At 49.2% G+C, this 57,671-nt stretch carries 52 protein-coding genes, 1 tRNA gene and 2 pseudogenes (1 of these 55 running past the window's edge); 35 read left to right on the top strand and 20 right to left on the bottom strand.

The features are described 5' to 3' along the window. Positions 1-275 carry the 5' portion of a phosphoribosyltransferase gene (locus tag ACUVQO_RS03225; RefSeq protein WP_445924456.1) on the bottom strand. It extends 253 nt beyond the left edge of the window, so 275 of the gene's 528 nt are visible here — the first part of the coding sequence; the start codon lies at positions 273-275; its stop codon lies beyond the left edge, outside the window. Between the two features lie 288 nt (positions 276-563). Between ACUVQO_RS03225 and ACUVQO_RS03220 the strand changes: the two genes are divergently transcribed. Beyond that, a complete protein-coding gene (locus tag ACUVQO_RS03220; protein WP_445924455.1) occupies positions 564-2,066 on the top strand; it encodes an MFS transporter in 1,503 nt (500 codons plus the stop codon). Positions 2,067-2,080: 14 nt separating this feature from the next. On the opposite strand, the gene ACUVQO_RS03215 is transcribed toward ACUVQO_RS03220, so the two are convergent. Beyond that, positions 2,081-2,869: a class I SAM-dependent methyltransferase gene (locus ACUVQO_RS03215; RefSeq protein WP_445924454.1), complete on the bottom strand. Its 789-nt coding sequence runs from the start codon at positions 2,867-2,869 to the stop codon at positions 2,081-2,083. Between the two features lie 204 nt (positions 2,870-3,073). Further along, positions 3,074-4,504 (bottom strand): glycosyltransferase, encoded by a 1,431-nt coding sequence (locus ACUVQO_RS03210; protein ID WP_445924453.1) that lies wholly within the window; start codon positions 4,502-4,504, stop codon positions 3,074-3,076. 285 nt (positions 4,505-4,789) lie between these two features. On the opposite strand from ACUVQO_RS03210, the gene ACUVQO_RS03205 reads away from it, so the two are divergent. Next, positions 4,790-5,458: a HEAT repeat domain-containing protein gene (locus ACUVQO_RS03205; RefSeq protein ID WP_445924452.1), complete on the top strand. Its 669-nt coding sequence runs from the start codon at positions 4,790-4,792 to the stop codon at positions 5,456-5,458. A 306-nt stretch (positions 5,459-5,764) separates the two neighbouring features. On the opposite strand, the gene ACUVQO_RS03200 is transcribed toward ACUVQO_RS03205, so the two are convergent. From ACUVQO_RS03200 to ACUVQO_RS03185, 4 genes are all read right to left on the bottom strand, one after another. Then, positions 5,765-7,621, bottom strand: coding sequence for a DUF3352 domain-containing protein (locus tag ACUVQO_RS03200; RefSeq protein WP_445924451.1), 1,857 nt, complete (start codon positions 7,619-7,621; stop codon positions 5,765-5,767). 125 nt (positions 7,622-7,746) lie between these two features. Beyond that, the gene (ygfZ, locus tag ACUVQO_RS03195) at positions 7,747-8,802 is read right to left on the bottom strand and encodes a CAF17-like 4Fe-4S cluster assembly/insertion protein YgfZ (protein WP_445924450.1); all 1,056 of its coding nucleotides are present in this window, start codon (positions 8,800-8,802) and stop codon (positions 7,747-7,749) included. Positions 8,803-9,559: 757 nt separating this feature from the next. Continuing rightward, on the bottom strand, positions 9,560-10,588 hold the full coding sequence (thiL, locus tag ACUVQO_RS03190; protein WP_445924449.1) for a thiamine-phosphate kinase: 1,029 nt from the start codon (positions 10,586-10,588) through the stop codon (positions 9,560-9,562). Then, positions 10,585-11,673, bottom strand: coding sequence for an aspartate carbamoyltransferase catalytic subunit (locus ACUVQO_RS03185; protein WP_445924448.1), 1,089 nt, complete (start codon positions 11,671-11,673; stop codon positions 10,585-10,587). The genes thiL and ACUVQO_RS03185 overlap by 4 nt, the downstream gene beginning before the upstream one ends. A gap of 727 nt (positions 11,674-12,400) precedes the next feature. On the opposite strand from ACUVQO_RS03185, the pseudogene tnpC reads away from it, so the two are divergent. Continuing rightward, positions 12,401-13,312: pseudogene (gene tnpC / locus ACUVQO_RS03180) on the top strand (IS66 family transposase); the annotation flags it as partial. Positions 13,313-13,474: 162 nt separating this feature from the next. On the opposite strand, the gene ACUVQO_RS03175 reads toward tnpC, so the two are convergent. Then, entirely contained in the window at positions 13,475-13,810 is a 336-nt protein-coding gene (locus ACUVQO_RS03175) for a hypothetical protein (protein WP_445924447.1), read from the bottom strand. 187 nt (positions 13,811-13,997) lie between these two features. On the opposite strand from ACUVQO_RS03175, the gene hemB reads away from it, so the two are divergent. After that, positions 13,998-14,981, top strand: a complete 984-nt coding sequence (gene hemB / locus ACUVQO_RS03170; protein WP_445924446.1) for a porphobilinogen synthase — start codon at positions 13,998-14,000, stop codon at positions 14,979-14,981. 81 nt (positions 14,982-15,062) lie between these two features. After that, positions 15,063-15,650 (top strand): signal peptidase I, encoded by a 588-nt coding sequence (lepB, locus tag ACUVQO_RS03165; protein ID WP_445924445.1) that lies wholly within the window; start codon positions 15,063-15,065, stop codon positions 15,648-15,650. 44 nt (positions 15,651-15,694) lie between these two features. On the opposite strand, the gene ACUVQO_RS03160 is transcribed toward lepB, so the two are convergent. Both ACUVQO_RS03160 and ACUVQO_RS03155 read right to left on the bottom strand, forming a co-directional pair. Then, the gene (locus tag ACUVQO_RS03160) at positions 15,695-16,219 is read right to left on the bottom strand and encodes a ComEA family DNA-binding protein (RefSeq protein ID WP_445924444.1); all 525 of its coding nucleotides are present in this window, start codon (positions 16,217-16,219) and stop codon (positions 15,695-15,697) included. A gap of 194 nt (positions 16,220-16,413) precedes the next feature. After that, positions 16,414-16,830 (bottom strand): SHOCT domain-containing protein, encoded by a 417-nt coding sequence (locus ACUVQO_RS03155; RefSeq protein ID WP_445924443.1) that lies wholly within the window; start codon positions 16,828-16,830, stop codon positions 16,414-16,416. Between the two features lie 374 nt (positions 16,831-17,204). On the opposite strand from ACUVQO_RS03155, the gene ACUVQO_RS03150 reads away from it, so the two are divergent. The 7 genes from ACUVQO_RS03150 (at position 17,205) to ACUVQO_RS03120 (ending at position 27,551) form a co-directional block, all read left to right on the top strand. Further along, on the top strand, positions 17,205-18,284 hold the full coding sequence (locus ACUVQO_RS03150) for a J domain-containing protein (RefSeq protein ID WP_445924442.1): 1,080 nt from the start codon (positions 17,205-17,207) through the stop codon (positions 18,282-18,284). A 113-nt stretch (positions 18,285-18,397) separates the two neighbouring features. Continuing rightward, entirely contained in the window at positions 18,398-18,715 is a 318-nt protein-coding gene (locus ACUVQO_RS03145) for a DUF1825 family protein (RefSeq protein WP_445924441.1), read from the top strand. Positions 18,716-19,109: 394 nt separating this feature from the next. Beyond that, entirely contained in the window at positions 19,110-20,528 is a 1,419-nt protein-coding gene (locus tag ACUVQO_RS03140) for an efflux RND transporter periplasmic adaptor subunit (RefSeq protein ID WP_445924440.1), read from the top strand. A 148-nt stretch (positions 20,529-20,676) separates the two neighbouring features. Next, entirely contained in the window at positions 20,677-23,808 is a 3,132-nt protein-coding gene (locus ACUVQO_RS03135) for an efflux RND transporter permease subunit (protein WP_445924439.1), read from the top strand. A 311-nt stretch (positions 23,809-24,119) separates the two neighbouring features. Then, on the top strand, positions 24,120-25,115 hold the full coding sequence (gene ilvC, locus ACUVQO_RS03130) for a ketol-acid reductoisomerase (protein WP_445924438.1): 996 nt from the start codon (positions 24,120-24,122) through the stop codon (positions 25,113-25,115). A gap of 215 nt (positions 25,116-25,330) precedes the next feature. Continuing rightward, positions 25,331-26,023 carry a hypothetical protein gene (locus ACUVQO_RS03125; RefSeq protein WP_445924437.1) on the top strand — a complete coding sequence of 231 codons (693 nt, stop codon included), beginning with the start codon at positions 25,331-25,333 and terminating at the stop codon, positions 26,021-26,023. A gap of 46 nt (positions 26,024-26,069) precedes the next feature. Beyond that, entirely contained in the window at positions 26,070-27,551 is a 1,482-nt protein-coding gene (locus ACUVQO_RS03120; protein WP_445924436.1) for an aminotransferase class I/II-fold pyridoxal phosphate-dependent enzyme, read from the top strand. A 4-nt stretch (positions 27,552-27,555) separates the two neighbouring features. Here ACUVQO_RS03120 and ACUVQO_RS03115 read toward each other — a convergent pair whose 3' ends face one another. After that, entirely contained in the window at positions 27,556-27,969 is a 414-nt protein-coding gene (locus tag ACUVQO_RS03115; RefSeq protein WP_445924435.1) for an FHA domain-containing protein, read from the bottom strand. Between the two features lie 285 nt (positions 27,970-28,254). Between ACUVQO_RS03115 and cbiT the strand changes: the two genes are divergently transcribed. Together cbiT and ACUVQO_RS03105 are read left to right on the top strand one after the other, a co-directional pair. Next, on the top strand, positions 28,255-28,857 hold the full coding sequence (cbiT, locus tag ACUVQO_RS03110) for a precorrin-6Y C5,15-methyltransferase subunit CbiT (protein ID WP_445924434.1): 603 nt from the start codon (positions 28,255-28,257) through the stop codon (positions 28,855-28,857). Positions 28,858-29,227: 370 nt separating this feature from the next. Next, a complete protein-coding gene (locus ACUVQO_RS03105; RefSeq protein ID WP_445924433.1) occupies positions 29,228-30,112 on the top strand; it encodes a phosphatidate cytidylyltransferase in 885 nt (294 codons plus the stop codon). Here ACUVQO_RS03105 and ACUVQO_RS03100 read toward each other — a convergent pair. Beyond that, positions 30,096-30,914 carry an LmeA family phospholipid-binding protein gene (locus ACUVQO_RS03100; RefSeq protein WP_445924432.1) on the bottom strand — a complete coding sequence of 273 codons (819 nt, stop codon included), beginning with the start codon at positions 30,912-30,914 and terminating at the stop codon, positions 30,096-30,098. The two genes, ACUVQO_RS03105 and ACUVQO_RS03100, sit on opposite strands and share 17 nt — an antisense overlap. A 455-nt stretch (positions 30,915-31,369) precedes the next feature. Between ACUVQO_RS03100 and ACUVQO_RS03095 the strand changes: the two genes are divergently transcribed. The 6 genes from ACUVQO_RS03095 to ACUVQO_RS03070 all read left to right on the top strand — a co-directional run bounded on the left by ACUVQO_RS03095 (position 31,370) and on the right by ACUVQO_RS03070 (position 36,796). Continuing rightward, complete coding sequence (locus ACUVQO_RS03095; RefSeq protein WP_445924431.1) at positions 31,370-33,133, top strand: DUF4912 domain-containing protein; 1,764 nt, start codon at positions 31,370-31,372, stop codon at positions 33,131-33,133. 280 nt (positions 33,134-33,413) lie between these two features. Then, positions 33,414-33,995, top strand: coding sequence for a hypothetical protein (locus tag ACUVQO_RS03090; protein WP_445924430.1), 582 nt, complete (start codon positions 33,414-33,416; stop codon positions 33,993-33,995). Positions 33,996-34,017: 22 nt separating this feature from the next. After that, positions 34,018-34,422: a DUF2358 domain-containing protein gene (locus tag ACUVQO_RS03085; protein ID WP_445924429.1), complete on the top strand. Its 405-nt coding sequence runs from the start codon at positions 34,018-34,020 to the stop codon at positions 34,420-34,422. A 596-nt stretch (positions 34,423-35,018) separates the two neighbouring features. Then, positions 35,019-36,203 carry a TRC40/GET3/ArsA family transport-energizing ATPase gene (locus tag ACUVQO_RS03080; protein WP_445924428.1) on the top strand — a complete coding sequence of 395 codons (1,185 nt, stop codon included), beginning with the start codon at positions 35,019-35,021 and terminating at the stop codon, positions 36,201-36,203. Positions 36,204-36,280: 77 nt separating this feature from the next. After that, entirely contained in the window at positions 36,281-36,535 is a 255-nt protein-coding gene (locus tag ACUVQO_RS03075) for a DUF4160 domain-containing protein (RefSeq protein WP_445924427.1), read from the top strand. A 12-nt stretch (positions 36,536-36,547) separates the two neighbouring features. Then, positions 36,548-36,796, top strand: a complete 249-nt coding sequence (locus ACUVQO_RS03070; RefSeq protein ID WP_445924426.1) for a DUF2442 domain-containing protein — start codon at positions 36,548-36,550, stop codon at positions 36,794-36,796. Between the two features lie 66 nt (positions 36,797-36,862). Here the strand turns inward: ACUVQO_RS03070 and ACUVQO_RS03065 are convergent, their stop codons facing one another. The 3 genes from ACUVQO_RS03065 to ACUVQO_RS03055 form a co-directional block, all read right to left on the bottom strand. Further along, a complete protein-coding gene (locus tag ACUVQO_RS03065) occupies positions 36,863-37,204 on the bottom strand; it encodes an STAS domain-containing protein (protein WP_445924425.1) in 342 nt (113 codons plus the stop codon). A gap of 263 nt (positions 37,205-37,467) precedes the next feature. Beyond that, positions 37,468-38,085 (bottom strand): hypothetical protein, encoded by a 618-nt coding sequence (locus ACUVQO_RS03060; protein ID WP_445924424.1) that lies wholly within the window; start codon positions 38,083-38,085, stop codon positions 37,468-37,470. Beyond that, entirely contained in the window at positions 38,085-38,333 is a 249-nt protein-coding gene (locus ACUVQO_RS03055) for a Ycf34 family protein (RefSeq protein WP_445924423.1), read from the bottom strand. Before ACUVQO_RS03055 ends, ACUVQO_RS03060 begins: the two co-directional genes overlap by 1 nt. A 187-nt stretch (positions 38,334-38,520) precedes the next feature. On the opposite strand from ACUVQO_RS03055, the gene ACUVQO_RS03050 reads away from it, so the two are divergent. Together ACUVQO_RS03050 and ACUVQO_RS03045 are read left to right on the top strand one after the other, a co-directional pair. Further along, entirely contained in the window at positions 38,521-39,915 is a 1,395-nt protein-coding gene (locus tag ACUVQO_RS03050; RefSeq protein ID WP_445924422.1) for a CCA tRNA nucleotidyltransferase, read from the top strand. A gap of 103 nt (positions 39,916-40,018) precedes the next feature. Continuing rightward, the gene (locus tag ACUVQO_RS03045) at positions 40,019-40,204 is read left to right on the top strand and encodes a hypothetical protein (protein WP_445924421.1); all 186 of its coding nucleotides are present in this window, start codon (positions 40,019-40,021) and stop codon (positions 40,202-40,204) included. Positions 40,205-40,310: 106 nt separating this feature from the next. Here ACUVQO_RS03045 and ACUVQO_RS03040 read toward each other — a convergent pair whose 3' ends face one another. Next, on the bottom strand, positions 40,311-41,387 hold the full coding sequence (locus ACUVQO_RS03040; RefSeq protein WP_445924420.1) for an NAD(P)/FAD-dependent oxidoreductase: 1,077 nt from the start codon (positions 41,385-41,387) through the stop codon (positions 40,311-40,313). Positions 41,388-42,353: 966 nt separating this feature from the next. Here ACUVQO_RS03040 and ACUVQO_RS03035 point away from each other — a divergent pair. Next, positions 42,354-42,635, top strand: coding sequence for an Npun_R1517 family heterocyst differentiation transcriptional regulator (locus ACUVQO_RS03035; RefSeq protein WP_445924419.1), 282 nt, complete (start codon positions 42,354-42,356; stop codon positions 42,633-42,635). Positions 42,636-42,785: 150 nt separating this feature from the next. After that, positions 42,786-42,858 (top strand) — tRNA-Glu (locus tag ACUVQO_RS03030). A 97-nt stretch (positions 42,859-42,955) separates the two neighbouring features. On the opposite strand, the gene ACUVQO_RS03025 is transcribed toward ACUVQO_RS03030, so the two are convergent. Together ACUVQO_RS03025 and ACUVQO_RS03020 are read right to left on the bottom strand one after the other, a co-directional pair. Then, the gene (locus ACUVQO_RS03025; RefSeq protein ID WP_445924418.1) at positions 42,956-44,635 is read right to left on the bottom strand and encodes an ABC1 kinase family protein; all 1,680 of its coding nucleotides are present in this window, start codon (positions 44,633-44,635) and stop codon (positions 42,956-42,958) included. A gap of 36 nt (positions 44,636-44,671) precedes the next feature. Then, positions 44,672-46,801, bottom strand: a complete 2,130-nt coding sequence (locus ACUVQO_RS03020; RefSeq protein WP_445924417.1) for a GAF domain-containing sensor histidine kinase — start codon at positions 46,799-46,801, stop codon at positions 44,672-44,674. A 455-nt stretch (positions 46,802-47,256) separates the two neighbouring features. Between ACUVQO_RS03020 and ACUVQO_RS03015 the strand changes: the two genes are divergently transcribed. The 3 genes from ACUVQO_RS03015 to ACUVQO_RS03005 all read left to right on the top strand — a co-directional run bounded on the left by ACUVQO_RS03015 (position 47,257) and on the right by ACUVQO_RS03005 (position 50,173). Next, positions 47,257-47,454 (top strand): NblA/ycf18 family protein, encoded by a 198-nt coding sequence (locus ACUVQO_RS03015; RefSeq protein WP_233744536.1) that lies wholly within the window; start codon positions 47,257-47,259, stop codon positions 47,452-47,454. 292 nt (positions 47,455-47,746) lie between these two features. After that, positions 47,747-48,409 (top strand): L,D-transpeptidase, encoded by a 663-nt coding sequence (locus ACUVQO_RS03010; protein WP_445924416.1) that lies wholly within the window; start codon positions 47,747-47,749, stop codon positions 48,407-48,409. Between the two features lie 372 nt (positions 48,410-48,781). After that, positions 48,782-50,173: a UDP-N-acetylmuramoyl-tripeptide--D-alanyl-D-alanine ligase gene (locus ACUVQO_RS03005; RefSeq protein ID WP_445924415.1), complete on the top strand. Its 1,392-nt coding sequence runs from the start codon at positions 48,782-48,784 to the stop codon at positions 50,171-50,173. A gap of 3 nt (positions 50,174-50,176) precedes the next feature. Here the strand turns inward: ACUVQO_RS03005 and galE are convergent, their stop codons facing one another. Then, the gene (galE, locus tag ACUVQO_RS03000) at positions 50,177-51,181 is read right to left on the bottom strand and encodes a UDP-glucose 4-epimerase GalE (protein ID WP_445924414.1); all 1,005 of its coding nucleotides are present in this window, start codon (positions 51,179-51,181) and stop codon (positions 50,177-50,179) included. A 798-nt stretch (positions 51,182-51,979) separates the two neighbouring features. Here galE and ACUVQO_RS02995 point away from each other — a divergent pair. From ACUVQO_RS02995 to ACUVQO_RS02960, 8 genes are all read left to right on the top strand, one after another. Next, positions 51,980-52,189, top strand: coding sequence for a hypothetical protein (locus ACUVQO_RS02995; protein WP_445924413.1), 210 nt, complete (start codon positions 51,980-51,982; stop codon positions 52,187-52,189). A 29-nt stretch (positions 52,190-52,218) separates the two neighbouring features. After that, on the top strand, positions 52,219-52,785 hold the full coding sequence (locus tag ACUVQO_RS02990) for a WecB/TagA/CpsF family glycosyltransferase (RefSeq protein ID WP_445924412.1): 567 nt from the start codon (positions 52,219-52,221) through the stop codon (positions 52,783-52,785). Between the two features lie 91 nt (positions 52,786-52,876). Continuing rightward, positions 52,877-53,956, top strand: a complete 1,080-nt coding sequence (gene gmd, locus ACUVQO_RS02985; RefSeq protein WP_445924411.1) for a GDP-mannose 4,6-dehydratase — start codon at positions 52,877-52,879, stop codon at positions 53,954-53,956. Between the two features lie 54 nt (positions 53,957-54,010). Next, the gene (locus ACUVQO_RS02980) at positions 54,011-54,961 is read left to right on the top strand and encodes a GDP-L-fucose synthase family protein (protein WP_445924410.1); all 951 of its coding nucleotides are present in this window, start codon (positions 54,011-54,013) and stop codon (positions 54,959-54,961) included. A 293-nt stretch (positions 54,962-55,254) separates the two neighbouring features. Beyond that, the gene (locus tag ACUVQO_RS02975; RefSeq protein WP_445924409.1) at positions 55,255-55,602 is read left to right on the top strand and encodes a nucleotidyltransferase family protein; all 348 of its coding nucleotides are present in this window, start codon (positions 55,255-55,257) and stop codon (positions 55,600-55,602) included. A gap of 1 nt (position 55,603) precedes the next feature. Next, positions 55,604-55,729 carry a hypothetical protein gene (locus ACUVQO_RS02970; RefSeq protein WP_445924408.1) on the top strand — a complete coding sequence of 42 codons (126 nt, stop codon included), beginning with the start codon at positions 55,604-55,606 and terminating at the stop codon, positions 55,727-55,729. Further along, on the top strand, positions 55,722-55,940 hold the full coding sequence (locus ACUVQO_RS02965; RefSeq protein ID WP_445924407.1) for a hypothetical protein: 219 nt from the start codon (positions 55,722-55,724) through the stop codon (positions 55,938-55,940). The genes ACUVQO_RS02970 and ACUVQO_RS02965 overlap by 8 nt, the downstream gene beginning before the upstream one ends. 131 nt (positions 55,941-56,071) lie before the next feature. Further along, a complete protein-coding gene (locus tag ACUVQO_RS02960; protein ID WP_445924406.1) occupies positions 56,072-56,371 on the top strand; it encodes a Uma2 family endonuclease in 300 nt (99 codons plus the stop codon). Positions 56,372-56,417: 46 nt separating this feature from the next. Here the strand turns inward: ACUVQO_RS02960 and ACUVQO_RS02955 are convergent. Then, a pseudogene (locus ACUVQO_RS02955) lies at positions 56,418-56,882 on the bottom strand (DUF29 domain-containing protein). Positions 56,883-57,671: the final 789 nt, after the last annotated feature.

Raw genomic sequence — 57,671 nt, 5'->3', positions numbered from 1 at the left:
AGCAAGACGTGACTACCTAAATTAGCAGTTGTTTTGGTGAGATCCTGACTAAAGGTTAAGGAACCCCGCACTTGGTTATTGGCTCCACTGTAAGACGAGGTCGCCAGGATAGCTAGCGGTATGTCATAGATTCTAGACAATAGATCGCCGACCCTTAACCCCCCTTTAGCCAAACAAATAATTTGGTTAAACGGCCAGTTGGACTGGTAGATTTTGACCGCAAGCTGTTCAATTTTGTGATGATAGTCGGCCCAGGAAACGTACAAATCTGACATAACTGGTGCAATAACAGAGGGTTTAGTGGATACTGGCCAAATCTTTGGCACAAAACAAGGTGGTGTAACCACTCAAAGATGAGGAAAATAATACAACCGTCTTCTAGAATCCCGCCATGAAACTTGAGGTAAGGGCGTAGCCTTTGGCAAACGATCCCTCAACCACACCGAAAAATTGCTATCCGAATGCTATGCCTCTGCAGGTTTATGGTCTGACCAGAGGCTTTTCAAACAACTGCTGAGAACCCCAAACCCTTAACTCTCAACCTTTAACTTTTAACTCTTACCATGCAGAATTCCACCCCTGAACCATCGCCTTTTTCGGAAAAGTTGACTTTTAGTACCAAATTAGCCTATGGCGCAGGGGATTTGGGACCAGCCATTACCGCAAACATTCTGGCCGTCTTTTTGTTGATCTTTCTAACTAACGTAGCTGGGTTAAATGCTGCGCTGGCTGGCAGTGTTCTGATGATTGGTAAAGTTTGGGATGCGATCAATGATCCTATTGTAGGGATATTGAGCGATCGCAGCCGCAGCCGTTGGGGCAGACGCTTACCCTGGATGTTTTGGGGAGCGATTCCATTTGGCGTGTTCTTCTTTCTGGAATGGATTGTGCCCAGCTTCGGATCTGATCCAACAACCAATCAGTGGGGATTGTTCTGGTATTACGTCATCATTGCCATCTTATTTAATAACTTCTATACCATCGTCAATCTTCCCTATACTGCCCTCACCGCCGAAATTACCCTGGATTACGACGAGCGCACCAGTTTGAATAGCTTCCGGTTTGCCTTTTCCATTGGCGGTAGCATTCTATCCCTGGTGGTGGCCCTGGGGGTGTTTGCCATCTTTAAGAATAGTCCCACGCAGCAGTATCTGGCTCTGGCAGGAGCGTGTGCCATTCTCTCAGTATTGCCTCTGTACTGGTGTGTTTTTGGCATTCGCAAGCGCGTACTGGCGATCGAGCGTCACCGCCAGGATACGACCGTCATTGAACAACCAATTCCCTTACCAGAACAACTTCGAATTGCCTTTAGTAATCGCCCCTACCTGTTCGTCATTGGCATCTACCTGTACTCCTGGCTGGCGGTTCAGAACACGGTGGCAATCATCCCCTATTTTGTCAAAAGCTGGATGGGCCTTACCGAACGGGATTTTACTCAGGTTGTGATCGCGGTTCAGGTGACGGCCCTGGTTATGTTGTTTGTGTGGACTCGACTGTCTCAACGAATTGGCAAAAAAGCGGTTTACTTCATGGGCATGACCTTGTGGATCATTGCCCAAATCGGGCTGTTCTTTCTGCAACCGCATCAGGTGGGCTTCATGTATTTTCTAGCTATTCTGGCTGGATTTGGTGTGTCTACGGCCTATCTCATTCCCTGGTCGATGATTCCCGATGTAATTGAACTGGACGAGTTAAACACGGGTCAGCGCCGCGAAGGAGTCTTTTACAGTTTCATGGTCGTGTTGCAAAAAGTGGGATTGGCATTCGGGCTATTTCTGGTTGGCCAAATTCTCAATGCATCTGGCTTTATTGCGACTGCCGCCGGACAACCCGAACCGACTCAGCCGGAATCTGCCCTAACGGCCATTCGCTGGATGATTGGCCCCCTTCCTGCCCTAGTTCTGATCATTGGATTATTACTAGCCTACCTGTACCCCATTACGAAGGAAGCTCATGCAGAAATTTTGCTGAAACTGCAGGAGAGGAAGAGAAGAGGGATCAGAGATCGGGGATCAGGGATTGGAGAAGAGGAGGGATGGGAAGTCCAGGGAGAGGAGGAAGGGTAGAATTACAGCGTTTTTTAGCTGATTTTCTCTAACTCGATCGTCATAAACATCCCCAGGTATCGATTGAAGGGGGTAAGGAGATGCTCCAGTCCATATAACCAGCCATAACACCAGGAAGGTAGCAGTTGTCTAAACGACAGTCCTCCGCTGAGCAGATATCTGAACGGCGTGTGACTTTGAATGTCTCGTATGGCTAACTCTGGAAATTCTCGTTGAAATTGCTGACGATCGCGATCGAAAATAATCCAGGGAATCGCCATGTTTGCCCCTGACAAGGGACCTCCTTCCTCAAATCCCCATCCTTGAGAAGGATCAAAAGGTTCATGGTGAAAATTTTGATAAATCCAGCGTGACCACAGGGTATTTGCTGGTTCAATCATGACAATTTTTCCACCTGTTACCAGGCAACGTTGCATCTCCTTGAAAAAGCACCGTGAGTCTTTGATGTGATGCAGAACATCAATCATGATAAATGCACTCACACTGTTGGCGGGCAGGGGTATTTCTAGTGCTGAAAAAACTCGATCTACCCCTGGATAGGGCAGGACATCAGAAGTTACAACGAATGGGGCATATTGTTTGATAAAACTGGCTCCGCTCCCCAATTCAATCACTTCACCGCCTGCAGGAACAGTTTCAATGCGGCGCAGAATATCTCGATAGAACGATCGATAAGTCTTCGTCAGGAAAGGTTTGGTCTGGATAATTTTCCTGATTTTGTGAATATTATCTGGACTATCTAGATCCTGCATCTGCAAGCTGTCTGGCAGCTTTAGCACATTCAGCAAGTTTGACTGCTTCATATTCAGTATGGGCTGTAAGCCTGGTCTTAGAGACTGTTTGTAAACCAATGTTTGGATTCCCCTAAATCCCCCTTAAAAAGGGAGACTTCAGGCATCCTGGTTCGCTTCTCTCCTTTTTAAGGAGAGTTAGGGAGGAGCCAATCCCAGAGCATATTTCCTGTATCTTAATATTCATTTACAAACAGTTTCTTACCTAAGAATATATTAGCTAAAGCGGACTTTCTTGGCGGCGTACATACACATTTTTAGAAGAACCATGCCTTCCTTGTAGTGGCTGATATTGGATGATCCATAGAATCTAGGAAAATAACGCACTGGGATGTCTTTAATCTTCAAGCCAAGTTTGGCTGCCCCAAATAACAAGTCAAAATCGCCAAAAGGATCAAAATCGCCAAAGTAAGAACGATTTTCAGCGATCTTTAGATAATTTTTGCGAGAAACTGCTTTGGTGCCACACAATGAATCTTTGATTTTTGTATTTAGCAAATAGGATAATAACCAGGCAAAGAAACGATTAGCCATGCGATTCAGCCACGGCATGGCGGTCGATCGCACCGGATAAACCATACGGCAACCATTTGCCATTTCGCATTGTCCCGAGGCGATCGCTTCAAAGAAATAAGGCAAATCCTCTGGACGAACCGTCAGGTCAGCATCCAGGATGATCAGAACATCGCCGATCGCCCGTTCAAATCCTGTGCGTACTGCATCCCCCTTGCCTTTTCCGGGTTGCTGACAGATTTTAATATCCCATTGATGTTTGTACTTGGCTTGAACTCGTTGTATTTCCTGCCAGGAGTCATCGGAAGAATGACCCTCTACAAAAATCACTTCTGTATGCGATCCAAGACGGGGTAGCCGAGAAATACAACTTTCAATATTGCCTGCTTCGTTACGCACAGGAACAATCACGGAACAAGTAGTTTTCTGCAGGTTCTCTGGGTGTCGATCCACTAGCCGAGGCCGAGCAATCACATATTCAGTCAGGCACAATTCGTTAATGATGGGTAAGGGGGCCACAGTTTTATTAATAACATTGGCCACCAATGGCAACCGTTTTGGGAAGAGCAGACGTTTGCCACGAGAAACAATCTCAAACCCTGCCAGATCTAAAAGATTCTCAATATCTTCTAAATTGAGCCAGTTGAGGGGAGGTGACGGAATGCGTTGCCCTATGCGGGTGGCAAAGTTGAGAATTGGTTCCCATGCCGGATTGTGAAAGGTGAGAATTACACGAGTCTGGGCATGACAAATGTTGTGAATCTGTTGCAAGGATCCTTGAATATTATTCAGGGTACTTACTGTATTGGCGAGCAACACATAGTCAAACACTTCTGTAGTGTGAAAGTGTTCGATATTAGCAACCTGAAAGTTTAACTGAGGAAATCTAGCTTTTGCTCGTTCAACAGCCTGCTCATTGATATCTATACCCAACCCATAACCTGGCTTGACAGCATTTAGCAGATAACCTGTCCCTGAACCCACTTCTAGAACTTTCGCACCTGGTTGTACCCAATATTGATAGAACTTCTCGAGATCCTGGTAGTAATAAAGGTTGCGGTTCCGCCAAAACTCTAAATTCTCGGAACGCTGTTTAGAACGAAGGGATAGTAGTCTTACAGAAGTGTCTTGCATTTTTAAGGATTAGGTGGTTCAACTAGAATTCGCGAAACAGCACTATATCGAGGACTCAGCGGTTTACTTTTTATCTCACGTAGAAATGTACGACTGGTGAATATTTCTAGCAGCTTGTCTAATGGGTCAGGCTTCATTAAACCCCTTTTCTGCCACTCTGTAAATTGGTGCATTCTTCTCAGGTGACGGAACCAATGTGGGAGGTTTACGGTTCTCAGCCCAATCACTTTCCTATTTTCCACGTTATAATCGACTAACTGTAAACTTTTGTGACGGGTTTTTAAGGTGACTCAGCCTGACTTAAAGCAAATCTCGGTGCAACTAGACAGTGACAACGTTCGCGATCGCATGGTGGCACTGGCTTCTCTGCGCAATGTCTCTGCTGCGGAGGCGATGCCGCTGATTAAAAAAGTGTTGAATGATGAGAGTTTGCAAATTCGCTCAATGGCAGTCTTTGCTTTGGGGATTAAGCAAACAGAGGAAAGCTATCCCATTTTGTTAGATCTGCTGATTAACGAACCAGACTACGGAATTCGGGCAGATGCAGCAGGTGCTTTGGGGTATTTGGAAGATCCACGGGCCTTTGAGCCATTAGTCAGAGCCTTTTACGAAGATACGGATTGGCTGGTTCGCTTTAGTGCAGCGGTGGCGCTGGGGAACCTAAAAGATCCACGGGCTTACGATGTCTTGATTCAGGCCCTGAATAGTCCGGAGGTAGTGGTACAGCAGGCTGCGATCGCGGCTCTGGGAGAAATTAAGGCGATCGCGGCAGTTGATCATATTCTTCGCTTTGCTCAATCAGAGGATTGGTTGATCCGGCAACGACTTGCTGAAGCGTTGGGTAATCTTCCTACTCCGAAAAGTATTTCTGCTCTCAAGTATTTAGCTAAAGACAGTCATTCCCAGGTGGCAGAAGCGGCTCAACTGGCCTTGAAGCAGTTGGGGGAACAGTAAATCGTGAAAAGTTAAGAGTGAGTGAAAAGTTAAGAGTAAGGAATGAATAATAGTCGTCCTAGTTGACTGACAGAGCTTTCGATGTGTGGCCCCAACCACCCTCACCCCAGTCCCCTCCCCCAGGAAAGGAAACCAAACTTAGATCGGATCCCTTCTGCCTGCGCTTAAGATACAAGGGTTGGGGCTGGGGGTGCACGAGGTTTGACAGTCAACCAACTCCTACACTCATCTCATCCTCTCATTACCTCATCATCCCTTCTTAATCTGTCAACTCCTAGTTCTCAACTCTCAACTTTTCCCCCAGCCCTAGCTTAATTGGATAAATACCCCTCCCCGCTGAATGCCGGCCTGACTGCCATAACTGCTGAGGGTGAGGGATCGCAGATGCCTGAAGATAGGACTACCAGCTAATTCAATCACTTTTAGCAGGGGAAATTGACGTTCCAGGATGGGGCGACTGGCTAGCCAATCCAGATACAGATAGCCATTGTTGGGTTGATGCATGGGGGCGATCGCCTGCCGAAACTGCTTCTCATCTGCCAGGGAATGGTTGACAGCTTGTAATGCAGCCTCCATAGCCTGAACTGAGGTGGCAAAGATTTCATAGTTGTTGATTGAGGTATGCACACCTAGAACATCTGCCTGTACGGTGTTACTGCTGTTTTGCGCAGCAGTAGAAAGGCGAGTCCAGGCGGAAACTTGTTGCCCATCAAGTTGCAACAATCCCACGCTGTATCCTTTTTGCTTTGCCAGATCATCCAGGTGAGCGATCGCCTCCTGACTGGCTGAAGCATTCGATCGTTCAGCGACAAACACCCAATCTTTTTGGGCTAAAGCATCAACGAATTGAGAGGCTCTTCCCTGGCTGCGTTTCTTACCCTGGCTATCTGCTCGCTCAGTTTTACCAACATCGGCTACCAAGCCCAGGGCATATTCTCCTTTAACCCAGCTGAAAATGTCTTGAGGCACATTCACCTGCCAGCGGGTTTCCAGCGTTTGCAAAGGTTGATGAATCAGCAGGGATAGGCGATCGTATCCCTGCAAACTATCCGACAACTGATGCCATACCCGATTCAGATCCTGGCCTGATGCAGAAAAGAAACTGGTCGCAGGCAGATATTGCAGAGCACCCACGGGTTCAGAGAGAGGTGGTGTAGTGCTTGGCCCCTTACCGTCTGCGGTCAGCAGTGCCGCTTCAGCCATGAGTCCCAGACGCTCTAACCCCACCGCGATCGCCATGGTCTCATAGGTGCCATCAGGTATCGCGGCGGTTACCTGCTTTAAGGTATCCTGGCCAGCCAAGATTGCTGTGGCTGGGGTAATGGCTTCTGCTTCTAACCAGCGAGCCATGTGAGGCAGATTCACAATCGCCAGCCCAATACGTGGCCCGGTTAATGCCGCTAATGCTCTGGTATAGACTTTAGACTGACTGAGATTCAGATCTGGGGCCTGTACATTGGTAATCGCATCCCGCAGCACCTTGGGATGATTGGCAAATAACACAAACTGATTCCCAACTACGGCACTGGCTAAGGAACTGGCTTTGAGGGAAGAGGCCAGTCCAGCAGGGAAGTCTTCCTTTTCCTTGGCCTTTGTCTTTGCGTCTTTTGGCTGTAACCAGGGGTTCTCTGCATAAATCAGCTTCACGCCCTGATACTGCTCGAAGGTGAGGTCAGCTCCTGCGATTGCCCGTTTCTGCCAGAACAATTCCACAAATTCCCGCGATCGCTCGGGATCCTTAGTAGCAATCGCCAGCAGATAACCTGGTTGTGAACCATTGGTGCGATCGCGATCGATATCTAGGGTCGTCAATGCCAGAGTAAGTTCCTCGCCCAACCAGGGTTGGATATCCTGGGCATAATTCAAGCCCGTGTCAGCCAGCAAGCCTTGTTTGAATTGAGTCAGTTCCTGATGAGCCTGTCGTCGCTCACCAGGGCGAGTCGAAATCTGTTGAAAGGCTTCCAGGCGATCGGGATTGACCAGCAGAGACACCATTGCTGGAGCTTGTTTGGGTACAAATATACTGGCTGCAGGAGCCGATGACGCTTCTCGTAGTAGCGTTAAGGGGCTATGGGCAAAAATCCAGTAAAAACCAGCGGCAGCCAGGAGCAGCAATCCCGCTACCACCACACCTAGGGCCTTAAAAAACGAACGGAGTTTCATGGCAACCACACCGCCTGCTGGCGACTCTGCAAAAACAATCCGTCATTAATTATTTCAGGACAGCGGCCCTTGCAGTCATCAAGAATCGGGATGAAGCCTGGAAAACTTAGAGATCTTGAGCAAACTTAACATCCCCCCTGCCGATTGCGCTGCAAGAAGGGAACCTCCACCAGTTCCCCTTCACTGTCTCCTACCTGCACCTTCAGCCCTGACTGGCTGGCTTTTGTGCGGACATAGCCTAATCCAAATGGCCCTGCTTCAGTGTTTGTCAGACTAGTGAGGATACCGACTTTTTCCTCTCCGAGTTTGATGGGGGTTCCGGGTTCTACGATCGCATTCAGACGAATTCCCCAGATCTGTTGCTTAACACCTTTATAAGTATCTAACCGAGTAATCGTTTCCTGCCCGATATAGCAGCCTTTGTTAATTGAAATAGCCTGCCAGAGAGAGGCTTCTACTGCGTTGTAATCCTCGGTCAGTTCCCGATCTGGTGCGGGTCGTCCTTGTTCAATTCGCAGTTGTTCCCAGGCGCGTTCTCCCAGGGGTATGGCTCCAGCTTCAACCAGCGCTTGCCAGACCGGAGCCGCGCTCTCAGCGCCCAGAATTAAAGTATACCCGTCCAGAGCCAATCCACTCCCTACCGCTACTCGCACTGACTGCCCTGCGATCGTTGTCAAACGGTGGTGGGCATAGGATTGATCAGCGAACGGTTGGATGCCCAATTTGGCTAACAGCGCAGGGCTTTCTGGCCCAATCAGACTGAACATAGCTGTCTCGCTGGTGATATCCTTCAAGGTCACTTTGTCGCCAAAGAAGATATAGCGATCGAGCCATTTCAATAAATACTCTCGACGATTAGGTGAAACCACTACGATCACTGCGTCGTCCAGGATATAAGCCGTTGCCAGATCGATCGTGCGGGCCGTCGGGGTGACAAATAAGGTGTCGCACCCTTCTCCCGGCTGCAGGCGATTAAAGTCGTTTGTACTCTGGTTATGCAAAAACGTTTTGTGATCGGCATCACTGAGTTGAATCCGGCCCCAGTGAGAACGATCGCAAATCGCTATACCATGTCGGGCGGCTTGCAGGGCGATCGCCTCATTGCCAAAACTTGCAGGAATGGAGCCTGCTGCAAACTCTGCCCCTTGCTGACGTTGCACATCCTGTAAACTTTGATTCATGGCAAAATAGCAATACCTTTAGGCAGATATCCTAGCGGCTAAAGTTAACTTGTGGTGTCAGCCTGACTTAATTACATTCCTGAATTGCAAAACCCTCTTGCAACCGTGCGATTGTCCATAGGGCTTCAACACGGTTGCAAGAGGGGCACCTAACAATTCTTACCAGCCCCCTAGAGAGGTTCCGGCGACAACTCTCTAGGGAGTATCATCCACAGGTCTAAAACATAACCCCTTATTCCTAAGGGGTGATCTCGCAAACAGTTTAAGAATCAAACCTTTTCCAAGTCTAGAATCATCGTTTCTTATATGGGAAACCCAGTTTTCTAGCTGAACCTGGTTTATCTCATTCCGCGTTTTTGAATAGAAGCCAGTAACTGAGGCCGAACCTGTCTTGCCCATAACTCAAAATTGAATTCAGGCTGAGCATGATTCAATGTCTCATCAGACTTCCCTTGTTTTTTTTCAGCATGTGATTTCATAACTTCTTCCTACCAAAGCCCTTCTATCTTTGAACCATAAACTACCCTGCTTTGGCTACCCCCCAATCTAGTTAAAATGCAGAATTTACAAGCATTCAATGCGATTCTGGAATAGCCTGGATTGACAACTGCACCTGACAACCTGTGGAACACCTCTCTACAGTAGAGCATGATCCATAACGTCTGTCTATCTCAATCATAAGTTTCCCTGCTGGCGGCTTCGTTTAATATGTTGCAAAAGTTTAATCAGACCAACGGCGATCGTACCCGGTCGCAGCTCACTTTGATCCTTCAGAAAAATGCTGAAATCCTTGCTCAAGGGTTAATCGCTCGTCTGGATAGGTGTTACTGGAATCCACCAACCAAACCTCTGATTCAGCCGTAGTTGTACCAATTATCCTGGCTCCTTCTCCTAGCTGGGTGACTAATTGTTGCGCCATTGCCAGAGGAAGACATAGCACTAACTCAAAATCTTCTCCGCCGTACAACGCCCACTGCCAAGCCTGTTCTTGCGAAACCCACTGGGTTAGGGCCGCAGGGAGCGGAATTTGACGGCGATCGATCCTGGCTCCCACATGACTGGCACGGCAGATCTGAATGACGGCATCGGCCAGTCCATCGCTGCTGTCCATTCCAGTGAGGGGAGAAGTCGGGGGTGAGGGGGGCGGTTGTGATGGGTTGAGGATGGCCCAAAGAATAGGAAGGACATCGAGGCGGGGGGTGGGACGTTGGTGGGCGTGGATCAAGGTAGTGCGATCGCTGACATGAAGGGATTGGCATTGATCGGGATGCAGCAAGAGTTCCAGGCCCGCGCGGGAGGCTCCGTGAACGCCGGTAGTCACGATCGCCTGTCCCGGTTGAGCGGTTCCCCGGCGGATAATTCGGTCTGGTTCTACCTCCCCAAAGGCGGTAATGGAAACGGTGATCACGGGCGATCGCACCACATCACCTCCCACGATCGGCGTTTCGTATTGCTGTAAGCAAGCAAACAAGCCCTGATAAAGCTGTTCCACCCAATCTACTGATAAAGTTCCCGGAACGCCTAAGCCTACGGTGATTCCCAGTGGAATAGCTCCCATTGCCGCTAAATCAGATAGGTTGGCAACGGCGGCTCGCCAGCCAACATCGGTAGGATCAGTGGTGCGATCGCTGAAATGTACGCCATCCACCAACACATCCGTTGTCACAACCAGCGATCGCCCTGGTTTCACCTGCAGTACCGCCCCATCATCACCTACAATATCTGCCGGACAGAATGCTTGCAGACATTTCAACAAACCTTGCTCACCAATATTCTGAACGTTCACCGACTACCACCCATTAAGTACAGCAAGGCCATCCGTACCGCCACACCACTGGTGACTTGCTGGGAAATCAGGCTGAATTGCGGATCATCCATCAGATCGGAACTAATTTCGACGCCCCGATTTACCGGGCCGGGGTGCAGCACTTTCACCTCTGGCTGGCACAGTTGCAAGCGATCGCGGGTAATGCCGAATCGTTGATGATACTCCCGCAGGCTGGGTAAGAGATGGCTAGTCATGCGTTCTCTTTGCAGCCTCAGGGTCATCACATAGTCGGCATTCTGGAGGGCGGGTTCAATTTGCCAGTGGAGGAAGAGTTGGCGGGGAAGAGGGTGGGTGGGGAGTGGGGAGTGGGGAGTGGGGGGAGAATTTTGAATTTTGAATCTTGAATTTTGAATCAGGTCTGACTCCTGACTCCTGACTCCTGACTCCTCTCTCACAAAATCGGCAAACAGTTTGGGGAGCAAGGTTGGGGGGCCAGCGAGATGGACTTGGGCACCGCTGGCGGTCAGGCTCCAGATGTTGGAACGGGCGACGCGGGAATGGAGAATATCGCCGACGATCGCAATTTTCTTGCCTTCCAGGAGGGACAGGCGGGGATGTTCGGAATCCAGCAGGGTGCAGATGGTAAACAAATCCAGCAATGCCTGGGAGGGATGTTCGTGCAGACCATCTCCAGCATTCAGAACGCCAACGTTTACACCCAAGCGATCCATTTCTGCGGCGATTGCCTGGGGTACGCCTGCCTCCCTGTGGCGAATCACCATCATATCGGTGCCCATCGCCAGATAGGTCTTGGCCGTATCCAGAATCGTTTCGCCCTTGGTCAGTGAAGAGGTGCCCGGAGCGAAGTTGAGAATATCGGCAGAGAGGCGTTTCGCGGCCAATTCAAAGCTGCTGCGAGTGCGGGTAGACGATTCAAAAAACAGGTTCGTCACAACCTGCCCCTGTAAAGTGGGAACTTTTTTCGTGCGCCGCGACAGCACTTCCTGAAAACTGACCGCTGTTTGCAGCACCATATCGTATTCCGACGGCATGAAGTCGGCCAGGGAAAGAATGTGGCGGCGTGTCCATGTACTACTAGCCATGCCAAAAGTAGAAAAGGGAACGCTTTCAGCGTACATGAATTGTTCCGTTTCCGGCGCTGAATTTTGATCAACAGGCATAAAGGTCTGACAGAAAGATTATTCTCTATCCTTCTTCCTTGGCGATCAACCTTCATCCGCACATCAAGCTCTGTTCTGCTCACTCAGATTGTTGAGGGTCGTTCTCTGGAGGAGGCCAGCCAGCTTGGACCCATAGCGCACGAGCTTCTTGAATTGAACGCTCTCCTTTATAGCGATTATCGTTTACATCCAGGCGATCGCAGGTTGCTCGACCAATGGAAGTTGTTCCAAGTATTCTTGTCCCGTTTAAACTCCAAATAATAATGATCAACCCACTGCTGCTGACGGGGATTGAACAGTGGCAGTACCAATGAAGCGGCTTATTTACACAAATAGTTGGCCCGTCTGCGAACGAACTGCCTGATTGAATCGCTGATAGTCACTGCTGAGCAACCAGCAGCGAGTTGAGATACGTAAAGATACGATCGAGTTCTTGAATAGCGTTCAGTTCGGCTGATTCTTCGGCTGTAAGGGAGGCTGCTTGGTGGTGCAGAAAACTCCTAAAACCCCTATAGATCAAGGATTCTCACCGAGACAGCGATCTTGAGTTTTATCGGGCGAACGAACGAGGGCAAGGGGTTTCAGGCGCTGTTTTGGTCGTTCAGGTTATCCATCATGAGACTCAAAAAAGTTTTCTGCACCACTCAGGGTGGGCTGGTTAGGCTACGGGGGACATTTGAGTTGGAACAAGCAACGCTATCTGGTGGAAACCGTCTTCGGGATTCCCTTGTCTCAGAGGAGCCTCTCGAAGATGCACCAATGGTTTTGTCAAAGTTTGTATCCGAGTTATGAACAATGGTGGCAATTGATTCAGCAACCCGGTGTCCGATGCCTGGATGAAACCAGTTACCGCTTGGATGGGGTGAATTATTGGATGTGGGTAGCAACTTCTGCGGATGGGTGTGTGCTGTTTTTAGCACCGACTCGCAGTTCAGCAGAAGTACAATCGCTTTTAGGTCAAGGCTTTGATGGCATCCTCAGTAGTGATTGCTGGTCGGCTTACAGTCCTCAGCAAGCCAGCGCCAAACAGAAGTGTTGAGCCCACATCGGACGAGAATTGAAAGTCTTAAGCACCTCCAACTTTTCTGCCAATCGACAGTTTGCCGAACAGTTATCCCGATTCTTGAGAGTGCTCGTTGTGCGCACCAGGACTATCATGCGGGTCAGTTAACCCTGGAGCAACTCCCACACCATCGCTTGATTGTAGAGACCCAACTGGCTCAAGTATTGGAACATCCACCGGAGAAGGGTTGGCTAGCCGATGCTCAAATGTTGGCCAATCGGTTCACTCGCTATTGGTCAGATTGGTTCACATTTCTGAGTCATCCAGAAGCCAAACCTGACAACAATGATGCTGAACGTGCCCTCCGCCCGGTAGTGATCCATCGCAAGGTAACCGGAGGAGCCAGAAGTCAATGGGGTGGGCAGTTGGTCGCGCTCATGTTCAGCTTTCTAGAAACCACTCGCTGAAAAGGCAAGAATGCAGTGGAAGAGTTACTTTCCTTACTGGTCAATGTTAGGACGTTCTCCACCATTGCTGCCTGCATTGGCATCGGAGTAGGGCTTGAGAGAACACGTATTCTTAATAAGCCCCCTCTCTTGCTGTGACCAAATACGGTTTGGTTAGATTAAACCCTAACCTTAATGGCTGTAACAGTTATTACTAAATCTTCCAAGATACTTAGTTCAATTTCTAAACTGACATTTACTTACAAAATCAGCTTTAGCTAGATAAACTATCAGAGCTAAGAGAAACCATAACCCCATTGGTGGTTAATCCAAGTAGCATTTGTTCATTGGGGTGAATCACTTTTCCCGTTAAGGCACAGAGTTGCTCTTGCTGGGCTGTCGCAGAGATGATGGAGCGGATGTCTGCTGGGGAAAGGGACGGAGTATAATCACCCGATCGCTGCTGCACATAATTCCATAAAATGTCCCGAATCAGTGCCTGGTATCCTTGATTACCGGATAATTCTTTCAGTTTCTCCTTCAACTCTCGTTCCAGACGAATGCTGGTTACTTCCATTTCAGTGGTTGAAGTGCGGGTCAACGCTTGCATACAATCCTCCCTATAGCAGCAGGTACATTCGTAATACAAGTGTAGTATAGCGAATGAAATATTCAAGGGCCATGGGAAATAGATCTCGAGTAAGCCACAATTGCAACAGAACGTAACGTAACTTGCGTACAGGTGAGTTACAGAACGTTTTAAGCTTTTAAGGGTTAAACCTTGTCCACCAGCATTTATGTTTCCAGTCCATCGTCCTCGTCGCCTTCGCAGCCATCCTCAACTTCGTCGCATGGTGCGTGAAACCGTTTTGACCACCAGCGACCTGATCTATCCCCTGTTTGCTGTGCCAGGGGATGCGATCGCCAACGAAGTTCGTTCGATGCCGGGAGTCTTTCAGCTATCCGTTGACAAGATTGTGGAGGAAGCTAAGGAAGTCTACGATCTGGGTATCCCAGCCATCATTCTGTTTGGTATTCCGGCAGATAAAGACACCGATGCCACGGGTGCCTGGCATGATTGCGGCATTGTCCAAAAAGCGGCCACAGCAGTTAAAGAAGCTGTGCCTGACTTGATCATCATCGCCGATACCTGCCTGTGCGAATATACTTCCCACGGACACTGCGGCTATCTGGAAGTGGGCGACTCAAGCGGACGAGTACTCAATGATCCCACGCTGGAACTGCTCAAGAAAACGGCTGTGTCTCAGGCCAAAGCAGGGGCAGATATCATTGCGCCTTCTGGGATGATGGACGGCTTTGTGCAGGCGATTCGGGAAGGATTGGATGCTGCTGGATTCCAGGATACACCCATCCTCTCCTATGCCGCGAAGTATGCCTCCGCTTACTATGGCCCCTTCCGGGATGCAGCAGAGTCGGCACCTCAATTTGGCGATCGTCGCACCTATCAGATGGATCCAGGTAATTCCCGGGAAGCCCTCAAAGAAATTGGCCTGGATATTGCCGAAGGAGCAGATATGTTAATGGTCAAGCCTGCTCTGTCCTACATGGATATCATCTGGCAGGTGAAACAAGCTTCTAATCTCCCAGTTGCCGCTTATAACGTCTCTGGTGAGTATTCAATGGTAAAAGCAGCCGCCCTGAATGGCTGGATTGATGAGCAGAAGGTCGTGATGGAAACTTTAACCAGCTTCAAACGAGCTGGGGCTGATTTGATCCTCACTTACCATGCCAAGGATGCGGCTCGCTGGCTGAATGAATAAAATAGATAGGAATTGACAGGTGAGGGCTAGTGCTTTCCAGCAAGTTGCATTCAGAGACACTGGCTTGCGAAAATGGAGCCTATGACTTCTGAAAAAACTTCCGAGCCATCTCAGTCCTCACCGTCATCCTCGGTTAAATCTCCCTGGAAAATCTGGTGGGATAATTTTCAAATTTTGTTTGTAGCGCTGATCTTGGCGTTACTGATGCGTTTATTTGTGGCGGAACCTCGTTTCATCCCTTCTGATTCGATGGTGCCAACACTGGAAATTGGCGATCGCCTGGTCGTCGAAAAAGTGTCCTATCACTTTCATCCACCTCGATTTGGTGACATTGTGGTCTTCGACCCACCTCCTCAGTTGCAGACCCTGGGATTTACCAAAGATCAGGCGTTTATCAAGCGCATTATTGGGCAACCGGGACAAATTGTGGAGGTCAAAGATGGCAAAGTTTTTGTTGATCGCACGCCTTTAAAGGAACCTTACATCGCCGCCCCCCCGGATTATCGGATGGCCCCCGTTCAGGTTCCCCCAGGAGCGTTCTTTGTGATGGGAGATAATCGGCCCAACAGCAATGATTCTCATATCTGGGGTTTCCTGCCAGAGCAAAACATTATTGGTCATGCCTGGTTCAGGTTTTATCCCTTTGACCGGATTGGTACAGTCAGGTAACGAGTTTGAAGTTTTGAGTTTTCAGTTTTAGGTTCTAAGAGAACTTAAAACTTCAGGTAGTGTACCAGCTTGGCGGTTAGTTCCTTGGGTAAGGAGAGCCGTCGCTGCAAGTGAGGGAGATTGCGGTAAGGGCGGTTCTGGACGATTGCCTTGGCCAGATGTAAGTCTACAAATGGAATGCGGGTCAGGGCTTGAACGGAGGCAATGTTGGCATTGATGGGTTGAATAGTATAAATGCTGTCTGCCTCATAGTGGCAAAATCGCAGGATCGGCTCCCAGGGCTTGAGCCGAGTAGGGGGCTGGTTGAGAGCAGCCGCTACATCCTCCAGAGAGTGAAAATAAATGCCCGATTGGGTTAAATCTACCAGGATGCGGGCCTGATGAATCGAGAGTCCCGGCAAGCGCAGCCAATCATCCACTCCAGCCTGATTAACGTCAATCTGAATCCCTAAACTGGCGGCTATCTCAATTTCCTCAAGGGATTGAAAGCGATAGTAGGGATCGTTGAGAATGCGCGATCGCAACGAGTGAGCGTGATTCAGGTTGGCAAACCAGTTGAGGATAGGCATAAGGGGTCAGTTGAGAATTAAGAATTAATGAAAAGTCTTGAGTTCTAAGTTTTGAATTTTAAGGTTGCTCTGAACTAGAAATTTAGCGCTGAGCACTTCAATCTTTTCTCGTGCCTCATCCGCAGTAATCAACCGATGATCAATGACAGACGGCAAATGACCAATCCCTTCTGCCCTCTCCTCTCTGCCTTTTCTTAACCCATTTGATCCAATAACTGGCGGCGTTTCTGCTCAAACTCATATTCTGAAATCAGGCCATCTTCCCGGAGTTGATCCAGTTTGCGAACGGCATCAGCGATTGCTCCAATTTTGTTCGGATCAACTTGGGGAGTGGAAGTAGAGGCAAGAGTCGTGGTTGAGGATAGCCCATGATTGAACCGCAGATCAAACTCATCCGAGTCCTGAAATAAATACCAGACAGCTTCAATCCCACTGGCAATCCGAGGAATGGGAGTCCAGAAAAGCAGAAGATATACCATTCCCCAGATGGGTTGTCTGAGATAGAACTTATGGAAGCCTGCGATCGGAGCGACAGCACCAGCCAAGGCTAACAGGGAAGCAACCTTGCGATCTTTGGGTTTACTCAATAGATCTTTGGACTTACTGAACACGATGGCTCACTCCATCAGAACGACTGTACTCTCGTTGCCCCAATTCTATCCTGTTATTCTCGCCCGTCTGTGGTAAGAAGCCAGTAAGATTTGGCAGCCACTGTCCTGTTCTGTGAATAAATGCACAGTACATTAAAGTAAGACTTGGAAATTTGCTGATGCTAAGACGAGATTTCTTTAAAGACTTTATGATAACCGAAATAACTGATTACAGTAGAAAATAAACTTGTTCCAGTTTAGAACTATGTTTTTTTCACAAGATAACTAAAATTCTGGCTGGGTTTGGTTTAGTTACCTTAAATCAGGTAATCAGAAAAACGGCTAGGTCTACAGAGAATTTTAGATTGTAACTATCCCTGTAAGGCTGCTTGTCAATGTCACATAGCGCTCTTCCCTCGGAATGGATAAGACAATTTGCTGACCCCTACGCCATCTTAGGAATTCCAGTAGCTGCGGACGGTCGCCGTGTCCTGAAGCGCTACCGTGATATTGCCAAGCTGCTCCACCCCGATCGCTACGCTCTGACTGGAGGAAATGAAAAAGAACTGGCCACCCAACTGTTTGCTCGCTTAGTTAATCCAGCTTATGAACAGTTGAAACAAGATAAAGGGCGTGCAGAACATACAGCCCTGCTCCGGGTTAAAGTTCGGCGGCTGTGTCGGGAAGGCCTGCTTACCCCTGAAAGCGAGATTGCCCGAAAACTGATGGAGCATCCCGTAACTGAAGTAGACACCTTTTACGAACAGTCCATTAGCATGCTGGCTCAGTCTCAATATGAATCTCTGGAGTTAGAGAAATTTGAATTCATTACCCAGCAGATTAGTGAACTGAATCTGGTTTATTTGCAACTCAAAATGGGGGATGGGATCGTTCGAGAACGGCGCACTGGCCTGATTGCAGCAGCAGCAGCCCAGCCCGTGCAGTTTACCCCTGTCCCCACGAATCCTGATGTGGTGACGGAGAGCTACGACCAACGCCACTACCGCAGGGCAAAAGAGTATGCCAAAAATGGAGCCTGGAATCGAGCCATACAAGAGTTGCGGGATGCGATTAAGATCAAGGCCACCAAGAGTGAATATCACTCCTTATTAGGAGTTGCTTATCTACACCAGCAGAAATTTTCAGGAATGGCAAAGGTGCATTTAAAGCGAGCGTATGAACTGAACCCGAACGATCCGCTTGTCTTAAAATTTGGCGCAAAGGTTGGGTTGCCAGTTACATCGTCTGGACGTGCTGATAATACCAGTCAGCGTTCTCAGCCACCTAACCCCCGACCAGCACCAACCCGATCGAGCCAGGGTAGCCCGAAGCTATCACAGTCCGTCGATCGCAAAGGATTTTGGGACTGGCTATCAGGTAAGAGATCCGATTGTACTCAATTCGGCTCTGGTGCTCAACAACCCGTAAAAAATCAGAAACGAGGTTGGCTGGCTGCCCTATTTGGCGGGCGGTAAGGGGGTTTGGAGTAGTGAAACCCCTACTTAACCCAACCTCTCTCACTGTCCTAAGATAATTTGTATAAGGACTTCAAACCTGTTTTTCTCACATAGTTGAGATTTTTGAAGCTATGGGATTTTTTGACTCTGAAATTGTTCAGCAGGAAGCGAAGCAACTTTTCGAAGATTACCAGTCGCTGATGAAACTGGGTAGCCATTATGGTAAATTTGACCGGGAAGGCAAAATCATCTTTATTGAGCAGATGGAAGCCATGATGGAACGCTATCGAATCTTCATGAAGCGCTTTGAGCTTTCTGAAGACTTTATGGCACAAATGACAGTAGAACAATTGAAAACTCAGCTAGGACAATTCGGCATTACTCCTCAGCAGATGTTTGATCAGATGAACATGACGCTAAAACGGATGAAAGCTGAAGTTGAGAAGTAATTAAGCTGCAAAAGAATTATTGATTTGGGGACAGATTTACTCTGCCCTTTTTTGTTTGTCATCCACCGTAGGTATTACAAAAGTGCCGGCATTCCTTCCGCCTCAAATATCTTAATTACCAGGAATAAAGGGCTTCAATTGACATCATCCTAATGGGTCTACCCGTGGACAGAGGGGATGTGGTTTAGTGATGGTTTAAGTCTTATCAAGAATGCGGATCAGTCATCACCAAACGATTTCGAGACTGCGATTCAGGCTGATCAAAGCATTAACTAAACCTTGTTCAACTCCAGAACTGTAGTTTCTTTGATAGAAAAATGACTGTTCTCTAGCTGGGCTTGGTTCAACTAAGGGCAGAAGCTCACAACGAGCAGCCGTAAGCGAGGCAAAACACATGTCTGGGTTTGATTCTTCTCAAGATGGAACTTCTACCAAAGTTGAAGAAGCGGAAGTTTCGTCAACAATTGGAAATAGTAAGCGATCGCCCTTCCGCTCAAAACCGTCTAGCCAGCGCTGGTTAGCGGTTTTGGGACTGGTTCTGCTAACACTAGGCGTAGGATTTGGCTGGCGTTGGTGGCAGGCCAACCATTCCGGGCGGAAGCCAGGGGCTATGCCTGGGATAGCTGGTGGAATTCTGGTGAAATTGGGAACCGCACAGGCCGCTCAGGTGCAAGATTCGTCAGAATACGTGGGATCCCTGGATTCGCGCCAGTCGGTTGTGCTGCAGCCCGAAATTACTGGACGAGTGAGTCAGATCTATGTAAAAGCTGGCGATCGGGTTCGCAAAGGCGATCCCTTGATTCAAGTCAAACCCCAGGAGCAAGAAGCGCAGTTGGCGAGTAATCTGGCAGCCGTGAATTCCGCTCGTGCGGCCCGTTCCAATGCTTTGTCTCAATTTCAGGCTCAGGAAGCGAATCGGATTGCCAAACAGGCAGAAGTAGACTTACAGAATCAGCAGTATCAGCGAATTCAAGCTTTGGTCAAGGAAGGAGCGTTACCACAGCAACAGTTAGATCAGGTAGAACGCGATCGCTCTAAAGCGATTTCGGAATTAAGGGCACTCGATCGCCAGATTCAAGCCGCAAGAGCCAATCTTGCCGAAACCGAAGCTGGTTTGCAGCAAGCTAAAGCCAACGCCAATGTGACTAGTGTGCGACTGCAACAGACGACTACAGTAGCTCCCTTTGATGGGGTGGTAGGCGACATTCCCGTAAAGCTGGGCCAGTTGGTTTCTACCAGCGACACCCTCACCACCGTCACCCAAAATGAAGTGCTGGAACTGAAGCTTGCCATTCCGCTAGAAAAAGTCTCGGAGTTACGCGAAGGCTTACCTGTCCAACTTTTGAATAATCAGGGAGGCGTTCTCAGCACCGGACGGATCAGCTTTGTTTCTCCCCAGGCCGATAACCGCACTCAAAGCATTCTCGCCAAAGCAACCTTTGATAACCGATCCGGAGTATTGAGAGCAGGACAATTTGCCAAGGCCCGAGTCGTGTGGCGATCGCGTCCCGGCATTCTGGTGCCCGCTGCGGCCATTTCCCGTCTGGCTGGCGAAACTTTCATCTTTGTCGCCCAACCGATGGACACCACCTGTAAAGAGATGATGAGCAAGATGCCCCAGGCTGGCCCACCTGCAGGCGCACCTCCTGGCAAAGCTCCCATCTTAGTGGCCCGCCAACGCCCCGTTAAATTAGGAGTCATTCAGGGCAATAGTTACAACATTCTGGCTGGCCTCAAGCCCAATGAACAAATCGTTCTCTCCGGAATTCTGAATTTGTCGGAATGTACACCGATCGCCCCGGTGAAGCAGTAGTAGCAAAGTTGATATTTGCTGGCGAAATGTCATGGGGCATGGGTCATTCGTTATTGGTAGAGAACAAAGAACGAATGACTCATGACATTTCAAAACTCATCACTCTTAACTCTCAACCCTTCTCTTCTCCCTTTCTTCCCTTTCCCCTATGGCAGACTTCTTTATCCGACGACCTGTTTTTTCCATCGTTTGCGCTCTGATCATTCTGCTGGTTGGGGCGATCGCCATTCCTTCCTTGCCCGTTGACCAGTTTCCCGATATCAGTCCGGTACAGGTGCAGGTATCAGCCAACTATCCGGGAGCCAATGCGGAGGTGGTGGAAAGTGCCGTGACAACCATCCTGGAGCGCCAGATTAATGGGGTTGAAGGCTTACGCTACCTGTCTTCTACCAGCAGTAATGATGGCTCCAGTACAATCACAGCGACGTTTCAATCCACTCGCAATAAAGACATTGCCGCCGTGGATGTGCAAAATCGGATTTCATCAGTGACCTCCCAGTTGCCGGACACTGTACAGCAGACGGGAGTGAGAGTCACGAAGCAGTCCAACAACATTCTGCTGGCGATCGGCCTCTATACCGATAACCAGGAATACAACACGATCTTTTTAAGTAACTACGCCGATCTCTATCTGGCCGATGCGTTAAAGCGGGTGCCTGGAGTCGGGAACGTGCAGATTTTTGGAGAACGACGTTACTCCATGCGGCTATGGCTGGATCCAGGGCGATTAGCGGCACGGGGACTGGTAGTGCAGGATGTGGTGAATGCTCTAAAGGAGCAAAATATTCAGGTGGGAGCAGGTCGGATTGGGCAATCTCCCTCTCCCAAGGATCAGCTTTACCAGATTGATTTACAGGCTCTCGGTCGATTAAAGGATGCTTCTGAGTTTGATGATTTGATTGTCAAAACGGGTACGGACGGAACGTTAATTAAGCTCAGGGATGTGGGCCACGCTGAGTTAGGGGCAGAAAATTACACCAGTTTCTTGCGATTCAGGGGTAAAGAAGCGGTTGGCCTGGGGATTTTCCCAACTCCGGGTAGTAACGCGATTCAGGTGGCGGAGGGCGTGAAACAGGAAATTGAGAAGCTATCACGATCGTTTCCCCCTGGCATGAAGTATCAGGTAGCTTTCGACACCACGTTGTATGTGGAAGAATCCCTGGCGGAGGTACAAAAGACGCTACTGGAAGCCATCTTGCTGGTGGTGTTGGTGATTTTTGTGTTTTTGCAGAACTGGCGCACGACGCTGATTCCGGCAATCGTCATTCCCCTCTCCCTAGTTGGCACCTTTGCCTTTGTCAAAGCGTTTAATTTCTCGATCAATAGCCTCACCCTGTTCGGGTTAACCCTGGCGACGGGCCTGGTGGTGGATGATGCGATCGTCGTGGTGGAAAATGTCAGCCGCCTGATTCACGATCGTGGTATGAACCCCTTCCGAGCCGCTGTTGAGTCCATGCGGGAATTGCTGGGAGCGGTGGTTGCTACGTCTTTAGTTCTGATGGCGGTGTTTATCCCAGTTGCCTTTTTCCCAGGAACGACAGGCGCACTGTATAAGCAATTTGCTCTCACGATCGTCTTCTCCATCGGCCTATCTACCTTTCTGGCACTGACCCTGACTCCTTCCCTGTGTGCTTTGCTCCTGCGATCGGAGCATCAACCGCCACGCTGGTCAGCCTGGTTCTTTAATCGGTTTAATCGAGGATTCGATCACGTGCGGCAAACCTATCGGGGATGGCTGACCCAGCTAGTACGGTTCAAAATGCTGGTGATTGGGCTATTTGTAGTACTGATTGGAGCCACGGCGCTGCTGTATTTGAATGTGCCGCAAGCCTTTCTACCCGAAGAAGATCAGGGCTATTTCATTACGATCGTGCAGGGGCCAGAAGGGGTATCCCTGAACTATACCGATCAGGTAATGACCAGGGTAGAGAAGATTTTGCTTGACCAACAGGAGTTTCCCGAAGTAACCGGAACCTTTGCCGTTGGTGGCTTTGGCTTTAGTGGTAGTACTGCCAACTCAGGCGTAATCTTTACCACCCTGAAGCCTTGGAGAGAACGGAAAGAGCCAGGAGCATCGGCTCAGGCCATTATTGGTCGCTTGTTCAGTAAGGTGGGAACGATTACGGAAGCCAGAGTATTGCCTGTCAACCCACCCTCTATTCGGGGACTGGGTAGCTTTGGTGGATTTCAATTTCAGTTGCAGGATCAACGCGGTGGAGGCAACATCCAGGATCTTTTAAAGACGGCACAGCAACTCATTGGACGGGCAAATATACCGGGAAGTGGTTTGCAACGGGTCTTTACTCAGTTTGCCGCCAGTACGCCCCAGTTCCAGGTGGAGGTGAATCGAGATCTGGCGAAAGCGTTGGGGATTCCCGTGGACACCATTTTCAATACGCTGCAGACAGCTCTGGGATCGCAATACGTCAATGATTTCAACCTGGGACAGCGCAGTTACCGCGTGTATGTGCAGGCGGATCAACCCTTCCGGGCTAATCCCAACGATATCGGTAGTCTGTATGTGCGATCGAGCCAGGGAGAAATGGTGCCGCTCAGTAATCTGGTGAAGATTACATCGACTACAGGTGCTCAAACCATTACGCACTTCAACCTGTTCCGGGCGATCGAGATTTCTGGAAGTGCTGCACCGGGAGTCAGTTCAGGGGCGGCCATTCAGAATATGCAAACGATCGCCAATCAGGCGTTGCCTCCAGGCTTTGGCTATGAGTGGGCCGGAACGGCTCTGGAAGAAGTGGAATCCGGCGGTCTGGCTCCCATTATCTTTGGGCTGGGTCTGGTGTTTGTGTTTCTGGTGTTGTCGGCCCAGTATGAGAACTTCATTGACCCGTTGATCATCATGCTGGCCGTCCCATTGGCCATTCTGGGCGCACTCCTGGCCCAATCCTTACGCGGGTTAGCCAATGATGTCTATTGCCAGATTGGTTTGGTGATGCTGATTGGGATGGCCAGCAAGAACTCGATTCTGATTGTGGAGTTTGCCAACCAGTTACGGGAACGGGGGCTGCCCCTGACCAAAGCCGTGATTGAAGCTTCTCAGGAACGGTTGCGGCCTATTTTGATGACCTCCTTCTCTGCCTTGTTAGGGTTCACTCCCCTGATGCTGGCTTCTGGCGCTGGAGCCGCCAGCCGGGTTTCCCTCGGTACAGCCGTCTTTGGGGGGCTGTTCGTCGCCACGTTTTTGAGCCTGTTTGTAGTACCTGTGCTGTATCTCGTGATTAATGGGTTGCGCGATCGCTACCTGCCCAAACGTCATTCCTAATTTTTCCCTCATTATCATGAAACTACCCTGCTAAATCTCCCTTAAAAAGGGGAGAGTTTGAAAGGATAAGATGGTGAGTGGCTCAAGACTCAGGGTGAACTCGTCAAATCGTTAAACCGGGGTCTGTTGCACTCCCTAGGGGATTTAGTACAGCGATCGCTAACTCCCCAAGTTGATAAGCTTTTCTAATTCAAAATCGCTAATCCAAAAGCGCTAATCCAAAATCCAATCGACTGCTAGGGAGATGCATCTATCTTTGGTAAGATGAAGAGTTTGCAAAGGAACTCGACGCTGCAAGGAGACAACCCACTATGGCGCGGATGTATTATGACGCGGATGCCAATTTAGACCTGTTAGCAGGGAAAACGATCGCAATTATTGGATATGGCTCTCAGGGACATGCCCACGCCCTGAACTTAAAAGACAGCGGCATGAACGTCATTGTGGGGTTGTATCCCGGCAGCAAGTCGGAAGCAAAAGCCCAGGCCGCAGGATTGACAGTAAAAAGTGTCTCGGAAGCGGCCAAAGCGGCGGACTTCATCATGATTCTGCTCCCTGATGAAGTGCAGAAAACCGTTTACAAGAACGAAATTGAGCCGGATTTGACCGAAGGCAAGGTTTTGTTGTTTGCCCACGGATTTAACATCCACTTTGCTCAGGTGGTTCCTCCCGCCAACGTGGATGTGGTGATGGTAGCTCCCAAAGGGCCAGGACATCTGGTACGCCGCACTTATGAGCAAGGGGAAGGGGTTCCCTGCCTGTTCGCGGTCTATCAGGATGCGTCGGGTCAGGCTCGCGATCGGGCGATGGCCTACGCCAAGGGAATTGGTGGCACCCGTGCGGGCATTCTGGAAACCACCTTCCGGGAAGAAACAGAAACTGACCTGTTTGGGGAACAAGTGGTTCTCTGCGGTGGCCTCAGTGCCCTAATCAAAGCCGGATTTGAAACTCTCGTTGCTGCAGGCTATCAGCCTGAACTGGCCTACTTCGAGTGTCTTCACGAAGTTAAACTGATTGTGGATCTGATTGTGGAAGGCGGATTAGCCAAAATGCGCGACAGCATCTCCAATACGGCAGAATACGGTGATTTAACTCGCGGTCCCCGAATCGTTACCGATCAAACCCGCGCCGAAATGAAAAAAATCCTGCAAGAAATTCAAACTGGTCAATTTGCCCGTGAATTTGTCCTGGAGAATCAGGCTGGGAAACCTGGATTCACTGCTATGCGGCGGCGGGAAGCAGAACACCCCATTGAAGAAGTGGGTAAGGATTTGCGAGCCATGTTTAGCTGGTTGAAGAAAGCATAGAGCAGTAGGGAGATCAGAGATCAGGGATTAGGGGTAGCAGTCAATATCCCTGCTGCTCCTCAATTCTCAATTCACCTTCTGCCCTCTGTGCCTGCCTTTCTGTCTTAACTAAGCCAAGTCCAGCTAGAGAGTGGTCGTTTTCCGATCAGAGAAGCTACGGTTCTGGACTTGGACAAGGCTTAACTAACAATACTTAGTTCAGACCAGAATTCTCTATGATTGAACCGACTGAGTCTTCGTCCGTACCTGCTGTAACCGTGTGGGAGGGAATTGCGATCGCGGCGGGGAGTGTTTTGTTAGTCGCGATGGGATCAGCCGGTCTAGTCTACAAATTCTTTGTCAATGCGGCGAACCCCCAACGGGCAACGCTGATCGCAAAAAGCCTGATGGACTACAACATTCCTGATGCTGAAGGGGTGTTTGGGGCTAACCTGGGGGGAGCCAAGGTTGCCATTATCAGCAGTCGATCTTTTCCTAAAGATGCAGCCGTTCTGGATGGGATTAATCCAGCCGCTGCCAAGGGAGTAGAACTGTTTGTGGCCAGGCTGCCCCTGGATGTAGAGACAACTCTCGCCCAAAATGCGACTCAGCCACCCTCAACGTCAAATATCTCTCCCTCTTACGACCCCTTCTCTGCGTCCGATTTTTCCTTTTCTTACCGTTCTGGCGAAGAATTCATCGTGAACCAGGAACGGATTGAAGAAAAAATGTTTTGTCAGCAAAAGGTTCCGGTTCGCATTCAAGAAGGAAACCTTACGCTCTCCAGCCAGGCCCCCCGGCTCCCTGCCGTTAAATATGATGCCAGTGCCCCTGTTGGTAACAGCAAGCGGCAGGTGACGATCACGGCGATCGGGCCAACGGCGAAACAGGATGCGGCGATAGTGTTTAATTCTCTGAACTGCAAATGATGGTGGTAGAGACATTCCGCCGAAACATCTCTACAAGGATGGGGAAATGACGGCTCGGTTAGAACTTGATCAGAATCAAACTCCCCTACTGGCGATGTTGGAAGTTTGCCGCGATCGCTCCTACGCAGCCTTTCATACCCCAGGTCATCGACGGGGACGGGGAATTTCTACCCGATTGACCGACCTCTGTGGCGATCTCGTTTTTCGGGCTGATCTGCCGGAATTACCAGAATTAGACAACTTATTTGCTCCAGAAGGAGTCATTCGAGAGGCTCAGGAACTGGCAGCAGCGACTTTTGGGGCTGAGCAAACCTGGTTTCTGGTGAATGGCTCTACCGCAGGAGTTGAAGCCGCGCTTCTGGCCACCTGTAAACCAGGAGAAAAACTAATTCTGCCGCGCAATGTGCATCGATCGGCCATTTCAGGCTTAACTCTATCGGGAGCGATCCCCATCTTTGTGTATCCCGACTACGACCCAGTTCTGGATCTGGCTCACAGCATTACTCCTGCAGCGATCGCGACGGCTTTAGACCAGCATCCTGATGCCAGAGCCGTATTGATGGCGTCTCCCACCTATTACGGCACCTGTGGAAATGTGGCTGCGATCGCCCATTTAACTCATCAACACGGCATTCCCCTGATCGTGGATGAAGCCCACGGTGCCCATTTTGCCTTCCATCCCGATTTACCCACTCCTGCCCTCGCCAGTGGAGCTGATCTAGTGGTGCAATCGACCCACAAAACCTTAACAGCGTTGACCCAGGCCGCCATGCTGCACGTCCAGGGCGATCGCCTGGATCGCGATCGCCTGAGTCAGGCTCTCGCCCTTGTCCAATCCACCAGTCCTAATTATCTGCTGCTGGCCTCTCTGGATGCGGCTCGTCATCAGATGGCGACTGAAGGTCAGGCCCGGTGGTCAGAAACGTTACAGTTGGCTGGCGAGGCACGATCGCGGCTGTCCCAAATTCCCGGTTTATCCCTTCTCCATCTAGAGCAGGCCATCACTTCGGGTTTTGTTGATCTCGACCTAACCCGTTTAACTATCACTGTGACTGACCTGGGAATAGACGGTTTTACTGCCGATATCCTTTTGCACACTCAACTGGGAGTCACGGCAGAACTTCCCACTCTGCGACACCTGACATTCATCACTGGTCTGGGAAATACGCAGGCAGATATCGATCGATTAGTCATGGCGTTTGAACAAATGGCGCAAGGCGCGAGGCACAAGGCGCGAGACAATTCAAAACTCAAAATTCAAAATCCAAAATTCAAACCTCAGCCCTCAGTCCTTTCCCCCCGTGAGGCATTTTTCGCTGTAGCTGAAACCTTGCCTATTCATGATTGCGTTCATCGCATCAGTGCCGAACTGATTTGTCCTTATCCTCCTGGCATTCCGGTGCTGATTCCAGGAGAAGTTATCACAGAGGAGGCAATCGCTCATTTGCAAGAAATTCTGGCTTTGGGAGGCGTAATCAGTGGGTGTGCCGATCCAAGCTTACAGACACTCAAAATTGTCAAGACCTGATCGGTTAGCCACATCTAATTTCATTGACCCAGCTTCCTGTAGGCACGATCGTGTCATCAAACCCGGCCACTCGTTCCTCAAACTGCTCATGGATCAGATAAATTGCCCGGACATGGGGGCCTAAAACCACCTCATCCTGATCCTTCAAATCACAGGCCAGCACCCGGCGACCATTGACGCGAATGCCATTGGAACTGGGCTTGCCTTTGGGAGTGCCATCCACAATCCGGTAATGAATGGTGCCATCGTCATCCAAAATCTGCACCAGGGTGGCATGACGGCGCGAAACAAATTGAGAGGACACCCGAATGTCACACTTGGGATCTCTGCCCAAGATATGGAGTGGCCCAGTGAGGACATGTTCCTCTAAACCCCGGCCATCTTCAATAATCAACAGGTGCTTGAGCTGTGAAAACATGGGTTGGTAAACGCAACAATTAAGGGAACTAGTCAGTTATTCGGTCAGAATCGCGATCGCCCGGATGGGCAGTGCTGGGGGGATGCCTTGTTACCATACTGGGCAATTCGGCGATTCTGTTTAAGGCGTGATGATTCGTATATGGATATTGACCAGTTTGCTCTACTCTCTTCAAAACTAAGATGAACTTTTAGAGGGTAAGTCATTCATGCTGCTGTCATCGCAAAATCTTTACAGTGCTGGCTACTATCCTTCACATTCCAAATATCTACCTTGTTGATTCCTATGCCCTCATCCCTTTGGCCTTATGTCACCCCCGGCATTCCTGATGAACTGTTTGAACGGCTACCGGGAATCCCGATGAGCCAGCGAGAGATTCGCCTATTGCTGCTGTCTTACCTGCGTTTAGAAAGCGACTCCGTATTATGGGATGTTGGTGCAGGTACCGGAACCATTTCAGTAGAGGCCGGACTCCTCTGCTCCCAGGGTCATATCATTGCCATTGAGCGGGATGAGGAAGTGGCCAGTCTGATCCGCCGCAATTGCGATCGCTTTGGGGTCACCAATGTAGAAGTTGTGGAAGGAAGTGCCCCCGATTGCTTAAAAGATTTACCTCGTAGACCCCAGCGAGTTTGCATCACAGGTGGGCGATCGGTGAAAGCCATTTTATTGGAGGTCTGGCAACACCTTCCCTCCCAAGGGCGGGTCGTTGCCACGGCTACCAGCTTAGAGAGCCTGTATCAACTGTCAGAAAGTTTTGCTGAGCTGCAGGTTCGCAATGTAGAAGTGGTGCAGTCTACGATTAATCGCCTGGAGAAACGAGGCATGAATCAGGTTTTTACCGCCAGTGATCCGATTTTTGTACTGAGCGGAGAGAAGTTGGAGTAGGGAATAGGAGTTTTTCATCTATATCCTTACTCCTTAGAGGATGTTTTAAAAGCCAGTCTCTTTGTCACCCTGGCGACTGAGGGCGCGGCTATCCGCAGAAAACCTGCCGACGCAGGTTACTGAAAACCTTGATTGTATTGAGTCTGCGTCGGCAGACTGGGTGAGTGTAGTCGTGGTTTTAACCGCCAGATACTTTTAAAACACCCTCTTACTCCCTTTTTCCAGAGAAGCTGGTCTAATTTCTATAAATGCTGAGTTTAGACAGAGCTAGATCAGCTACAGTGTTGCAATGGCGGCTTAACCTTCTTAACCTTGAGCTAACCTTTTGTTTAGTGTCGTGACTGGGTCATCTTCACCTGCAACATTTTCTATGCCGTGGACTCGCATTGCCAGTGGAGCGGTCGCGATCGTGGTTGCGCTTGGCATGACCATGCTAGGAGGGTGGTACTTCACGATCGGGTTTGGCATCATTGCGTATCTGGGGCAGTTGGAATATTTCCAGATGGTTAGAGCAAAAGGGATTGCCCCTGCTGCGAAAACCACCTTGGCCGTGAGTCAGGCATTGCTAATTATTTCCACCTTATCCCCAACCCTGGCTGATGCAGTGTTCCCGGTTGCTGGAACGTTCATCTGCTTTTACCTGCTGTTCCAACCGAAGTTTGCCACGATCGCGGATATTTCAGCTTCTATCATGGGCCTGTTTTATGGCGGATATTTGCCCAGTTACTGGGTACGGCTGCGATCGCTGGGACAGTTACAGGCCAGTAACCTGCCTCTGGATGGCTTTTGGGCCAGTAATTGGCTGAATCTCAAGTCCCTGCCTCAAGGTTTAACTGCAACTCTGCTGGCGTTTCTCTGCATTTGGGCAGCGGATATTGGAGCTTACATTTTTGGTAAATCGTTTGGCCGAACTCGCTTATCCGACATCAGCCCCAAGAAAACCGTTGAGGGAGCTATTTTTGGAGTATCAGCCAGTATTGCCGTCGCGGTTCTGGGAGCCTGGTATCTCTCCTGGCCTGGTTGGCCGCTAACGGGAGCAGCCCTGGGGTTACTGATTGGGATTGCCAGCCTATTGGGGGATCTAACTGAATCGATGATGAAGCGTGATGCCGGAGTCAAAGACTCTGGACAATTGATTCCTGGTCATGGTGGAATTCTCGATCGGGCTGATAGCTACGTCTTTACCGCCCCTCTGGTCTACTACTTTGTCACCCTGTTACTACCCCTGTTGCCTACTCTTACGGCTGCACCATAATTCTGCCGCGACAACTGATCTGCTCTGGCTGAATTTGTAGCTCCTCTAAACACACTTCAGATCCCAACTCAAACACCCAGCGATCGGGCAGATCGGTAGACAAAATTGCCGATGCAGAGTCGTTGATTTGACACTGAAAGCGTTCCAGAATCAACCGATTACCGTCCTGAACTCGCAGGCCAGTGCAAATCGTCAGGGGATAAGTGTGGTGTTCCGCCAGGGCCAGGATAGCTGTAAAGGTCAGAGATCCCTGGCCAAAGCGAACTTGCAGATCATGGATACTGGCTGCTTTATGGGGAAAATCATCTTCTCCTCTGTCCCCCAGAAGTAAGGACAGCAGAAAGTCAGTGATAGCATTGGCCAGCAAAGGCGCATGCAGAGAGGCATTTAAGTCAGCTTCTGAAAGTACTACGGTGCCAGCGATCGGAAAAGCGGTTAGTAAGCGAAAGGGTTTGCCCCGCAGCACCTGCCGCAAATTGGTTTGAATCTGTTGCCCGACCAGACTGATTTGGCTCAAATGCAGTCCCTGATAAATCCCTTTTCGGGCTGAAGCCGCCACCTGCTGGATTGCACCGGATAAGAGTTGGCGATCGTTGGCCTCAATTTCCAGGTGCAGATCTTCCACATGATCCAATTGCGATCGCACCCAGAGTCTCAAAGCTGGGGAAAGTACTTTGCTGATCAAGCGGCTTTGTTTGCCACCAGCTTCTTGGCTATCAAACACTCTATCTGAAGCCAGAGCAGGCAGATCCACATCCTGAGATACGGTGTCCACCTCAATATAATCATCACTCAGACGCATAACCACCACACTCTTTGACCACATCACACCCCACGAGTATACCGAGTTCAGGATATGCTCAAATGGGATCATCTTTACTAAGAAGCTTTACAAATAACCTTAACAAAAGCCGATCCCCAGTTTTGATAAGTCAGGGTTTTATGACTTTTTGATTCCTGAGGAACTGAGAAAATCAGCAAAAGCTTGAAAAAACATTGATCTAGCTCTTGACCTGAATGATCTTTTCTTGCAACATGAACTTAATAAATGCGATCCCCAAATCCTTCTAAGACCTAAATCGTTTCTTCTAAGCCAAGTTCAGCTAAAGAATTGTCGTTTTCCAATTCAGAGAAACTCCGATTCTGGACTTAGGCAAGGGTTTAAAACCTGAATCTTTATAAGTCTTTATAAGTAAGTTCTGTCTTTTGGCTATTCCTTTTGGCTAATTGTTAACCCCCCTCGGAGAATCACTAGCTATGTCTAATCGTCCCCCTCTTGAAGAAATGACCCTGCGCCAGCTTCGTCGGGTAGCCAGTGAATGTGGTGTGTCCCGGTACAGCCGGATGAGGAAAGACCAACTACTGGCCGCTATCCAGGAAATTCAGATGCGGCAGCAGGGGGGGGCGGCTCCTGTGCAAGAACTGCTGGCCCAAGAGGTGGTGGAAGCAGCCAAGTTTGATGTTGGGCAGGACGATCGCACGGGGGGAACTCTGGCAGCAGTTGATGAAGGGTTGCCGGAGCTACCCGATGGCTATGGGGATTGCCGGATTGTACTGATGCCTCGTGATCCCCAATGGGCCTATGCGTACTGGGATATCACCAATGAAGCTAAAGAGGTGCTGCGCCAGCAGGGGGGACAGCAACTGGCCCTGCGCATCTATGATGTGACAGATATTAACCTGGCGTTTCAATCCCCTCATAGCGTTCAGGAGTATCCCTGTGATGAACTGGCACGGGAATGGTATCTGCCAATTCCAGTCAGCGATCGGGATTACGTTGTTGATATTGGCTATCGTTGCCTGGATGGTCGCTGGTTGCTGCTGGCCCGCTCTGCTACGGTTCGCATTCCACCCATCTATCCTTCAGATTGGATTGAAGACCACTTCTTGACCATTTCCTGGGAAGACAGCCTGCAAGGCCAGACCTTTGCCACCCTCGTACCTCCCAGTAGAAGGATGGCTGTTGAGCCTGTTTATGACGAGATGTACGAACTGGCTGAAGCCGCCGAAGCAGAGCGGGCTGCTGGTTCCCTCTATAGCTCTATGCAGCAGGTTCCTGGCTCTGTTGCTGGCTCTGTTCAACACGTTGCTGGCTCTGGTCAACAGGCCGTCAGTTCTTATGTTCTCGCTTCTGGTGCGGGAATGTGGGCTTCCGGGGTACCTACAACCGAGTCGGGTGTCGGCATGACCATGTCCGGGGTGGGACTCACTGAGTCCGGAGTAGGGATGACGCAGTCGGGTATTGGCATGACCCAATCGGGAGTTGGATTGGGGATGTCGAGTGTGGGGATGACCATGTCCGGCGTGGGACTGACGCAATCCGGGGTCGGCATGACTGAATCCGGCGTGGGTATGGGTTATACCATGTCTGGGGTCGGGATGTCAGGCGTAGGACTCACCACATCGGGGGTCGGAATTGGCGTAACCATGTCCGGGGTTGGGATGGCTATGTCGGGGGTGGGACTGACGCAATCCGGGGTCGGCATGACTGAGTTGGGCGTGGGCATGGGGTATACCATGTCCGGGGTGGGCATGTCGGGGGTCGGGATGGGTTACACCATGTCCGGGGTCGGCATGACCATGTCCGGGGTGGGACTAATGCAATCCGGGGTTGGGATGTCGGCCTCTGGGGTGGGCATGGGGTATACCATGTCCGGGGTTGGGATGTCGGGGGTCGGGATGACGATGTTGGGAGTGGGGATGTCCGGTGTTGGATTCTCTGGCTCCTTACCGATCGTCCGTCCCCGCAAGTTCTGGTTAGTGGCCGACGCAGAATTAATCGTTTATGGCGCAACCGAACCAGATGCGATTGTCACCATTGGAGGTCGTCCCATCAAACTCAATCCAGATGGCACCTTCCGATTCCGCATGTCCTTCCAGGATGGCCTGATCGATTACCCCATCATGGCGGTTGCTGCCGATGGCGAACAAATGCGCTCAATTCACATGAAGTTTAACCGCGAAACTCCTGAACGCCACACCAACACAAAGGACGAAGCGGTTGAAGAGTGGCTGGCCTAGTCACTATTAGTGACTTATCTCCCTTCCAGCCTTGCTCCCCTGACCCCCTTCAGGGGAGTTTTTTATGGCGACGATTTTGGATTTTAGATTTTGGATTTTGGATCGAACGGTTATGAGTTGATAGCTTATGAGTTATGGCGTTCTCGTGTCCTCCTGAAGATTTCAGGATTAATTGGATTACCCTGCAATTTAATTGGGTATCCGATAGGCTGGAAAAACCAACCCGACTGCCGGACGGCTATTTCATTTGCATAATCCAAAATCTAAAATCCCAAATCCCATGACTCCCGATGAAATTGCTCAGCACTTAACAAACTTATTTAGCAACACAGTCACTGAACTGGAGCCAGGTTCCTGGCAGGTCGAAGCACCGGATTTCCGATTACTGGTGTTGCTATCCGACGATCGCTCCTGGGTGCGTGCCTTAGTGCCGATCGCCACTGCCCAGGATGCCCAACCCTATCTGGAACAATTATTAGAAGCTAACTTTGATGACACCCAGCAAACCCACTACGCACTGCAGGAGGGAGCACTGTGGGGAGTTTTTCAGCATCGCTGTGCCAGTCTTACTCCAGAGGATTTTGAGGCTGCCCTGCAGCGATTACAGCACCTGCGCCACCAGGGCTTGGACGAGTGTTTTAATCGGTTGGTGGAATCACGGATTCGCCTGATTATTCAGGCGGCCAAGTTGAATGGTCAATCTTTGGAAACAACCTTGCAAACCCTCGATCGGTTTTATGAAGAAGGGGTAATGGGCGAGATTGATGCTGGAAGTGAGCAAAAAGAGCAAACCTTGGCGGCATGGCGACGGCAATTAGAGCGCCTGTGGCATGAACCAGGGAATGAGACAAGTGAGTCGTAATTAGGGATGGGGGACGTTCAGGATGGAAATTACTGAGATTTTGCGGGAGGATTATCAACGTTTTCCCAGGGATCAGACCTACAGCATCTATGCCGAGGATGTATATTTCAAAGATCCGCTGAATGAGTTTCGGGGCCGCGATCGCTACCAGCGGATGATTGGCTTTATTCAAACCTGGTTCCTCAACTGTCGCATGGAGTTACACGACCTGCACCAGGATGGCAACTTTATTCGTACCGATTGGACGTTACACTGGAATATGCCCCTGCCCTGGAAACCTGCGATCGCCGTCAGTGGCTGGAGCGAACTCACTTTGAACGACCAGGGCTTAATCGCCTCTCACATTGACTACTGGCACTGCACCCCACTGGATGTCCTCAAACAGCACTTTGGTTTCAGAGGGTATTTGAAAAGTCATTTGTTGTAACGAAAGGCACCTGTTGATCCCCCTTAGTCCCCCTTTTTAAGGGGGATTTAGGGGGATCTAAACCGTTTCGTTACCAGCAAGAGAACTTCTCAAAGATCTTCTCAAATCTTTTTAAGCGATCGTCCTGATATCCATTGAACTTGTCTTCGCCAGACAAGATGAACGAATACTGCTCACCCACAATTGCAATGATTTCCAAGAATTGCATCAGCTTAACTCAGTGTATTCAGAAATTTTGGCAGTTTGAATGGACTTGCGCTGTTAGCCCAAAGTTTATTTTAGGGCGGGTTGACTTTTGTCACCTAATCAGGTAGCTAGGAGATTGTGAAAGTGATCGCAAATCTGGAAACAACTGAATATATACTTCAGAACCAGTTTGTTGTGCTTAATCAGTGAAATTATTGATTCCTGAACAGGATTTCTACTCTCGTAGTACGATCGGTTGCTTTGGCAGATGATTGCGGGGTGGACCTGTTTGTTGTACACCATGTGCTGGCTTGCCTTTTTTGATACAGAAAATCATGCTGACCTGCCAAGGTGCCAGTAACTGCTTTAAAGTAAAAGAATGTAACTAATTCTCAGGAAGGGACGATCGCATGCGTGTAATTTTGATGACAGGTAAAGGAGGCGTAGGAAAAACCTCTGTTGCCGCTGCCACAGGTCTGCGATGTGCCGAACTGGGCTATAAAACTCTCGTCTTGAGTACGGATCCGGCTCACTCTCTGGCTGATAGCTTTGATCTGGAGTTGGGGCATGATCCTCGTCCTGTACGGTCCAATCTCTGGGGGGCAGAACTGGATGCCCTGATGGAACTGGAAGGCAACTGGGGAGCCGTCAAGCGCTACATTACCCAGGTGTTGCAGGCGCGGGGACTGGAAGGGGTACAGGCAGAAGAACTGGCGATTCTCCCTGGCATGGATGAGATCTTTGGTCTGGTGAGAATGAAGCGCCACTATGACGAAGGCGATTACGATGTCTTGATTATTGACTCTGCCCCCACTGGAACGGCCCTACGTCTGTTGAGCCTGCCAGAAGTTGGTGGCTGGTATATGCGTCGCTTCTACAAACCGTTTCAGGGCATTTCGGTGGCTCTCCGTCCGATCGTGGAACCGATCTTTCGCCCGATCGCAGGCTTCTCGCTGCCAGACAAAGACGTGATGGATGCTCCCTACGAGTTTTATCAGCAGATTGAAGCACTGGAAAAGGTCCTGACAGATCCCACTCAGACCTCGGTGCGGTTGGTGATGAATCCGGAGAAGATGGTGATTAAAGAATCCCTGCGTGCCCATGCCTATCTCAGCCTCTATAATGTGGGGACTGATCTGGTGATTGCGAATCGGATCATTCCAGAGTCCGTCACCGATCCCTTCTTTCAACGGTGGAAGGAACAGCAACAGCAGTATCGCCAGGAAATCCACAACAACTTTACGCCTCTTCCCGTGAAGGAAGTGCCGCTGTATTCCCAGGAGATGTGTGGTCTGGAAGCGCTCGATCGCCTGAAAGACACGCTTTACCCGGAAGGCGAAGATCCCGCACAGGTGTACTATAAAGAAACCACACTGCGGGTAGTGCAGGACAAACAGCAATACAGCCTGGAACTTTACCTACCCGGCATTGATAAGCACCGGGTTGAATTGAGCAAGACTGGTGACGAACTCAATATCCGCATTGGCAACCACCGTCGCAATCTGGTTCTGCCTCAAGCCCTGGCCGCCCTGCAACCCGCTGGAGCCAAAATGGAGGAAGACTACCTCAAAATTCGCTTTGCAGCAGGGGTATAAAATTCTCTTCAGCCCTAAAACTCATTCTCCCAATGCAACTTAGGTAAAAATCTGCAATTTAGGTAAAGATCAGATTCATGCCTACTGTTTTGTATTTACGAGGTTGGCGGCTTCATTTCTATTCCAATGAAGGCAATGAACCAATTCATATCCATGCTCAGAAAGGAGATAGCGACTGTAAGTACTGGCTAGATGTAGATGCTTATGAAATCCGAGAAGCTTACGCCTACAATAGGTCAGCATGGGACACCAGAGAGGTTCGTAAAATTATTCTGCAACATTTTGATGAGATTGTAGAAGCTAGGGAAAAGGCTTTTGAAGAGCAAGCATGAACAAACAACATAATGAACAAACAACATAATATAGAGAGCATTGATTTTGATGGAGCATGGATGATTTTGGCAGTTGATGGTCAGGTCTACCGCTTGTCTTTGGCAGAAGTTTCCGATCGCCTCGCTCAAGCCAGCGAGGTAGACCGCAAAATCTACCGGATTGCTCCTTCCGGTTATGGAGTTCATTGGCCAACGCTCGATGAAGACCTTTCGATTAATGGTTTGCTGAGGGTAGCTGCGGTGCGATCTCACGCCTCATGAGGATTAAGTATCAAGGATTAAGTATCAGCAGACTGTTGCACTCAGCGTGAACCATCTATGCCTTGCCTAGCAAGCTGAGTAAGTTTGCTGGAGTTGCTCGTAGAAGGCTTCCTGATCGGGAAGAACATCTAAAACCCGATTCATGGCTGAAATATCAAACAGGAAGTTGGCTTGTTTTTGCAGACTGCAGAGATAGAGTTTACCGCCAGCGATCCGAAGCTTGGTGTGGATGGATATCAGGGTGCCCAGACCAAAACTGTCAATCATCGCAACGTTTTCGAGATCGATGAGGATGATACTGATATTTTCCTTACGGCACTCCTCAACTTGCTCGAGCAATTGTTTAGCGACACTAGCAGATAGGATACCTTCTGGTTTTAGAAGCCTGAACTCTGGGGAATGGGTCATGACAAAACTCTGAGATACACAAGTTAGCGTTTGAATGCTGATTTAGATGCTTGACCCCGCTTTCCTGGCACCCTGAGATTGTTCAAGTAGATGCTGTACGCTCTACCTGATTCAGCGGTTGTCATTGCTCAGAGTGCCCAGATGATCGAGAGATATCACTACCAAGATGAATTGGCGATTAACAATTTCTGCCTTCCATCGAAGGGAAACTGCCGAATCCTTGACCTCTACAATCGGCGGGAATCAACTTTTTGGGAAATCGCCTAATAACTCAGCATGCCAACCAGAAGGTGCAAAACCTCTGCCAGATCAGCAGGAACACGATAAAGATTTTTATCTTGAACAATTTGTTTTTCCTGCCGTCGAAAACATCCGAATTGCCAGATGTCTCCCGTAGTCACAGCCCCGTACAAAATCAAATCATCCAAGTCTGTCCAGCGATCAAGGGCAATCAACTCTGCCGCTAACTGGGTAAAGCCACGGGTCAAATCAGCCTGCTTGGCTTCCACAACGAGCAGGTGATGATGAGCCTGCAGGTAATAATCTAAATCTCCTCTGAGATAGGTATCCACTTCCAGCGGAAACTCAATATCAATCCTGGCTTGCGTGATTTCAGCGACTTCCAGCAGCACCGGAAACACCAGGGCTTCTCGACGGGCGGATTCACTGGTTAAACTGACCCGTGCGATCGCCTTCTCTAGCCGCTGCCGCAAATCATCCAAGCGGTCTTGTGGAACTTCAACGTCCTTCGGAGCAGCAATCTCGGCTCTTGTCAGACTGGCCCCTAATTCCTGCAAAATCGCTGCCGGAGGAAACCGCAGCTCAAAGTAGCGTCGGAAGGTGTAGGTTTCCCCAGGCTTAAGGATTTTCACTTTGGCCATCAGGTCGGCACCAGTTCTCCGGGACGCAGGCGTGCCCACTTGCCTTTTTCTTCCTTAAAGCTGAGACAGCCCACCACATCCCACTCCAGTTCAATAATTTCCCCCTGGTGGCGAATATTGACGTTGATCGTGGGTTCCGTCGCCTCAAAGTCGGGAGTTTCCGTCAAATGGGGTTGCTGATGCTGCTCCTCAACTGCGTAATAGGTGGTGCAGCGATCGACATACTGGCAGTTTACACAGATACACATAGCTTTAATTTGTCGGCGCGGGAGATCCGATCTCAGGATTTGAGTTGCTTTTCTGTTACTCTAGCTCAGGCGAAGGGATTCTTCACCCTGAACCGGGTCGATTTTCGTGACAATTTGCTAAAACTCTCAGGAATTGCACAGATCGATTTAATGTCCTTTTGTTGGTTGCATCGTTAGGATCGGATCATTGCTGGATTTGACACATTTAGATCAAGGGTTGGACATTCAAACCATTACTTGCACTCGACTTTCGGCACTATCTCCCCAAACCTGGCCCTTCTCCGTGGAATGGCTACCTCAGTCTGCGTATCTGGTGGGGGGCAGTGTACGGGATGCTTTGTTGGGGCGGCACAGTGAGTATTTAGATCTGGATTTTGTATTGCCTGAGAAGGTGGTGGAAACGGCACGGACGATCGCCCGCCACTACAAAGCCGGATTTGTTCTGCTGGATGAAGAACGGCAGATTGCGCGAGTGGTGTTTCCCCAAGGTACGGTGGATTTTGCCCAGCAGGTCGGGCCAACCCTGGAAGCTGATTTATTGCGACGGGATTTTACCGTGAATGCGATCGCCTACAATCCTCAGAACGATCGCCTGTTTGATCCGCTACAGGGTCGGCTGGACTTGCAGCAGCAGCAGTTGCGAATGGTGTCGATCGAGAACCTGGAAGAAGACCCCCTGCGATTGCTCAGAGCCTATCGACAGGCCGCCCAACTGGGATTCTCCCTGGAAGCTGAAACTCAGGCCGCGATTCGTCAGTTGGCCCCGCTCCTGTGCCGGATTGCTGCCGAACGGGTTCAGTCAGAACTGAATTACCTACTCAGTACCGAGGCTGGTACTCCCTGGCTGACTCAGGCATGGCAGGATGGTCTACTGCAAAGCTGGCTCCCCGATGCGACAGCACGCAGTTTGGAATTAGTCGAAAAGGTAGATTGGGCGGCACTGCTGTTGAATGAAACGTCTCCGACCTTTGCCCAGGGGTTATTCCAGCACCTGCGTCCCAGCTTTGGCACTATGCTCCCAGCCGCTGCCGAACAAAAAGCATCTGGCTCGGCTCGCAACTGGTTAATGACCGCAAAGCTGGCTTGTTTACAAGCAGCGGATCCCGATGTCGCCGAGATGCGTTTGAGAAAACTCAAATATAGTCGAGTAGAGATTCAGGCTGTTTGTACGGTGTTGAAGTTTTTGCCAGTCCTGGAAACGGCGGCAGGTCTATCTGGCGAACATCCCCCCTTGCTACAGCCTGTTCACCCTCAACTGGCGCTGTCTCTCCGAGAACAGTATTTCTTGTTCCAGGGCGTTGGTGCCGTTTTTCCAGCGGTTGCCGTCGTGGCGATCGCTCACGGAGTCCCCCTGGACGCGATCACGCCTCTAATCGAGCGATTCCTCGCTCCAGAAGATCCAGTCGCTCACCCCATCCCCCTGCTGACGGGTCAGGATTTGATGAAAAATCTGCACCTTCCAGCAGGGCCAGTGATTGGCAAACTTTTGGCCGCCATTCAATTGGCTAGGGCAGAAGGCAAAATAACGACAATCGAGGAGGCGTTGCAACTTGCTAAGGAGATAATCAGCGGGATGTGCTAAAGTAATCTTCTGACTATTTGACGATAGCTAGCGATCTGTCCAATGATGAATGCTTGGATACTCGCTTTGGCTCGTCGTATTTGCCGTTTCATAAGGGGTAATCATGGCTAAACGCCGCAACCAAAAGAAAGAAAAAGCGCTGCGTAATCAGGCTTATGCTCGTAAATTCCGGAAACGGACAAATGCAGGCCGCATGGGCAGAAGACGCGCCTTTGGCGGCAATCGGGCAGAGGATGATCAAGAGCAAGAAAGTATGGATCAAACTGAGGCAGGAGCCGTTGATCTCTAAGCTAAGGCTGCAGTATCAACCAGGCTAGACCAATCCATAAGATGCTTTATAACTTCATAAAATGCTTCAACTCTCTGCGCTGCTATAGTCTGGAGAGTTTTTTAGCTCATATTTCATAATTTTGCAACTGGCTGTTGAGATAGTAGGCCGTTTCCCAACCTGCTAGAAACGCATTTTCCACTCGCCTGCCGCTGCACCAATCCCCACTACAGGCCAGAGGTGCAGGAGTGCCAGCCACCCAGTAGGGCTGTTGCAGGGGCTGATTGGCAAACGCATAGCGCCAGCGATGTACTTGCAACCAGTCTGGGGAGGGAATCCAGGGGGCCAATGAGGCTGCCTGCTGCAGTAGGCTGTGGCCGATCGGCATTAAATCTGTTTCTTCCAGAACCTGTCTGGCAAAGGCGGCGGTACTTTGAATGACCAGCAGGAGATGGGAAGCAGAGGGACGCTTGCTGCTGTCTAAACCAATCCAGGCCAGGTCAGGATGCTGGGAGGAAGCGATCGCTTTCACATCAGCATACTGGTTCAGCCAATCAGCTTGCCGCTCTGCCGGATACCCGGCCATCACACTAATACAGGGGGAAAATTCCACAGCTTTTAAGGCGTTGAGTGATGCCTCTGAAATTTCTTGGTTCACTAATGGTTGCAGGAGCAAAACTGCCTGGGGAGCCGGAGCGGTCACAATCACGGCTTGAGCCTCCAGAATCGATTCAGCGGTGGCTTCAGATAAGGTATTTTCCAGGATCAGTTGCCAGTGCTGATTCGACTTGAGTGACAAATGAATCACTCGCTGGTTAAAGCGAATCTCTAATCCAGCGGCCAGGAACTTTGCGATCGCAGTCATTCCCGCCGGAGCCACATATCGGGGAGCACGATCGCTCGCTGCGGGAGGATGCAATTGCCCATTGGCATCCAGGGTGTAAATCGCATCTGTCCAGATCTCTACAATGCCTGCTGTTATTAAATCCTGGATAAAGTGGCGAAACGACTCTCCTTCAGGCGACAAATAGCAGGTTCCGTGATCGGCGATCGTGCCCTGTAGTCGTCGGGTGGCCATCCGTCCTCCCACTCCCCGCGACTTTTCCAAAACCACGACTTGATAGCCTGCCTGCTGCAATATTCGGGCACAGGTCAACCCAGTAATTCCCGCGCCAATAATGGCGATCTCTACTTGCTGGGACACTTTGCAGATGCCTGTTCTGGTTCAATGAGGCTGCGATCGCACTCATCTAACGGCCAAGTTCTCATGCCAGAAATTCCTCTATGTAAATAGCGTAAATGCTGAATATGGATTTGATTATAAACCTTGTCCAAGGCCAGAACCGTAGTTTCTCTGATAGAAAAATGACCGTTCCCTAGCTTGCCTGGTTTAGCAAAGGCTGTACGGCTAAGAGGATATTTTAAAGGCCTGTCTCTTTCTCGCCCTGGCGACTGAAGGCGCGGCTATAGGGAGCAAAGCTGCCGACTCAGGTTGCTGAAAATCTGGATTTTATTGAGTCTGCGTCGGCAGACTTGGTACGTGTAGTCGCGGTTTTAACCGCCGGATACTTAGCTTTAGCTTTATTCTTTATTCTTGTATTATCTCTGCTTTAAATAGATATTCTATTCCTCATAAAAGCTTTACAGAAAATTAGTTGTTTGCACAGATAATAGCTATTAGGAATTGAATAATGCTATGTCATTTAGATAATTTGTCATCAATAATCTGCAGCCAAATCCTCTAACTCTAAGAATCACTTGTTGTTGAGTACGTTGCGGTTCCAACTTCGGCAATTTAGCGGATTATAAGTGTAGGTTTGGAAATGTTAGTTTGAAAAGAGATGCAGGTTTCTGAAGAGGCGTTTTAGTGAGGTGGACATAAGATGCCTGACTGCATTTAGATAACCTTAGTCATTTGATTTGTAAATAAATTAAATCTTGTCCAAGTCCAGAACCATAGTTTCTCTGATCGAAAAACGACTGTTCTCTCGCTGGACTGGGTTTAAGTCCAGTCAGAATTACAAGCTTTTCTGAAAAAACTTATAACTCTGATTTTGGACAAGATTACATGCCACCTAATGAGTCAAATGATTCGGTGAGAAAGCTAGCGCAGACTCAACTTTCACTCTAATTTCACTCTAATTTTGCTGAATAAGGACTGTAGTAACGAATGCAGCACGATTCATTAAATATCAAGAAAACTTCAACTCCTGAGGTAGGAGTATACGAATGTGAAATTCACCTCAAGTTTAGGTTGATTGAGGAAAAAGGCGCACTCGATCAGCAAAGCCATCTTCTAGAAACCCTGATTGATGCGTTTGCTTATGGATCCGACGACTATATGGAACCAATCCAGGTTGAGGTGACTGCTGAGGAGATCTGCGAGTTAGCCGCTTCCCCCCAAATGCGCCGCCAATTAATCCGCTTGAGAAACTCTAGTGAATTGGCGTAACTTCCTGGCCTTCAGCGCTCAATTTGAGCATACCTGCGCTAGGATGAGTAGAAACCGCGCAAGCACATCTTCGATCCATCCAGATTCAACCTAAAAAGATGTTGACAGATGTAGCGAGATTCGATAGCCTAATAAAAGTCTGAACAACAAGCCCCCATCGTCTAGAGGCCTAGGACACCTCCCTTTCACGGAGGCGACGGGGATTCGAATTCCCCTGGGGGTATTGCAGAAGCTCTTACAGTTAAACTTGTGAGAGCTTTTTGTTTGATGGTATGGGCAATCTCTATTAACTCGAACTTGTAATTCGAACTTGAGCTACCTTATCTGGCAGTGAGGCGGGTAATCTTCTCATGCAGAGCAAGTTGATATAGAGTTTTGAGTAGTACGATCGCCCCAATCCCTGAGATCAGAAATGCCCCGATTGCCCAATATGTGTAGGTTCCTGCCAGCAAAAGGATCCCGGTTAGCAGGGAAAATCCTGCGAGGCAGGTGTACAGGAGGCTACGGTTAGCCAGGGTCAATTTCTTCAAGGCGCGCTCCTGATCAAAATAGCGGGCACGCAGTTCCTGTTCCTGTTGCTCGAAGCGTTCTTCCAGTTGCTGCAGCAAGAAACTGGATGGGTTGGGTTGCCGGATTCTATAAATTAAATAATCCTTCGCTTGTCGTACCAATTCTCCCACAGTCGATCCTGGTCCTGTAGCGGTCGTTAGACTGGCAACAAACGGCTTGGCAGAGGCCAGCAGGTTATATTGGGGGTCTAGCGCACGGGCCACACCGTCAAGCGTGGTGAGTGCTTTCAGAATAAAGGTCATTTTGGCAGGCAAGCGAAAAGGTTGCTGCTCAAACAGCGCATACAACTCACTCCGCATCTCTGTGAAGGCTTGCATCTCGATCGGCTTTTCGGTAAATTTCTCCAGGAGAAAGCGAGTAACACGCTGAATCGGGGCCATATCGGACATGGGTTCAATTAAACCCAGATCCATGAGAGTTTCAATCACCTGATCCGTGTCCTTCTTGAGTACCGCAAAGAACGTTTTCACCATTTGTTCTTTGTTAATCGGTTGCACTTCTGCCATCATGCCGAAGTCATAAAAAATCAGGCAACCATCTTGACTGACGGCCATATTACCGGGGTGGGGATCGGCCTGAAAAAAGCCATCCTGCAGTAACTGCTTCAGATAGCAGCAAATTCCTAACTGATTGACCTCTTTAACATTAATGCCGCAAGCTTCCAAACTTTGGCGATCGTTGATCTTGATCCCCGGCACATAATCCATCGTCAGTACCCGTTTCGTCGTGTGTTTGGGATAAACTCTGGGAACGATGATGCGATCGTGATCCCTAAAGTTGAACCGGAAGCGATCGGCGTTAAGGGCCTCCTGAATGTAGTCAATTTCCTGATACAGAATCTCGGTAAATTCGTGATAAATCGCTTCCAGGTCGTACCGTCGCGTCCAGGGAAGAAATCGCTGGCAGAAGCGAACTAATTGGTGGAGAACTTTGAAGTCCAGATCGAACAGCTTTTCCAATCCTGGCCGCTGAACTTTGACCACAACCTCTTCCCCTGTATGCAGGCGGGCCTTATGAACTTGTCCCAGACTGGCTGCCGCAATTGGAACAAAGTCAAATTCTCGATACAGGTGGTAGATCGGTGCTCCTAGCTCGGTTTCAACAATTGCGATCGCCTCCTCCGGACTAAACCCCGGTACTTTATCCTGCAATCGGCTCAATGCCTGCACATATTCCAGTGGCAACAGATCAGCCCGAGTTGACAATGCCTGCCCTAACTTAATGAACGTTGGCCCCAGATCTAAGAGTGTCCCCACCAGCCATTGGGCACGGCGATTTCGATAGCGGGTTGAACGGCCTGGAATTCTACTGTCCCACCAGAGATAAAACATCAACTGGGCAGAGGAACTGAACACATCCATCTGCCGCACCAGGGGAGAATATCGGGTGCGCTGCCAGCGTAAACGTTTTGGAGCAGTAGGCTTCAGCATTTCAGCATCATAAATGATTCAGCAGCCCTTGATGCATTAGATGGAACTGCCGACAGCCTGAGGCAGGACGAGAGTAAAGCAAGTGATCCAGGCTGAGGACTGTTCTGTAGGAACGCTAGAGGCTGAAATGGTGCCATTCAGATGTTGAGTTAAGCTCTTGACTAGAGCCAACCCCAACCCTGTTCCTGGCACGGCATTTTGCACAGCACTGTGGCAACGCCTGAAGCGATCAAAGATATAGGGAAGTTCTTCGGGGGGAATCGCCGCTCCCTGATTTGTAAGAGTGAGAACAATCTGATTGCCAGCATCTTCCCAGAGCGTAGAGATGGCTAAACGGATACAAGTTTGAGGTTCAGAGTAGCGAGTCGCATTGGTGAGCAACTCCACGAGGATACGGGTGAGGCTTTCACGATCGCTCCAGAGGCTCAATGGATAATGAGGAATTTCTAATTCAAGTGTTAAACCTTTTCCGGCCCAACTTGATTCAAAGGAAGCTGTCACTTCTGTAACCAGATCGACTAAGTTTAGTTCTTCAAGTTGCAACGTTGTTTGTTTAGACCCCAGTTCCCGCAAAGCCAGCAGATCATTAATTAAATTGGTTTCTTGGGCACATTGCTGTTCCAAAATGTCGAGGTAGCGTGCCCCACGATCGCCCTTAGTGCCAGTTTGACGGAGCATCCGGATAGCCAGGGCCATACTGGTTAATGGAGTTCTGAGCTCATGGCTGACCGTATCTAGAAATTCATCCTTCAACTGGTTCAACTGCCTCAGTTGCTCAAGCTGATTCCGAGTCCGCTCATAAAGCTTGGCTTGCACGGCGAGGCTTTGCTTCAGCTCAGTCGTCCGCTTCTCGACCAGAGATTGCACTTGCCGCAGGGTTTCTGTTTGGATGATGGCAGTACTGACCTGAGCACTCATCAACTCAACCAGTTCAATTTCCTCAGGTTGCCAGGAACGGGGATGATCGTCTCGAAGCACTAGAAATCCCAGGACAGTACCCTGGCTTTCCAGGGGGGCTACCAGAAGTGTATCCCTCTCACCAACTTGAAAGACAGTTCTAGCAGGAGGATCGGCATGGCCCAGAATCTGTTGGGCATTATTGATTACCGTTGATTTTGGAGAATGAAGGAAAGCGTACTGACAAAGAGTACATTCTGACAGCCAGAAGACTTGGTCCGATGTCTCCGCCATTGAACCAGGGAAAGAAGATGAGGGGTATGAATCCCCCTCTTTGAACCACTCGCACGTTACCGTCACTTGAGCTTTGGGGATTTGCTCATCTGCTTTACTCCGGAATAAGGGATCCCAATACTTTAATCGCAGAAGGAGGCCGTGGCTCACTCCCAGGGCTGTAGCCACACCATTAACCGCTAATTGAAGCACGTCACTTAAATTCGACGAGTTTCGGATAGCAATCGCTAGTTGTTTGATCACTCCCTGATACGCTGCTTGTTGCTTCAGTTTCTGTTGCAAATTTAGATGGGAGAGTAGAGTCAAAACCTGCTGAGCGACGGCCTCTAATTGTTCAATCTGACAGGCTGGCCAGGAGTAAGGCCGCGATCGCAGCAGGCTAATTCTGCCCAAGGGCATTCCTGGCAACTGAACTTGCACTTCTAATACAGAGCGATAAGGAAAACTATGGGTTGAAGTGGCATCAGAGGGCCATAGCTCAGCAAGTTCTTGCACACAACACCTGGCTGCCGAATTGCTGGACAGAGCTTGTACATCTGGAATAACGGTAGGAGTTCCGTCATTTAATCGAGCCGTGTTCACCCAATTTGTTTGGGTAAATGCAGGGATAAAAGGAGATGAAAGGATTGATCGCCCCGTTTCAGCTATCCACCATGCTGTTCGCACTCCTACCTGTGTAGGGGTAGAGAAGACCACCAGACAACCATCTACCTGGAACGCTTCCCCCAATAATGCGGCTACTCTGGGTATTGCTAAATCTGGCTCAGGGATGGCTACAGTAACCTGATTAAGTTGCTTCACGAGGCCAGTCAGGTCTACCTGAGATTGTATAGAAAGGGTAGGAGTTTCTCGCACTGACATCGCTCCTGTAGTGTGGGGCACCGGGTATAAAAAAGTTGCTTCCGTCGTGGGAGGCGTTTGGCTGTAGATAAGGTCAGAACTGAGAGTAGAAGGTGCTTTTTGAGTCTTTTGCATAATTTTGATGGTCGAGATCCCCAGCCGTTTGAGAGTGCCCCTGGATCCATTAGAATTCCCTGGGTTGCAGGGTATCTAGCAAACAACCTGGGAGATTCGAGAAAATTGTCCTCTACTTAACACAATCTGCGTCTCACGTCATAGACTTATGAAAATTCTGAAAATGACAACGTCAGTATATTGGCTCACCAAAGTAGCTGAAAAGTGCGAATTTACGGAGAAGTAGCCCACCCTGAAGCTTAATTTGCTTTTGCAAGTACGGTTATCTCTAAAGAATTGCTCCATGGGGGGTATGCACTTTTTGTCAAATACTTGTTATCTTCTGTAATACTAGGGTGATAACAGAAGTTCTTTCGGGAATCCTGAAAAACATCTAGTTGTTATCTGAGCCAGTGCTATCTCTCAAAACTTTGAGTTAGCTCTGATTGCGTACTCTCTCATATCTGGAGTCAACTATGAACCAACCTGTAGAACTGTCCCTGGAACAGCAATTTAGTATCCGTTCCTTTGAAACCCAGGTACAACAAATGAGCCGTGAGCAAGCTCAAGACTTCCTGGTGAAGCTGTATGAGCAAATGATTGTCCGTGAAAATATGTATAAGCAGTTTCTGAAGCACCAATGGGGCCTGGAGCCTGGTCCTCAGATTCAGTAGCCCTCTTTGCGAGTGGGCGACCTCGGTCTCTAGCTTTGTTCTTAAGTGGGAAAGAAGCTGGGGTGTGGGGCCGTCAATCGCACCGATTTTGACCTGCTAAACCTGATGTTATTTAGATTGCTCATCATAATTTATAAATTTTCTGTTCGATTGGTTCAGCGATCGCCCTATCAACCGCCGCTCAACGCCTTAATGGCCAACTGAACCAGTTTCCGCGGTTTATCCTAATATTGGGTAGGAACAAAAGCTTTTATTTAGTGACTTTTCTCACTGGCTCAATATGATAAGACCGTTGGTAAGGTGGACAAGCTTTTTAGTCGCCGTTGGATTATTGATGCCTGTCCGGCCCAGCCAGGCAATCACTCCCCCTCCCCAGGCTAATGTTGTGCTCCCCGCGTTACCAGCCCGTGAGCCTGATCCCAATTCTCAGTTACAAAACTCTTTTAATCTAGAAAATAATCCCTCTTATTCGCGGCTTGAACCCGATGTAGAGTTACCAGCTTCAGAAGATTCTCAAATCAAGCCACTTTATCAAATCGACCCTTTGCCTGTTGAAGAGCAACCTCTGCGTCTGGAAATCAGTTTGAGTCGGCGACGGGTAGGGGTTTTCAAAGGGAAAAGTTTAATCAAGTCGTACCCGATCGCTGTTGGTCGTCCGGGATGGGAAACCCCCTTAGGAACTTACCAAGTTCGGCAAATGCTGAGGAATCCCACCTGGATCCATCCGTTGAAAAAAGGTATTTCGATTCCGGGTGGGGATCCAGAAAACCCTCTAGGCCGATTTTGGATTGGCTTTTGGACAGATGGGAAAAACTGGATTGGCTTTCATGGCACCCCTAATCCCAAGTCAGTTGGTACAGCAGCTTCTCATGGTTGTATTCGGATGTACAACAAAGATGTTGAAGAACTATTCCAGAAGGTAAGCCTGGGGACAGAAGTTAAGGTGGTCAAATAGCTCACAGAATTTACAGAGAATTCACTTATGGCTTTTTATCTTTATAGAAGCTTTAAAGAGGATCTCCGCGGTAATCCCCATATTTGGAATAATCCTCTTTTGATGTAATTCCAATACTTAGAGCTTCAGTAAATCTACTTAGGGCGGTTCTCTTGTTGCTCCTGGTTGTGCCCGCTTGGATTGGTTTTCAGTGTTTGCCCTGGCAGGACGATGAAGAGTTCAATTGCAATCTTTCCTAGCTTTGCTAGGACTGGGCACTGGATGGGAGCGTTTCTATGTGCACTCAGCTCAGCTATAAGTTAGTCAGAAAGACTTGCCAAGGGGAAGGCATAGGCGTTTAATGACAGCTAGACCTGCGAATAAAACACATTCATGTCCTGTCAAGCAACACTAGCCCAGCTTGTTCAGATTCTGGGTGCAACACCATTAAATTTGTCAGATGCGGCCTTAGAAAATTGGGCGGTGGCGATTACGACCGATACTCGCACTCTGCAGCCCGGTGAAGTCTTTCTGGCCCTGCGAGGTGAAATCTTTGATGGTCATGACTTTGTAGCTGATGCGATCGCCCAGGGAGCAATCGCGGTGGTTGTTGATGCTGAATTTTCCCATATCCAAGATTCAACATTTCCCCTACTAAAAGTCCCAAATACTCTATCAGCCTACCAGGCGATCGCTCACTGGTGGCGCAATCAGTTCTCCATTCCTGTGATTGCTGTTACAGGTTCCGTTGGCAAAACCACCACCAAAGAACTCATCGCCGCCGTCCTCTCTACCCTCCCCACACCCCACACCCCACACCCCATACCCCGTACCCTCAAAAGCCAAGCCAACTACAACAACGAAATTGGCGTTCCCAAAACTCTACTGGAGCTGAGTGCTGATCATGATTACGCGATCGTTGAAATGGGCATGCGGGGGCCAGGAGAGATTGCCCTCCTCAGCCAGATTGCTCGTCCCGACATTGCGGTGATTACCAATGTAGGAACCGCGCATATTGGACGATTGGGATCAGAAGCCGCGATCGCTCAAGCCAAATGCGAGTTATTAGCTGAAATGCCAGCCAGCAGTATCGCCATTCTGAACTACGACACTCCCTTACTGATGCAAACCGCTCAAACGGTCTGGTATGGTAAAACGCTCACCTTTGGGCTGGGGGGGGGAGACATCCAGGGGCAACTCATCGACTCAGATACCTTGCTTCTGGATGGGCGGCAATTTCCCCTTCCCTTACCCGGTCGCCACAATGCATTGAATTACCTGGCTGCTCTGGCAGTTGCCAAAGTGCTGGGTTTGGATGTGGCTCCTTTAACTCAGGGATTAACGGTTGAACTTCCCGGCGGACGGGCAAAGCGGTATGAGTTGCCCAATGACGTGGTGATTTTGGATGAAACTTACAATGCAGGTTTAGAATCTATGCTGGCATCCTTGCAGTTGTTGGCTCAAATGTCAGGTCGTCGGCGCATTGCGGTTTTAGGCACCATGAAAGAGTTGGGAGCACGATCGCCTGAATTTCACCATCAGGTAGGTTTAGCGGCTCAGGCATTAAACCTCGATCGCCTGGTGATCCTGGCCGATGATCCCGAAGCCAGTGCGATGGCAGCAGGAGCCAGAAATTTGCCCACCGATCGCTTTACCCAGCAGGCTCAAGTAGTGACGTGCTTAAAAGATCTGGTGCAACCGGGCGATCGCTTGCTCTTCAAAGCCTCCCGTGCTGTTGGGTTGGATCAGGTCGTGAGTCAGTTTTGCCGGGAATACGGGCAATAGAGGCTATTTTGCTGGGTGTCGCTTTTGGTGCCACTGCCATGCGTGGGAAAGAATATCCTGCAAATTGGCATATTGGGGATTCCAACCCAGGATTTGGCAGGCGCGATCGCTGCTTCCTACTAAAGCTGGGGGATCCCCAGGACGACGAGCACATTCCACAGTTTTAATCTCCCGTCCCGTGACCTGACGAGCTGTTTCAATCACTTCTCTCACCGAAAACCCATTGCCATTTCCCAAATTGAAAATATTGGTATCACCGCCTTTCAGCAGGTATTCCAATCCTAAAACATGAGCCTGAGCCAGATCCGTGACATGGATGTAGTCACGAATGCAGGTGCCATCAGGAGTGGGATAATCTGTTCCAAAAATAGAGACAGACTCTCGTTGACCAAGCGCCGTCAGCAATACGAGGGGAATGATATGAGTTTCAGGATGGTGGTCTTCACCTAAACGACCTTGGGGATCTGCCCCTGCTGCATTGAAGTAACGGAAGCAGACAGACTTAAAGCCATACGCCTTGTCAAAATCTTTCAATACCTGTTCCACCATCAGCTTGCTACGGCCATAGGGATTGATGGGATCTTGAGGATGAGTTTCGGGGATCGGAACTGTAGTCGGAATCCCGTAGGTGGCGCAGGTTGAGGAGAAGACGAATTGATGGATGGAAGCGGCCAGCATCGCTTCTAGGAGCGTCAACGTGCCAACGAAATTGTTGTGGTAGTACTTAGCGGGATCGGTAACAGACTCACCAACGTAGGCATAAGCCGCAAAGTGTATGACGGCAGCAATCTGATGAGAGGCAAACAGGCGATCCAGCAGAGCGCGATCGCTCGTATCTCCGACTACCAACTCCACATGCAAAATCTTTTCGACAAGATCCCGATGTCCATACACAAGGTTATCCAAAACCACAACCTCATAACCTGCTTGTTGCAGAGCAAGTACCGCATGAGAACCGATATAACCTGCTCCCCCCGTTACCAAAATGGTTGGCTGACTTAACGACACAACATCTTCCTCTTCTAAACACTTCAGTTATCTGTTTTGAACAACCCGATCGGGATGATAAAAAGACTCTACCAAACTTGTCATGATGCAGGTTAAAAATTAGAGCTACGGTCAAAATAACTTCAAAAATATAATATTCTGCGGAAATCCTGTCCTTTGTCTATTGTTAGGTACTTATGCGGCAAAAGCAAAGTAGTAGATCTAGCCCCAGTTCCTGACTACGCAGACGGATTAAAAATTTGTTAACCTTGATGACATTTTTCTGGATTTGCCGGATAGCTGGAAGCTTGTGAAGTTAATGTAAATCAAAAAACTTTTTTACGTAAATACTCCGGAATCCGTATATCCTATGGGAGAAGATTGAAGTAGGCAGCGTACTGTCTCAGTGGACTATAGAACTTATTTGTATTTGATGTGTAAAAGTTATCAATTTGGGTGTTCTGTCTGGTGTATATCCTATATCGATACTTGGTGTATTTCTATGTTTTTACCGAGGATCAATCTGTTTCACCAGGAACTTTCATAAAGCGATGGAGTCTAATACCATAGGGCTTGATAAATCATTTTTAGATGATAACGCAATGTGAGCTGTGTCTGCCATATTGAACATCACTGGTTTTTCAAAAAGTTGACTATTGTTTGAATCGCTTTAAATTAGATTGAGGCTGTGCATTGGTTAATCAAAAGCAATCTCAGTTTCTGGCTTGTAAAAGAGATGAAGCTCAAAGCGCTAGCGGATAGTTATTCAACTCTTGAGGTACTGGATTGCAGAACTATTACGGCATTAGGACACAAGTTATGAGCACAAATGTTCTTGAAGATGAGACTCCCTGCTATAGCGTAATTGGTTTTCCTGTTCATGCTTTAAAGTTTGAAGCTCAAGTTGCTTTAATGTTGCAGTGGGCCAAGGAGCGCCTAAGTAAGGTAGTGTGTATCGCAAATGTGCATATGCTGGTGGAAGCCCACAAAAACCCAGCTTTTGCCTCTGTGTTAAGAGAGGCGGACTAGTTACGCCTGATGGCATGCCATTGGTCTGGATGTTAAGGCGCTTGGGTGTTCCTGACCAGGATCGGGTGGCTGGATTGGATGTTCTGCTCGCTTTGTGCAAACTTGCCCCCCAGCAAAATACGAGTATTTTTTTCCTGGGATCTGAAAAGTCTGTTCTGGAGCATATTCGCTCAAAGTTAAAGCATGAACTTCCCATGCTGCAAATTGCGGGGATGGAGCCGTTACCTTTCCGGCCTCTCACTGAGCAAGAGGATGAACAAATCATTAATCAGGTCAATGAGAGCGGTGCAGGGCTGGTTCTTGTTTGTTTGGGGTGCCCTAAGCAGGAATTTTGGATGTCTAAACATAAATACCGCATTCATGCAGTGATGGTGGGTCTGGGTGGGGCTTTTCCAGTCTACGCTGGCATTCAGAAGCGAGCGCCCAGTTTAATCCGGTCTATCGGCTTTGAATGGCTTTACCGCCTGGTTCAAGAGCCGCATAGGTTATGGGGACGCTACAGCACAACTATTCCACCTTTCATCTGGTTATCCTTGAAGCAATTACTTTTGCGTAAAAATCCTAGTTCTCAAGGGATATCAGAGAATGCTGGCTAAACAGCTTATAGTTTTATCGTAAGCAGCAAGATCTAACCTTGGTTCTCTTTGCTGGCTCTAACCTAATAGTACTTTAACTCAGGCATCCAACATGACTTCACTGAAACGTGCTTTGATTACCGGTATTACAGGCCAGGATGGCTCCTACTTAAGCGAGTTTTTGCTGGAGCAGGGCTATGAAGTCCACGGTATTATCCGCCGGACTTCTACGTTCAATACCGATCGCATCGACCATATTTATGAAGATCCGCATAGCCAGCACGCCCGGTTGTTTCTTCATTATGGCGATCTAACGGATGGTACAACGCTGCGTAGAATTCTGGAAGCGGTGGAACCTTCTGAGATTTACAACTTGGGATCCCAGTCCCACGTTCGAGTCAGTTTTGATGCTCCAGAATACACAGTTGATTCTGTCGGCATGGGAACTCTGCGCTTGTTGGAAGCTTTACGTGACTATCAACAACGAACTGGCAATCAAGTGCGGTTCTATCAGGCAGGATCATCCGAAATGTTTGGGTTAGTGCAGGAGATCCCCCAGAAGGAAACTACTCCCTTTTATCCCCGCAGTCCCTATGCCTGTGCCAAGGTCTACGCCCATTGGCAGACGGTGAACTACCGTGAATCCTATGGTCTGTTCGCCTGCAACGGCATCCTGTTCAACCATGAATCACCCCGGCGAGGCGAAACCTTTGTCACCCGTAAAATTACCCGCGCCCTAGCCCGTATTGTAGCTGGACAGCAGAAAAAGTTGTTTATGGGCAACCTGGATGCCAAGCGTGATTGGGGATATGCCAAGGATTATGTCAGGGCCATGTGGCTAATGCTGCAACAGGAACAACCCGATGATTATGTGGTGGCGACCGGGGAAACTCATTCTGTGCGAGAGTTTCTGGAGATTGCTTTTGGTCATGTGAACCTTAACTGGCAGGATTATGTGGAATTTGATGAACGCTATTTGCGACCTGCGGAAGTGGAATTGCTCATTGGGGATCCAGCGAAGGCAAAAGCGAAGCTAGGATGGGAGCCTTCTGTCACCTTTGAAGAATTGGTGCATCTGATGGTTGAAGCCGATCTCAAGGCTCTTGGTTTAGTGCCCTTAAACGGTCATGCGATACAAACGATCCAAGATGTGGCCACTGTTCGTCAGGTTGCTGGAACCTCTCTATTCTGAACTGGCTATTAATGTTAATGTTTCCACGCACGATGCAGTTGAGGTGTTTTTTCCATGACCACAGCCGAATTTAATCTCGTAGGTAAACGGATTTTGGTGACTGGAGGGGCCGGTTTTTTAGGTCAGCAAGTCATTCAGCAGTTATGTGCTGCAGGCGCAGATTCCAACAAAATTACGGTGCCGCGATCGCGTGACTGTGACCTGCGAGTGATGGATAACTGCCAGCGAGCTGTTGATCAGCAGGATGTAATTATTCACCTGGCGGCTCATGTGGGAGGCATTGGCCTGAACCGGGAGAAGCCTGCTGAGTTATTCTACGACAACTTGATGATGGGGGCACAGCTAATTCATGCCGCGTATCAGGCCGGAGTCCAAAAATTTGTCTGTGTCGGTACCATCTGCGCCTATCCCAAGTTTACTCCAGTCCCTTTTAAGGAAGATGACCTGTGGAACGGCTATCCCGAGGAGACAAATGCCCCTTACGGAGTCGCTAAAAAAGCGCTACTGGTACAGCTTCAGTCCTATCGTCAACAGTATGGGTTCGATGGGATTTACCTGCTGCCAGTAAACCTGTACGGCCCGGGCGATAACTTTGACCCGCGCAGTTCTCATGTGATTCCAGCCTTAATTCGCAAGGTGCATGAAGCCCAGCAACGGGGGGACAAACAAATTCCGGTGTGGGGGGATGGTAGCCCAACCCGTGAGTTTTTGTATTCCGAGGATGCAGCACGGGGAATCGTGATGGCAACTCGCTTCTACAATGACTCGGAGCCGGTCAATTTGGGGACAGGGTATGAAATTTCCATCAAAGACTTGATTACCCTGATCTGCGACTTAATGGACTATGACGGTGAGATTATTTGGGAAACCGATAAGCCCAACGGTCAGCCCCGTCGTTGTTTAGACATCCAACGAGCCAAAGCCGCGTTTGGGTTTATGGCTCAGGTTGGGTTCGAGGAAGGGCTAAGAAAGACGATCGAGTGGTATCGCCACCATGGTTCTTGATCGGATGGCGTCCGATCAGCATATCTGAGCCAGAGCTACAATATCTATTTTGGGCAAGGTTGGATCGATCCTCAAAAATGGGCTAGGTCAACATTTCAGCTGATCAATCGACTTCAAGTGCACTGCTTGAACAGAGACGCCAGGAGGCGATCGTAACGGCTCAACCTGAGTGGTGCAGAAAACTTTTTTGAGTCTCATGATGGATAACCTGAACGACCAAAACAGCGCCTGAAACCCCTTGCCCTCGTTCGTTCGCCCGATAAAACTCAAGATCGCTGTCTCGGTGAGAATCCTTGATTTATAGGGGTTTCAGGAGTTTTCTGAACCACCAAGCGGCTCAACAGTGCATCAATATCCTGAAACAGGATTTTGGTGCTAGCAAGGTGGTTCTGTTTGGTTCGCCGAGAGGGGATTCTCCCTGGCATTGGGAATCCGATCTGGATCTGGCAGTACAGGGCCTCTCGGAGGAGGCTTTCTGGAATGCCTATGCAGCCCTAGGGCAGATTATTCCCAATTGGCTCAAAATTGATCTGGTTCCCCTGGAGCGAGTTCCGGCTCAAGTTGCCGCGCGGATTTTGGAAACCCAGTCTATGTCCACCAAAACGGGAAGTGATCCGCGATCGCAGCAGGTGGTTAAATGAAATGAAGGTCGAAGATAAATACCTGAAATATTGGCGCGATCGCTGGCAGCAAATCCAGAACCAACAGTTGGCGCGGCAGGCCAGGGAGTTAACGAGTTGCGATGAGAGAGGGGGAGACGATGGTTGATACCTTACCGGCACTGCAAAACCTGGTGACAGACACCTGGGTAAAAGCCGGTTGGGAAGAGTTTTTGGCGCTAGCTGACCAGCCAGAGTTGGAGCAAGCCCGGTTTTACTTCGACAAAGGCTACATGAGGATTGAGACGATGCCAATTGGTTCCGGGCATAGCAGGACAATACCCTCCCTTCCCAGACTGTCAGTCTTTACGGCACGGTGAAAAATATCCGGATTAAAGGATTCACAAATGGCAGTTTTCGTAAACCGGGTGTTCGTGAATGCCAGCCGGATATGGCGTTCTAGATTGGGGCTGATTTTCAGATTCCACCCAAAACATCTCAGCCTGTTGATGTGAATGAGTTTGGTGCGCCTCACCTGGTGATTGAAATTGCATCCACTATGCTCAATGATGATATTGGACGTAAGCGTCTCCTGTATGAGCGGTTGGGAGTCCAGGAATATTGGGTGGTAGATGTCAATGCGGCAGAAGTGTTGGCCTTTGAAGTCGGGGATGGAGGTAGCCGGCAAATTCGGGAGTCGAAGGTTTTGCCAGGGTTGGAAATGGTTTTGATTGAAGAGGCTCTTCAACGCAGCCAGACTCAGGATGATGGAGAAATCAGTCGCTGGTTATGGCAAGTATTTAATGGATAAAAGTAGAACCCGGCGTTGGAGCCTTCAGATGGAGTCGCCGCTCCACTCACCCAGGTAGAAACTCGTCATCGAGCAGGTCGATTAATTGGTAGGGACACTCCTCGGGAAAAACTGTTAACGGCAGGCCGGTTTCAGCCCTAGCCTGTTTCACAGCTTCTGTGTAGGCCTCGGTAGCGATATTGTCCAGGTAGGGCTTGAGGCTAGGAGATTCCTGAACGGCTTTCCGGATCCGGCGGCGATGCTCGATTAGGCTGGCTTCCCAACTGCCACTTCTCTGCTCCGGTTGATACTACCATTTCAGCAGATGCAGCAAAATCACGATCAAATTACTCTCTAACCATCTCCGTTCACTCCGCCCCATGTCCTCAATTTACTCAACCAGATGGGGCCAGTCCACCGAGGCGAAGTCTTGACGGCGGAGTTTTTCCACGGTGGTTTCTAGCCATTGCAGATAGTCGGTGTCATACAGCGTGGGATCTTGTAAGTTGACGGCAGGTCTGACGCTCTCCATGGGGAAGTCCTCGAATCCATCGATGGGGTTGAAATCGAAATCGGGTACTGGCTTTTAGCCTGACTTTGAAGCCACTTGAGTCATTCTATTTGGTTCCCTAGCACGGGGACACTTTGCGGTGGATTCTGACCAGGATTTATCTGCCGTGAATTATCCAGGCTAGGGCTAGGGTTGATGTGAAGCACTCATGAAATCTAGTCAACTGAATAGTATGCACTTTAATACTAGAGTAACATTTTACTTGGATTTGCTTATTCAAAGGGTGTTATGGAATAAAGGGTGTTACGGAATAAGGAGAGAAGCGAACCAGAATGCCTGAAGTTCCCCTTTTTAAGGGGGATTTAGGGGGATCAAAACATTGGTTTACAAACAGCCTCTTAGAGTCAATTTCTTCACAAACTCATCAAAACTGGGAAGTCATCGTTGTAAAAAATGCATAGCTACGTCAAACCTTAAGCTTCAATTGTGTGAAGAGAATGGTAAAGATTCTTATGGCGGGTTGCGATTTCCAGGTTGGTTCGCGATATGGGCAAATTCAATAGAAGAGAAAGGAATGCCATTTTTTAGATTACTTGATGTTGCTCAACTTAGAGGCTAGACCAAGTAATCAGTACCCATGATTAAGTGTAAGGGTAAATTTTAGATATGAACTATGAACTTGCTGGCGATCTAATTTCTCTCAGTCCTATCAGAGATATTGACTTACCCCCTGAGGTAGTTCGAAGGATTCTCTATAAGGGTGCGTGTCACCTTCTAGAGAGAAGATTCATAACTGATTATTGAGATAAG

The organism is Leptodesmis sp. (assembly GCF_052746595.1).
This window is presented reverse-complemented; position numbering and strand designations above follow the sequence as displayed.

Excerpts from the sequence above, each read along its gene's own strand:
- ACUVQO_RS03220 (WP_445924455.1), top strand. The coding sequence starts at position 564 with ATGCAGAATTCCACCCCTGAACCATCGCCTTTTTCGGAAAAGTTGACT.
- ACUVQO_RS03215 (WP_445924454.1), bottom strand. The coding sequence starts at position 2,869 with ATGAAGCAGTCAAACTTGCTGAATGTGCTAAAGCTGCCAGACAGCTTG.
- ACUVQO_RS03210 (WP_445924453.1), bottom strand. The coding sequence starts at position 4,504 with ATGCAAGACACTTCTGTAAGACTACTATCCCTTCGTTCTAAACAGCGT.
- ACUVQO_RS03200 (WP_445924451.1), bottom strand. The coding sequence starts at position 7,621 with ATGAAACTCCGTTCGTTTTTTAAGGCCCTAGGTGTGGTGGTAGCGGGA.
- ygfZ (WP_445924450.1), bottom strand. The coding sequence starts at position 8,802 with ATGAATCAAAGTTTACAGGATGTGCAACGTCAGCAAGGGGCAGAGTTT.
- ACUVQO_RS03185 (WP_445924448.1), bottom strand. The coding sequence starts at position 11,673 with ATGGCTAGTAGTACATGGACACGCCGCCACATTCTTTCCCTGGCCGAC.
- ACUVQO_RS03175 (WP_445924447.1), bottom strand. The coding sequence starts at position 13,810 with ATGCAAGCGTTGACCCGCACTTCAACCACTGAAATGGAAGTAACCAGC.
- hemB (WP_445924446.1), top strand. The coding sequence starts at position 13,998 with ATGTTTCCAGTCCATCGTCCTCGTCGCCTTCGCAGCCATCCTCAACTT.
- lepB (WP_445924445.1), top strand. The coding sequence starts at position 15,063 with ATGACTTCTGAAAAAACTTCCGAGCCATCTCAGTCCTCACCGTCATCC.
- ACUVQO_RS03160 (WP_445924444.1), bottom strand. The coding sequence starts at position 16,219 with ATGCCTATCCTCAACTGGTTTGCCAACCTGAATCACGCTCACTCGTTG.
- ACUVQO_RS03150 (WP_445924442.1), top strand. The coding sequence starts at position 17,205 with ATGTCACATAGCGCTCTTCCCTCGGAATGGATAAGACAATTTGCTGAC.
- ACUVQO_RS03145 (WP_445924441.1), top strand. The coding sequence starts at position 18,398 with ATGGGATTTTTTGACTCTGAAATTGTTCAGCAGGAAGCGAAGCAACTT.
- ACUVQO_RS03140 (WP_445924440.1), top strand. The coding sequence starts at position 19,110 with ATGTCTGGGTTTGATTCTTCTCAAGATGGAACTTCTACCAAAGTTGAA.
- ACUVQO_RS03135 (WP_445924439.1), top strand. The coding sequence starts at position 20,677 with ATGGCAGACTTCTTTATCCGACGACCTGTTTTTTCCATCGTTTGCGCT.
- ilvC (WP_445924438.1), top strand. The coding sequence starts at position 24,120 with ATGGCGCGGATGTATTATGACGCGGATGCCAATTTAGACCTGTTAGCA.
- ACUVQO_RS03125 (WP_445924437.1), top strand. The coding sequence starts at position 25,331 with ATGATTGAACCGACTGAGTCTTCGTCCGTACCTGCTGTAACCGTGTGG.
- ACUVQO_RS03120 (WP_445924436.1), top strand. The coding sequence starts at position 26,070 with ATGACGGCTCGGTTAGAACTTGATCAGAATCAAACTCCCCTACTGGCG.
- ACUVQO_RS03115 (WP_445924435.1), bottom strand. The coding sequence starts at position 27,969 with ATGTTTTCACAGCTCAAGCACCTGTTGATTATTGAAGATGGCCGGGGT.
- cbiT (WP_445924434.1), top strand. The coding sequence starts at position 28,255 with ATGCCCTCATCCCTTTGGCCTTATGTCACCCCCGGCATTCCTGATGAA.
- ACUVQO_RS03105 (WP_445924433.1), top strand. The coding sequence starts at position 29,228 with ATGCCGTGGACTCGCATTGCCAGTGGAGCGGTCGCGATCGTGGTTGCG.
- ACUVQO_RS03100 (WP_445924432.1), bottom strand. The coding sequence starts at position 30,914 with ATGCGTCTGAGTGATGATTATATTGAGGTGGACACCGTATCTCAGGAT.
- ACUVQO_RS03095 (WP_445924431.1), top strand. The coding sequence starts at position 31,370 with ATGTCTAATCGTCCCCCTCTTGAAGAAATGACCCTGCGCCAGCTTCGT.
- ACUVQO_RS03090 (WP_445924430.1), top strand. The coding sequence starts at position 33,414 with ATGACTCCCGATGAAATTGCTCAGCACTTAACAAACTTATTTAGCAAC.
- ACUVQO_RS03085 (WP_445924429.1), top strand. The coding sequence starts at position 34,018 with ATGGAAATTACTGAGATTTTGCGGGAGGATTATCAACGTTTTCCCAGG.
- ACUVQO_RS03080 (WP_445924428.1), top strand. The coding sequence starts at position 35,019 with ATGCGTGTAATTTTGATGACAGGTAAAGGAGGCGTAGGAAAAACCTCT.
- ACUVQO_RS03075 (WP_445924427.1), top strand. The coding sequence starts at position 36,281 with ATGCCTACTGTTTTGTATTTACGAGGTTGGCGGCTTCATTTCTATTCC.
- ACUVQO_RS03070 (WP_445924426.1), top strand. The coding sequence starts at position 36,548 with ATGAACAAACAACATAATATAGAGAGCATTGATTTTGATGGAGCATGG.
- ACUVQO_RS03065 (WP_445924425.1), bottom strand. The coding sequence starts at position 37,204 with ATGACCCATTCCCCAGAGTTCAGGCTTCTAAAACCAGAAGGTATCCTA.
- ACUVQO_RS03060 (WP_445924424.1), bottom strand. The coding sequence starts at position 38,085 with ATGGCCAAAGTGAAAATCCTTAAGCCTGGGGAAACCTACACCTTCCGA.
- ACUVQO_RS03055 (WP_445924423.1), bottom strand. The coding sequence starts at position 38,333 with ATGTGTATCTGTGTAAACTGCCAGTATGTCGATCGCTGCACCACCTAT.
- ACUVQO_RS03045 (WP_445924421.1), top strand. The coding sequence starts at position 40,019 with ATGGCTAAACGCCGCAACCAAAAGAAAGAAAAAGCGCTGCGTAATCAG.
- ACUVQO_RS03035 (WP_445924419.1), top strand. The coding sequence starts at position 42,354 with ATGCAGCACGATTCATTAAATATCAAGAAAACTTCAACTCCTGAGGTA.
- ACUVQO_RS03025 (WP_445924418.1), bottom strand. The coding sequence starts at position 44,635 with ATGCTGAAGCCTACTGCTCCAAAACGTTTACGCTGGCAGCGCACCCGA.
- ACUVQO_RS03020 (WP_445924417.1), bottom strand. The coding sequence starts at position 46,801 with ATGCAAAAGACTCAAAAAGCACCTTCTACTCTCAGTTCTGACCTTATC.
- ACUVQO_RS03015 (WP_233744536.1), top strand. The coding sequence starts at position 47,257 with ATGAACCAACCTGTAGAACTGTCCCTGGAACAGCAATTTAGTATCCGT.
- ACUVQO_RS03005 (WP_445924415.1), top strand. The coding sequence starts at position 48,782 with ATGTCCTGTCAAGCAACACTAGCCCAGCTTGTTCAGATTCTGGGTGCA.
- ACUVQO_RS02995 (WP_445924413.1), top strand. The coding sequence starts at position 51,980 with ATGAGCACAAATGTTCTTGAAGATGAGACTCCCTGCTATAGCGTAATT.
- ACUVQO_RS02990 (WP_445924412.1), top strand. The coding sequence starts at position 52,219 with ATGTTAAGGCGCTTGGGTGTTCCTGACCAGGATCGGGTGGCTGGATTG.
- gmd (WP_445924411.1), top strand. The coding sequence starts at position 52,877 with ATGACTTCACTGAAACGTGCTTTGATTACCGGTATTACAGGCCAGGAT.
- ACUVQO_RS02980 (WP_445924410.1), top strand. The coding sequence starts at position 54,011 with ATGACCACAGCCGAATTTAATCTCGTAGGTAAACGGATTTTGGTGACT.
- ACUVQO_RS02970 (WP_445924408.1), top strand. The coding sequence starts at position 55,604 with ATGAAGGTCGAAGATAAATACCTGAAATATTGGCGCGATCGCTGGCAG.
- ACUVQO_RS02965 (WP_445924407.1), top strand. The coding sequence starts at position 55,722 with ATGGTTGATACCTTACCGGCACTGCAAAACCTGGTGACAGACACCTGG.